Origin of the sequence: Streptomyces sp. CB00455 (assembly GCF_001905445.1) — a bacterium.
Classification (GTDB): Bacteria; Actinomycetota; Actinomycetes; order Streptomycetales; family Streptomycetaceae; genus Streptomyces.
This window is the reverse complement of record NZ_LIVQ01000003.1, coordinates 511,565-559,352: the sequence shown is the minus strand read 5'-3', so window position 1 is coordinate 559,352 and position 47,788 is coordinate 511,565. Positions and strand designations below refer to the sequence as shown.

42 protein-coding genes (1 of these 42 only partly in view) are annotated in these 47,788 nt (G+C 72.6%); 18 read left to right on the top strand and 24 right to left on the bottom strand.

Going from position 1 to position 47,788, the window contains the following annotated elements; all coding sequences use genetic code 11:
- Positions 1-1,182: 1,182 nt before the first annotated feature.
- Both AMK16_RS15055 and AMK16_RS15050 read right to left on the bottom strand, forming a co-directional pair.
- Positions 1,183-1,866, bottom strand: coding sequence for an HAD-IA family hydrolase (locus AMK16_RS15055; RefSeq protein ID WP_073914792.1), 684 nt, complete (start codon positions 1,864-1,866; stop codon positions 1,183-1,185).
- 133 nt (positions 1,867-1,999) lie between these two features.
- Positions 2,000-2,884, bottom strand: coding sequence for a peptidoglycan-binding domain-containing protein (locus tag AMK16_RS15050; protein WP_143196818.1), 885 nt, complete (start codon positions 2,882-2,884; stop codon positions 2,000-2,002).
- 127 nt (positions 2,885-3,011) lie between these two features.
- On the opposite strand from AMK16_RS15050, the gene AMK16_RS15045 reads away from it, so the two are divergent.
- Complete coding sequence (locus AMK16_RS15045) at positions 3,012-5,084, top strand: MDR family MFS transporter (protein WP_073914788.1); 2,073 nt, start codon at positions 3,012-3,014, stop codon at positions 5,082-5,084.
- Between the two features lie 112 nt (positions 5,085-5,196).
- On the opposite strand, the gene AMK16_RS15040 is transcribed toward AMK16_RS15045, so the two are convergent.
- Entirely contained in the window at positions 5,197-5,727 is a 531-nt protein-coding gene (locus tag AMK16_RS15040; protein ID WP_073914785.1) for a GNAT family N-acetyltransferase, read from the bottom strand.
- Between the two features lie 107 nt (positions 5,728-5,834).
- On the opposite strand from AMK16_RS15040, the gene AMK16_RS15035 reads away from it, so the two are divergent.
- On the top strand, positions 5,835-6,230 hold the full coding sequence (locus AMK16_RS15035) for a nuclear transport factor 2 family protein (RefSeq protein ID WP_073916048.1): 396 nt from the start codon (positions 5,835-5,837) through the stop codon (positions 6,228-6,230).
- 131 nt (positions 6,231-6,361) lie between these two features.
- On the opposite strand, the gene AMK16_RS15030 is transcribed toward AMK16_RS15035, so the two are convergent.
- Positions 6,362-6,706 (bottom strand): antibiotic biosynthesis monooxygenase family protein, encoded by a 345-nt coding sequence (locus AMK16_RS15030; protein ID WP_073916043.1) that lies wholly within the window; start codon positions 6,704-6,706, stop codon positions 6,362-6,364.
- A gap of 119 nt (positions 6,707-6,825) precedes the next feature.
- Between AMK16_RS15030 and AMK16_RS15025 the strand changes: the two genes are divergently transcribed.
- Complete coding sequence (locus AMK16_RS15025) at positions 6,826-8,850, top strand: bifunctional glycosyltransferase 87/phosphatase PAP2 family protein (RefSeq protein WP_073914783.1); 2,025 nt, start codon at positions 6,826-6,828, stop codon at positions 8,848-8,850.
- Between the two features lie 108 nt (positions 8,851-8,958).
- Here AMK16_RS15025 and AMK16_RS15020 read toward each other — a convergent pair whose 3' ends face one another.
- Positions 8,959-10,203 carry a cytochrome P450 gene (locus tag AMK16_RS15020; RefSeq protein WP_073914781.1) on the bottom strand — a complete coding sequence of 415 codons (1,245 nt, stop codon included), beginning with the start codon at positions 10,201-10,203 and terminating at the stop codon, positions 8,959-8,961.
- A 241-nt stretch (positions 10,204-10,444) separates the two neighbouring features.
- On the opposite strand from AMK16_RS15020, the gene AMK16_RS15015 reads away from it, so the two are divergent.
- Positions 10,445-11,614, top strand: coding sequence for a steroid 3-ketoacyl-CoA thiolase (locus AMK16_RS15015; RefSeq protein ID WP_073914780.1), 1,170 nt, complete (start codon positions 10,445-10,447; stop codon positions 11,612-11,614).
- 158 nt (positions 11,615-11,772) lie between these two features.
- Here AMK16_RS15015 and AMK16_RS15010 read toward each other — a convergent pair whose 3' ends face one another.
- The 7 genes from AMK16_RS15010 to AMK16_RS14980 all read right to left on the bottom strand — a co-directional run bounded on the left by AMK16_RS15010 (position 11,773) and on the right by AMK16_RS14980 (position 20,349).
- Positions 11,773-12,228: a transglycosylase SLT domain-containing protein gene (locus AMK16_RS15010; protein ID WP_073914777.1), complete on the bottom strand. Its 456-nt coding sequence runs from the start codon at positions 12,226-12,228 to the stop codon at positions 11,773-11,775.
- Positions 12,229-12,511: 283 nt separating this feature from the next.
- Positions 12,512-13,438 carry an ECF transporter S component gene (locus tag AMK16_RS15005; protein WP_443333566.1) on the bottom strand — a complete coding sequence of 309 codons (927 nt, stop codon included), beginning with the start codon at positions 13,436-13,438 and terminating at the stop codon, positions 12,512-12,514.
- Between the two features lie 95 nt (positions 13,439-13,533).
- Complete coding sequence (locus AMK16_RS15000; protein WP_073914774.1) at positions 13,534-15,537, bottom strand: ABC transporter ATP-binding protein; 2,004 nt, start codon at positions 15,535-15,537, stop codon at positions 13,534-13,536.
- Complete coding sequence (locus AMK16_RS14995; RefSeq protein WP_073916038.1) at positions 15,534-16,757, bottom strand: energy-coupling factor transporter transmembrane component T; 1,224 nt, start codon at positions 16,755-16,757, stop codon at positions 15,534-15,536. Before AMK16_RS14995 ends, AMK16_RS15000 begins: the two co-directional genes overlap by 4 nt.
- 260 nt (positions 16,758-17,017) lie before the next feature.
- Entirely contained in the window at positions 17,018-17,689 is a 672-nt protein-coding gene (locus AMK16_RS14990; protein WP_073914772.1) for an SCO2322 family protein, read from the bottom strand.
- Complete coding sequence (locus AMK16_RS14985; RefSeq protein ID WP_073914770.1) at positions 17,689-18,948, bottom strand: prenyltransferase/squalene oxidase repeat-containing protein; 1,260 nt, start codon at positions 18,946-18,948, stop codon at positions 17,689-17,691. The genes AMK16_RS14990 and AMK16_RS14985 overlap by 1 nt, the downstream gene beginning before the upstream one ends.
- Before the next feature lie 330 nt (positions 18,949-19,278).
- Positions 19,279-20,349 carry an MBL fold metallo-hydrolase gene (locus tag AMK16_RS14980; RefSeq protein ID WP_073914768.1) on the bottom strand — a complete coding sequence of 357 codons (1,071 nt, stop codon included), beginning with the start codon at positions 20,347-20,349 and terminating at the stop codon, positions 19,279-19,281.
- A gap of 171 nt (positions 20,350-20,520) precedes the next feature.
- Between AMK16_RS14980 and AMK16_RS14975 the strand changes: the two genes are divergently transcribed.
- Positions 20,521-21,999 (top strand): aldehyde dehydrogenase, encoded by a 1,479-nt coding sequence (locus AMK16_RS14975; RefSeq protein ID WP_073914766.1) that lies wholly within the window; start codon positions 20,521-20,523, stop codon positions 21,997-21,999.
- Positions 21,999-22,232 carry a ferredoxin gene (locus AMK16_RS14970; protein WP_030722939.1) on the top strand — a complete coding sequence of 78 codons (234 nt, stop codon included), beginning with the start codon at positions 21,999-22,001 and terminating at the stop codon, positions 22,230-22,232. Before AMK16_RS14975 ends, AMK16_RS14970 begins: the two co-directional genes overlap by 1 nt.
- A 387-nt stretch (positions 22,233-22,619) precedes the next feature.
- Here AMK16_RS14970 and AMK16_RS14965 read toward each other — a convergent pair whose 3' ends face one another.
- Positions 22,620-22,994 carry a VOC family protein gene (locus AMK16_RS14965; RefSeq protein WP_030722936.1) on the bottom strand — a complete coding sequence of 125 codons (375 nt, stop codon included), beginning with the start codon at positions 22,992-22,994 and terminating at the stop codon, positions 22,620-22,622.
- Between the two features lie 453 nt (positions 22,995-23,447).
- Here AMK16_RS14965 and AMK16_RS35040 point away from each other — a divergent pair, with 453 nt between their 5' ends.
- Positions 23,448-23,609 (top strand): hypothetical protein, encoded by a 162-nt coding sequence (locus AMK16_RS35040; RefSeq protein WP_242438732.1) that lies wholly within the window; start codon positions 23,448-23,450, stop codon positions 23,607-23,609.
- A 127-nt stretch (positions 23,610-23,736) separates the two neighbouring features.
- Here the strand turns inward: AMK16_RS35040 and AMK16_RS14955 are convergent, their stop codons facing one another.
- The 5 genes from AMK16_RS14955 to AMK16_RS14925 form a co-directional block, all read right to left on the bottom strand.
- A complete protein-coding gene (locus AMK16_RS14955) occupies positions 23,737-24,429 on the bottom strand; it encodes a hypothetical protein (RefSeq protein ID WP_143196817.1) in 693 nt (230 codons plus the stop codon).
- 367 nt (positions 24,430-24,796) lie between these two features.
- Entirely contained in the window at positions 24,797-25,351 is a 555-nt protein-coding gene (locus AMK16_RS14950) for a DUF3995 domain-containing protein (protein WP_158071218.1), read from the bottom strand.
- Positions 25,348-25,884: a hypothetical protein gene (locus AMK16_RS36220; protein WP_051838188.1), complete on the bottom strand. Its 537-nt coding sequence runs from the start codon at positions 25,882-25,884 to the stop codon at positions 25,348-25,350. The genes AMK16_RS14950 and AMK16_RS36220 overlap by 4 nt, the downstream gene beginning before the upstream one ends.
- Before the next feature lie 977 nt (positions 25,885-26,861).
- Complete coding sequence (locus tag AMK16_RS14935; protein WP_073914760.1) at positions 26,862-27,371, bottom strand: hypothetical protein; 510 nt, start codon at positions 27,369-27,371, stop codon at positions 26,862-26,864.
- 609 nt (positions 27,372-27,980) lie between these two features.
- Complete coding sequence (locus AMK16_RS14925; protein WP_073914758.1) at positions 27,981-28,604, bottom strand: TetR family transcriptional regulator; 624 nt, start codon at positions 28,602-28,604, stop codon at positions 27,981-27,983.
- 206 nt (positions 28,605-28,810) lie between these two features.
- Here AMK16_RS14925 and AMK16_RS14920 point away from each other — a divergent pair, with 206 nt between their 5' ends.
- From AMK16_RS14920 to AMK16_RS14910, 3 genes are all read left to right on the top strand, one after another.
- Positions 28,811-30,124 carry a glycosyltransferase family 4 protein gene (locus AMK16_RS14920; protein WP_073914756.1) on the top strand — a complete coding sequence of 438 codons (1,314 nt, stop codon included), beginning with the start codon at positions 28,811-28,813 and terminating at the stop codon, positions 30,122-30,124.
- A 70-nt stretch (positions 30,125-30,194) separates the two neighbouring features.
- Positions 30,195-30,929, top strand: coding sequence for a class I SAM-dependent methyltransferase (locus AMK16_RS14915; RefSeq protein WP_073914754.1), 735 nt, complete (start codon positions 30,195-30,197; stop codon positions 30,927-30,929).
- Positions 30,926-32,014 (top strand): prenyltransferase, encoded by a 1,089-nt coding sequence (locus tag AMK16_RS14910; protein ID WP_073914751.1) that lies wholly within the window; start codon positions 30,926-30,928, stop codon positions 32,012-32,014. Before AMK16_RS14915 ends, AMK16_RS14910 begins: the two co-directional genes overlap by 4 nt.
- A 40-nt stretch (positions 32,015-32,054) precedes the next feature.
- Here AMK16_RS14910 and AMK16_RS14905 read toward each other — a convergent pair whose 3' ends face one another.
- Entirely contained in the window at positions 32,055-32,357 is a 303-nt protein-coding gene (locus AMK16_RS14905) for a hypothetical protein (RefSeq protein ID WP_073914750.1), read from the bottom strand.
- Positions 32,358-32,469: 112 nt separating this feature from the next.
- Between AMK16_RS14905 and AMK16_RS14900 the strand changes: the two genes are divergently transcribed.
- On the top strand, positions 32,470-33,114 hold the full coding sequence (locus tag AMK16_RS14900; RefSeq protein ID WP_242438731.1) for a hypothetical protein: 645 nt from the start codon (positions 32,470-32,472) through the stop codon (positions 33,112-33,114).
- A 184-nt stretch (positions 33,115-33,298) separates the two neighbouring features.
- Here the strand turns inward: AMK16_RS14900 and AMK16_RS14895 are convergent, their stop codons facing one another.
- From AMK16_RS14895 to AMK16_RS14880, 4 genes are all read right to left on the bottom strand, one after another.
- On the bottom strand, positions 33,299-34,309 hold the full coding sequence (locus tag AMK16_RS14895) for an LLM class F420-dependent oxidoreductase (RefSeq protein ID WP_073914747.1): 1,011 nt from the start codon (positions 34,307-34,309) through the stop codon (positions 33,299-33,301).
- Positions 34,310-34,520: 211 nt separating this feature from the next.
- On the bottom strand, positions 34,521-35,339 hold the full coding sequence (locus AMK16_RS14890; protein WP_073914745.1) for a hypothetical protein: 819 nt from the start codon (positions 35,337-35,339) through the stop codon (positions 34,521-34,523).
- Positions 35,340-35,489: 150 nt separating this feature from the next.
- A complete protein-coding gene (locus AMK16_RS14885) occupies positions 35,490-36,437 on the bottom strand; it encodes an N-acetylmuramoyl-L-alanine amidase (RefSeq protein ID WP_073914743.1) in 948 nt (315 codons plus the stop codon).
- Between the two features lie 93 nt (positions 36,438-36,530).
- Positions 36,531-37,160 carry a class I SAM-dependent methyltransferase gene (locus AMK16_RS14880; RefSeq protein ID WP_073914741.1) on the bottom strand — a complete coding sequence of 210 codons (630 nt, stop codon included), beginning with the start codon at positions 37,158-37,160 and terminating at the stop codon, positions 36,531-36,533.
- 363 nt (positions 37,161-37,523) lie between these two features.
- Here AMK16_RS14880 and AMK16_RS14875 point away from each other — a divergent pair, with 363 nt between their 5' ends.
- From AMK16_RS14875 to AMK16_RS14855, 5 genes are all read left to right on the top strand, one after another.
- Complete coding sequence (locus AMK16_RS14875) at positions 37,524-38,369, top strand: helix-turn-helix domain-containing protein (protein WP_073914739.1); 846 nt, start codon at positions 37,524-37,526, stop codon at positions 38,367-38,369.
- Entirely contained in the window at positions 38,332-38,592 is a 261-nt protein-coding gene (locus AMK16_RS14870) for a DUF397 domain-containing protein (protein WP_073914737.1), read from the top strand. The genes AMK16_RS14875 and AMK16_RS14870 overlap by 38 nt, the downstream gene beginning before the upstream one ends.
- Before the next feature lie 30 nt (positions 38,593-38,622).
- Positions 38,623-40,863, top strand: a complete 2,241-nt coding sequence (locus AMK16_RS37205; RefSeq protein WP_073914734.1) for a serine/threonine-protein kinase — start codon at positions 38,623-38,625, stop codon at positions 40,861-40,863.
- 985 nt (positions 40,864-41,848) lie between these two features.
- Positions 41,849-43,981: an acyl-CoA dehydrogenase gene (locus AMK16_RS14860; protein WP_073914733.1), complete on the top strand. Its 2,133-nt coding sequence runs from the start codon at positions 41,849-41,851 to the stop codon at positions 43,979-43,981.
- A 65-nt stretch (positions 43,982-44,046) separates the two neighbouring features.
- Positions 44,047-45,240 carry a lipid-transfer protein gene (locus AMK16_RS14855; protein ID WP_073914730.1) on the top strand — a complete coding sequence of 398 codons (1,194 nt, stop codon included), beginning with the start codon at positions 44,047-44,049 and terminating at the stop codon, positions 45,238-45,240.
- A 388-nt stretch (positions 45,241-45,628) separates the two neighbouring features.
- Here the strand turns inward: AMK16_RS14855 and AMK16_RS14850 are convergent, their stop codons facing one another.
- A complete protein-coding gene (locus AMK16_RS14850) occupies positions 45,629-45,988 on the bottom strand; it encodes a DNA-binding response regulator (RefSeq protein WP_242438766.1) in 360 nt (119 codons plus the stop codon).
- Between the two features lie 245 nt (positions 45,989-46,233).
- Between AMK16_RS14850 and AMK16_RS14845 the strand changes: the two genes are divergently transcribed.
- A complete protein-coding gene (locus tag AMK16_RS14845) occupies positions 46,234-47,088 on the top strand; it encodes a MaoC/PaaZ C-terminal domain-containing protein (protein WP_073914729.1) in 855 nt (284 codons plus the stop codon).
- Positions 47,089-47,247: 159 nt separating this feature from the next.
- Positions 47,248-47,788, top strand: the 5' portion of a protein-coding gene (locus AMK16_RS14840) for a Zn-dependent alcohol dehydrogenase (RefSeq protein WP_073914726.1). It continues 536 nt past the right edge of the window; only the first 541 of its 1,077 coding nucleotides appear in the window; the start codon lies at positions 47,248-47,250; the stop codon falls past the right edge of the window.

The window sequence follows — 47,788 nt, the reverse complement described above, 5'->3', positions numbered from 1 at the left end:
CCGCGCTGGTCGGTATCGGGGGTGGGTTGGGGGGTTCCCGTCAGTCTCATCGTCTCTCCGTGTCGGGCCGGGCCCTCAAGGGCGCTCCCTGCGGTCGCGTCGCTTCGCGATGGCCTTCGGCCACCCTTGACCGCCCGTCCCGCCCCGGACATACGAAGACTGCCGGGAACCCCCAAAGGAACGGGCCGGGGGACAGAGACAGGCGCGGGGCATCAGGGAGCGGACTGTCCGCTTCGGCGGCCATGTTCCGGCCCGGGCCCGTAGGCAGGCATGCTCCGGGTTGGGGGGCGCATCAGATCGCTACACAGTTCTCCTGCATGGCGGCTGCCAGTTGTTTGTGGCCGGGCATAAGCTGCCACAGATCGCTACACACGTCTCTCGTTTGGCGGCTGCCACCTGCTTGTGGCTTGGCATAAGCCGCCTCGGATCGCTACACGCGTCTCCGGGACGGCGACTGCGGGCAGTTTGTCCATGTTTGGCGCCCAGGTGAGAGTGGGAAAGGCGCCTGACGGAGTGTGGCGTTGGAAAGTTCGGCGTCAGGCTCCGGCAGGGCTCGCTGGGCCGTCCGAAGGGTGCTCAAGCGCTCCCTCTCGCCCCTTACCCCACTCCACCCCGGCCCTTTCTTCTGTTTTTTCTGCTCCCAACTGCCCGCTGTCGCGGGCAAAGAGGGACAGGTGACGGCCGTGGGCGGCTTGTGACGCTTACGCCCGGCCACGAGCAAGTGGCAGCCGCTGAGCTGAGAGCAAGTGTGTAGCGATCTGATGCGCCCCCCGACCCGGACGTGCCTGCCTACGGGCCCGGGCCGGGACGTGCCCGCCGAAGCGGGCAGTCGCCTCCCTGATCTCCCCGAATGTCTCTCTGTCCCCCGGCCCGTTCCTTTGGGGGGTTCCCGGCAGTCTTCGTATGTCCGGGGCGGGACGGGCGGTCAAGGGTGGAGCGCAGCGACATCGCGAAGCGACGCGACCGCAGGGAGCGCCCTTGAGGGGTCGGCCCGACACGGAGAGACGATGAGACTGACGGGAAACCCCCAACCCTTCCCTGACGCCGACCAGCGCGGACCCCGACTCCCAAAGCCCCCGCCCCAACCACCCCACCCCGACCCAGCACAGCCCCCGCCCTCCGAAGCCCCCGCCGCCCCCGCCCGGCCCTCCGTGACGCCGACCGGCGCAGGCCCCGGCCCCCTCAGCCCCCGGGCGTCAGCGTTATGCGCAGCGAGCCGTCCGGGGTGGTGGTCACGTGGACGGGGGTCAGGTCGGGGACGTGGGCCGTGGGGGTGTGGGTCGCCGCGCGGGGGCCCACGCCGATCACGCGCATGCCCGCCGCGCGGCCTGCGGCTATGCCCGCTTCGGAGTCCTCGAACACGATGCAGTCCGCCGGGGCCACGCCCAGCGCGGCCGCGCCCTTGAGGAAGCCCTCCGGGTCCGGCTTGCTGGCCCCGACGGACTCGGCCGTGATCCGGACCTGCGGCATCGGGAGTGCGGCGGCCGTCATGCGGGCCGTGGCCAGGGCGGCGTCCGCGGAGGTAACCAAGGCGTGGGGGAGGCCGCTCAGGGCCGCCATGAACTCCCGTGCGCCCGCGACCGGCACCACACCGTCGGTGTCGGCCGTCTCGCGGGCCAGCATCACGGCGTTCTCCGCGTGGTTGACCTCCATCGGGCGGTCCGGCAGCAGGACGGCCATGGTGGCGTAGCCCTGGCGGCCGTGGACCACCTTGAGGGCCTCCTGCGGGTCCAGTCCGTGGGAGACCGCCCAGTCGCGCCAGCAGCGCTCGACCACCGCATCGGAGTTGACGATGGTGCCGTCCATGTCCAGGAGCAGGGCCCTGGCGGTCAGGACGACGGGCGCGGTGGTGGTGCTGGCCGGCATCGGCGGGGCTCCAGACGGGCGGGAAAAGAGAACAAGTGGTTCCGCCCACCGGTCAGGGAGTGAAGGCGGAACCACTTTGTTCCTCCACGATACAAAAGAGGACCGGCTCGCGCCACCGCGCTGGGTGTGAGCCTCATCCCTCCAGCGCCCGACGGGTCACAGGGCCGTAGACGCCCCACTCGTCGTCGATGTTGTTGTTGTACTGGAAGGTCGAGACCGCGTTCTCGACCTTCCAGTCGTACTTCCCGTCGACGCGGCCCCGGTACAGGCCCCGCCCTGCGAGCAGGCGCTGGAGCTTCTCCACCTCGGCCCCCGAATCGCCGTAGCGCAGCGTCGGCCCCTGCGCCGCCGGCGGGGAGCCGGTGGTGCGGCTCGCGGTGGGCGAGGGGCTGGGGGAGGGCGGCGCCGACGTGCGGGACGCGCTCGGGGAAGGGGTCGGCGACGCCGACTTGGAGGCGCTCGGCGACGGGGAGCGCGAGGCGGAGGCCGAGCGTGAGGCCGACGGGGACGACAGGGACGGCGTCCGGGACGGCTCGGCCGGGGCCACCTTCAGCACGGGCGCCGAAGCCTTGGCGTCCAGCACGGCGGCGTCGCCCCCGTCCGAACCCGGCATCACCCATACCGCCACGGCCGTACCACCGAGCGCCACCGCCGCCGCGGCGCCGATCAGCAGCGGCAGCAGCCGCCGGCCCGCGGGACGGCCCTGTTGCCTCGGGCCGGTGCCGCCCGCCTGCGGGACGGCCCGGAGCCGAGTCGTCTCGTCCGGGCGCGGCACGGCGGCCGGGCCTTCGGGCCACGGATGGTGCGCGGACGGTACGGGTATCCCGTACGCCGGCGTGTCGTCCTGCGGCGCAGGGGACACCGCGCCGGTTATCGGCGGCGGGGCCGTACCCTCCGGTTCGCCGGGGTCGGGCAACGTCACGTACGGGCGCACACGCATCGGGTCGAAACGCGCACCCGGCGCACACGCGCAGTCCGCGCCGACGGCGTCGCAATCCGGACAGTGCTCAGCGCTCATTGGAATCCCTCCCTGGCCATTGCCAGCGATTATGCAGACCCGCGGGGCCGGTCCCCACCCATTCGAGAGGCCATAACCGGACACACCGCGCAGGATGGAAATGTTGATCCGGCCCGAGGAGGCATCGATGGCTCAGGATGTGACCGCGGACGCCGTAGAGCCCGGCCCCGGCCCGAAGGGTCCGGGACCCGGCGCCGAACGCACCTCGCGCGAGGTGCTGGTCTCCATCGGCGCGCTGCTCCTGGGCCTGCTGATCGCCGCTCTCGACCAGACCATCGTCTCCACCGCCCTGCCGACCATCGTCAGCGACCTCGGCGGGATGGCCCACCTGTCCTGGGTGGTCACCGCCTACATGCTGGCCTCGACCGCGGCCACCCCGCTGTGGGGCAAGCTCGGCGACCAGTACGGACGCAAGAAGCTCTACCAGTACGCCATCGTCCTCTTCCTCATCGGCTCCGCCCTCTGCGGCCTCGCCCAGAACATGCCCCAGCTCATCGGCTTCCGCGCGCTGCAGGGCCTCGGCGGCGGCGGGCTGATCGTGCTGTCCATGGCGATCGTGGGCGACATCGTCCCGCCGCGGGAACGGGGCAAGTACCAGGGCCTCTTCGGCGGGGTCTTCGGCGCGACCAGCGTGCTCGGCCCGCTGCTGGGCGGCCTGTTCGTCGACCACCTGTCCTGGCGGTGGGTCTTCTACATCAACATCCCCATCGGTCTGGTCGCCCTCGCCGTCATCGCCGCCGCGCTGCACATCCCCGTGCGTTCCTCGAAACACACCATCGACTACCTCGGCACCCTGCTCATCGCCTCGGTGGCCACCTGCCTCGTCCTGGTCGCCTCCCTCGGCGGCACCACCTGGCCCTGGGGCTCGGCGCAGATCATCGGCCTGGCCGTCCTCGGGGCGGCACTGCTGGTCGCCTTCATCCACGTGGAGCGCCGGGCGGTCGAACCCGTGCTGCCGCTGAAGCTGTTCCGCATCCGCACCTTCACCCTCTGCTCGGTGATCAGTTTCGTGGTCGGCTTCGCGATGTTCGGCGCGATGGTCTACCTGCCGACCTTCCTCCAGGTCGTCCAGGGCGTATCGCCGACGATGTCGGGCGTCCACATGCTGCCCATGGTGCTCGGCATGCTGATCTCCTCCACCGCCTCCGGCCAGATCGTCAGCCGGACCGGCCGGTGGAAGGTCTTCCCCATCGCCGGGACCGGCGTCACCGCCATCGGCCTGCTCCTCCTCCACCAGCTGCACCGCACCAGCTCCACCTGGGAGATGAGTGCCTACTTCTTCGTCTTCGGTGTGGGCCTCGGCCTCGTCATGCAGGTACTCGTCCTGGTCGTGCAGAACGCCGTCAGCTACGCCGACCTGGGCGTCGCGACCTCCGGCGCCACCTTCTTCCGCTCCATCGGCGCCTCCTTCGGCGTCGCGATCTTCGGCACGATCTTCACCAACCAGCTCCAGGGCAGCCTGGCCTCCGCCCTCGAGGGCGCCCGGCTGCCGCCCGGTGTGGGCGCCGCGCAGCTGGAGGCCGACCCGCGGGCCGTCGGCGCGCTCCCGGCCGATGTGCGTCCCCGGGTCCTCGACGCCTACGCGACCTCCATCACCGACGTCTTCCTCTACGCCGTCCCCATCGTCCTCATCGCCTTCGTCGTCGCCTGGTTCCTGAAGGAGGACAAGCTCCGCGTCTCCGTCACCGCACCCGACGTCACCGAGACCCTGGCCTCCAACCCCGTCGAGCGTTCCTCCCACGACGAGGTGGCCCGGGCGCTGTCGCTGCTCGGTACGAGGGAGGGCCGCCGGCACGTCTACGAGAAGATCACCGAGAAGGCGGGCTACGACCTGCTGCCCGCAACGAGCTGGCTGCTGATGCGGATCAACAAGTACGGGTCCGCCGAGCCCTCCAGGCTCGCCGAGCGCACCATCGTGCCCCTGAGGGCCGTCACGGACGCCGCCCGCCAGGTCGAGGAGCGCGGGCTCGCCGTCCGCGACGGGCTGGCGCTCGTCCTGACCGGCAAGGGGCGGGAGGCCGCGATCAGGCTCGCCTACGCGCGCGAGGAGTCGCTCGCCGAGCTGCTCGGGGACTGGTGGGGCCCGGACCGGCCGACCGACCTCGTCCAGCTGGTGCGCGAGATCAACGCGGAGCTCTGCGGATCCGACGCCGAGGAGCCCTACGAGGCCTCGGCGCGGCGGGACCACGCCGCGCCCTAGTCGCCGCGCCCCGGACCGGACCGGACGGATCCCGGCACGGCGGATCGGCCAGGCGATCAGCCAGGCGGATCGCTCAGGCGGATCAGACCAGGCCCCTCTCGAAGGACGTAAATCAGACCAGGCGCTTCTCGAAGAAGTGCTCCGCATACGGGTCGGTCTTGTACGCGGGTATCTCCGCGTAGCCGTGTCGCGCATACAGCGCCCGGGCCTCCACGAGATCGGACCGGGTGTCCAGCCGGAGCCGCTCGGCGCCCATCGCGCGGGCCTGCGCCTCCAGGACGCCGAGCAGTGCCGCCCCGCCACCGGTACCGCGGGCGCGCCGGTCGACGTACACCCGTGTGAGCTCGGCGGTGACCGGGTCGAGCAGCCGTATCCCGCCGCAGGCCAGCGGCTCGCCGTCCCACCGGCCGACCACGAACTGGCCCGTCGGTGGAGCGAGCCCGTCGGCCGGGAAGTCCAGGAGCCCTTCATCGATCTCGGCCTCGGTGACGGGCCGTTTCCAGTACCGGCCGGCGACCTCGGCGTAATAGGCACGGAGCAGGGCCGTGGCATCCGGCGTGGTGAACGGCTCGGTCGTCACGTGCCACTCGCCGGGGCGGGCGGGCTTCGTGCTGCCGGGCTTGCTGTGCGCGGGTGTCGTCATGACGTCATTGTGGAGTTCGCGGCGGATCAGCCGCGTGGAATATCCACAGAGCCGGGCCGATGATAGGGAAAAGGGATAAACCATACGCGTGGAGGGTGGGAACCGTCATGTCGGAGCATCCCGACTGTGCCCTGGTCCGCCGCGGCTACGAGGCCTTCGCCAAAGGCGACATGGAGACGCTGGGCAGGCTGATGACGGCCGACGTCATCCACCACGTGCCCGGCAGCGGCCCGATGTCCGGGCACCACAAGGGGCGGGAAGCCGTCCTCGACCTCTACCGGCGCCTCGGAGAGGAGACCGGCGGCACCTTCCAGGTCCGCCCCGAAGCGGTCCTCGCCGACGGCCGCGGCCACGTGATGAGCTTCCACACGGCCCGCGGGGACCGCGGCGACCGCGGCATCGAGATCCGCGCGGGCCTCTTCTTCACCATCATCGGCGACAAGATCACCGACATCGACGAGTGCACCGAGGACATCGAGGAGAGCGACGCCTTCTGGGGCTGAACCGGCCACCGGCAGGCTGCTGACCTGCCCGCTGATCTGCCGCTGACCTGCCGCCGACCTGCCGCCGACCCCCGTACCCGGCCCCGGGAAGCGCCCTCCCGCGTATCGGGAGGGCGAGCTGCCGGGCGGGGTCACGCCTGCTTCGGCGCCGCCTGCTGCACGACCTCGAACGACCACACCGACGAGCCGGACGCCGCGGGCTTCGGCCGCCCGCCGCCCTCGCCACCCGCCCCACCTGCGCCGCCGCCCTGGTGGGCGGCCTTCATCGGCCCCTCCATCCACGCCTGGAAGTCCTCCTCGGAACGCCAGCGCGTGTACACGAGGTACTGGTCGGTGCCCTCGACGGGACGCAGCAGCTCGAACCACTCGAACCCGTCCGAGTTCTCCACGGCGCCCGCACGGGAGGCGAAGCGCTGCTCCAGCACTTCCCGCTGCTCGGCGGGGACGGTCAGCGCGTTGATCTTCACGATGCTCATGCGGGCCATCCTAGGTATCCCGCGCGGGATATCGTCGTCCAGGTAATGGCACGGGGCAGGAAACGCGGCAGCCAGGCGAAGTCAGGGTTGCGGTCAACAGGGCGGGAGGCCTGCGAGGCGTGGCTAACGCGGCAGAACACAGCGGTGCGAACGGACATGCCGGAGTCATAGGCGGTAGCGGCAGACTCGGGGCGGCGCGCCTGCTCCTGTGGGCGCTGGCAGGCGCCCTGGCCGTCAGACAGGCCGCCGCCGTGCTGCGGGTCCCACCGGGCGAATGGCTGAGCGGCTTCCACCTTCCCGGCGGCCTGCCCGGCTCGCTCTACGACGCCGGCCAGTTCACCGGCAGCCCGTTCGCCGGGCTGGTCCTCAGGCCGTTCCTCGGCCTGGCCGCGCCGTCGCTGGAGGTCGCCTGGACCTGCGTGACGCTGCTGTTCGTCGCCGCCATCGGGCTCGTCGCCGCACGCGGCCTCCCCGACCCCGTCCCGCGCCGCACCGCCCTGCTGGCCGCGCCCGTGCTGACCGCGCTGATGATGGTCTCGCTGCCCGTCCGCGAGGCGGCCTCACCCGGCCAGACGGCGGTCCTTCCCGTGCTGCTGGTGCTGCTGGCCGTCTTCCGCGTGCCCGGCGAGCGCCCGGCCGGATTCCTCGTCGGTCTCGCCGCCGCGCTCCAGCCCGCGCTGCTGCTCTTCGCACCGCTGCTGTGGCTGACCGGCCGCCGCCCCGCCGCGCGGACCGCCGCCGTGACCTTCGCCGGCGCCACCGCCCTGTCCTGGGCGGCGCTGCCCCGCGACTCCTGGACGTACTGGATCCAGCACCTGGCCGGCACCGGCCTCGGCGGGGCCCCGGACAGCCTCGCCAACCAGTCCGTGCACGGCGCGCTCCTGCGCCTCGGCCTGTCCGGACCGGCCGAGATGCTTCTCTACGCCGCCCTCGCGGCCGGCATCGGCTGGATCGGCCTGCGCCGCGCGGTCCGCTACGCGCGCGACGGGCAGCTGCTGCTCGCCGTCGCCATCACCGGCTGCGTGGCCGTTGCCGTGTCCCCGGCCGGCTGGCGCCACCAGCTGCTGTGGGTACTGCTCGCCGTCGCGGGAAAGGTGGGCAGCCGGGCCGCCGACCGTCCCGTGTGGCCGGTGGCCGTGGTCCTCGCCATGACACTGCCGAGCGACGTGCTGCTGCCCAACCTGGCCGCGCTGGCTCCCGTACGGGACAACGTGCTGCTCCTGGCAGCGCTGGCGGCGGCCTGCGCGGTGCCGTTCCTGCCGCGCTCCTCGCCGTACTGGCGCGAGCCCGTCCCGACGGCCTACGGGCGGCCCGTGGCGGCCCGCTGGTCGCGGGTGCCGCTGATGCCGTTCTGGCGGCGCGTGCTGTCCCGGCCGAACCTGCTGCTGGAGCTGCTGCTGATACGGGTCGGGTACTCGCTCTACTCGCACATCCGGGCCGCTGCGCCCACCAGCCGGTCGCTGGCCGAGGGCAACGGCGCGCAGATCCACGGGATCGAGCGGGCGCTGGGCATCGACATCGAGCACGCGGTGAACCACGCCGTGGCGAAGACGCCCTGGCTGGAGGCGTTCTTCAACTTCTACTACACCTCCTTCCACTTCGTGGTGCCGCTGACGATCCTGGCGGTGCTGTACTGGCGCCGGCCGGGGGACTACCGCTGGGCGCGGGCCTCCCTGGGGCTGGCGACCGTGCTGGCTCTCGTCGGTTTCTGGCTCTACCCGCTGGCGCCGCCGCGGCTGATGCCCGCACTCGGCTTCATCGACACCGTGCACGGACCGCAGGACCTGGCCAATCCGTCCTACGGGGCGATGACCGCGATCTCCAACCAGTACGCGGCGATGCCGTCGCTGCACTTCGGCTGGTCGCTGTGGTGCGGGATCGTGATCGTGGTGCTGGCGCCGAAGGGCTGGCAGAAGGTGCTGGGGGTGCTGCACCCGCTGATCACGGTGTGCGCGATCGTGGCGACGGCCAATCACTGGGTGCTGGACGCGGTGGGCGGGGCGGCGGTGGTGTCCGCGGGCTTCGGGCTGGTGTACGTGCTGTCCGGGCCGCGGGGGTCTTCTGCGGGGGTGGGGGCGCAGGTGCGCTTGCCGCGGCCGCGGGTGGAGGAGCCGGCCGTGTCCGCCGCCCGGGGGACCGGCTGACGGTTCGCTGCGGGCTGGGCGTCGGGTCACCACCCGCGGCGCCGTTGCGGGGGCGCTGCCCCCGAGCCCCCGCACCTCGAACGCCGGCGGGGCTGAATGGGCCGCGGGTCAGGCGCGGGTGACCCGGAGCTCCTTGATGCCGTTGAGCCAGGCCGCGCGCAGCCGGCGCGGGCCTCCGTCCGCCAGGTGCAGGTCGGGCAGGGCGTCGGCCAGCGCGTTGAAGATCAGGTCGATCTCCATGATGGCCAGGGACTTGCCGAGGCAGAAGTGCGGACCGCCGCCGCCGAAGCCCAGGTGGGGGTTGGGGTCGCGGGTGATGTCGAAGGCGTCCGGGTCCTCGAAGACCTCCGGGTCGTGGTTGGCGGAGGAGTAGAACAGCCCGACCCGCTCGCCCGCCTTGATCTTCCGGCCACCCAGCTCGGTGTCCTGGGTGGCGGTGCGCTGGAAGGACACCACGGGGGTGGCCCAGCGCACGATCTCCTCCGCCGCCGTCGAGGGGCGCGTCCGCTTGTACAGCTCCCACTGCTCGGGGTGGGTGAGGAAGGCGTGCATGCCGTGGCTGATGGCGTTGCGCGTGGTCTCGTTGCCCGCGACCGCCAGCAGCAGGACGAAGAAGCCGAACTCGTCGGAGCCGAGGTTGCCCTGGCCCTCGGCCGCCACCAGCTGCGTGACGATGTCCTTGGCCGGACACTTCTTGCGCTCGGCGGAGAGGTTCATCGCGTAGCCGATGAGTTCCATCGCCGCTTCCGCCCCGACCTCCTCGGTGATCGCGTACTCCGGGTCGTCGTAGGCGATCATCTTGTTGGACCAGTCGAAGATCGTGGCGCGGTCCCTCTGGGGTACGCCGATCAGCTCCGCGATGGCCTGGAGCGGGAGTTCGCAGGCGACCTGCGTGACGAAGTCGAAGCTGCCGTCCGCCGAGGCGTCCGCGGCCTCCTCGACGATCCGGCGGGCCCGGTCGCGCAGGGCCCGTTCCAGTCCGCGGATCGCCCGCGGGGTGAAGCCGCGCTGCACGATCTGGCGTACGCGGGTGTGCTCCGGCGGATCCATGTTCAGCATGATCAGACGCTGGGCATCTATCTGTTCACGCTGGATGTGTTCGTTGAAACGGATGATCGCGGTGTTGGTGGTGGAGGAGAAGAGTTCCGGGTGCGTGGAGACGTACTTGACGTCCGCGTGCCGGGTCACGACCCAGTAGCCCTCGTCGTCGAAGCCGGTGATGCCCCGTCGCTGCGGACACCACCACACGGGGGCGGTCTGCCGCAGCTGCGCGAACTCGGGCAGCGGGACGCGGCTTTGGAGCAGGTCGGGGTCGGTGGCGTCGAAGCCTTCGGGCAGCGCGGGGCATGACATCGGGCAACTCCAAGGTCTGACGGCCCATCAGAATTTGGCTCGAAGGTAGTAACGAGTTCTAGAAGTGACAAGGGTCGGCGCGCCAACTGTTGCGTGTGGAATCCGTGCAAGCCCCGTGCAAGACCCTTGCGTGGCGGGGCCCCAGGTCATAAGACTGCGGGGAGAACTAGAACGCGTACTAGTTCGGGCGGGGCGCCGGGACGGCCCGCCGCGCCGGCGCAGTGCAGGAGAGGACGAGCTCATGGCCGCGGAACCCGTCATCGTCGAAGCCGTACGCACCCCCATCGGAAAGCGCGGAGGCGCGCTCGCCAACCTTCATCCCGCCTACCTGCTCGGTGAGACCTACCGCGAACTGCTGGCCCGGACGGCGATCCAGCCCGACTGCGTCGAGCAGATCGTCGGCGGCACCGTCACCCACGCCGGCGAGCAGTCGATGAACCCCGCCCGCAACGCATGGCTCGCCATGGGCCTGCCGTACGAGACCGCCGCGACCACGGTGGACTGTCAGTGCGGCAGCTCCCAGCAGGCCAACCACATGGTCGCGAACATGATCTCGGGCGGGGTCATGGACATCGGCATCGCCTGCGGCGTCGAGGCCATGAGCCGGGTGCCGCTGGGCTCCGGCTCCAAGCACGGCCCGGGCAAGCCCTTCCCGGACGAGTGGAACGTCGACCTCCCCAACCAGTTCGAGGCCGCCGAGCGGATCGCCCGCCGCCGGGGCCTGACCCGCGAGGACGTCGACCGGCTGGGGGTGCTCTCCCAGGAGCGGGCCGCCGCCGCATGGGCCGAGGAGCGGTTCAAGCGCGAGACCTTCGCCGTGCAGGTGCCGACGACGGAGGAGGAGCAGGCCGCCGGGCAGGGCATGTGGCGTCTGGTCGACCGCGACGAGGGGCTGCGCGACACCTCCATGGAGGCGCTGGCCCGGCTCAAGCCGGTCATGCCGACCGCCGTGCACACCGCGGGCAACTCCTCGCAGATCTCCGACGGGGCCGCCGCCGTGATGTGGGCCTCGCGCAAGATGGCCCGCGCCCTCAAGCTCAGGCCGCGCGCCCGGATCGTCGCCCAGGCGCTCGTCGGCTCCGATCCGCATTACCACCTGGACGGCCCGGTCGACGCGACGCGGGCCGTGCTGGGCAAAGCCGGCATGTCCCTCAAGGACATCGACCTGGTCGAGATCAACGAGGCTTTCGCCTCCGTCGTCCTCAGCTGGGCCCAGGTTTTCGAACAGGACCTGGAGAAGGTCAATGTCAACGGCGGCGGCATCGCCCTCGGCCACCCCGTCGGCGCCACCGGCGCCCGGCTGATCACCACGGCGCTGTATGAGCTGGAGCGCCGGGACAGGGAATTCGCGCTGATCACCATGTGCGCGGGCGGAGCGCTGGCGACCGGCACGATCATCCAGCGCCTGTAGCGGGGCGGCGTGCGGGCGGGCGCCCGCCACAAGACCCATTGGGATGGGAAGCAGAAGACCCCGGTGGCCGGACCTGGGGAGGTCGGCCGCCGGGGTCTTCGCATGCGCGGGGCGCTCTCGCGCCTGCCGCTCGATCAGCGGGGTGTGCTGCCACCGGCTTAGTACCAGTGGTTGGCCTGCCAGAAGTTCCAGGCGCCGACGGGGCTGCCGTAGCGGTCGTTCATGTAGTCCAGGCCCCACTTGATCTGGGTGGCCGGGTTCGTCTTCCAGTCGGAGCCGGCCGAGGACATCTTGGAGGCCGGCAGGGCCTGGACCAGGCCGTACGCGCCGGAAGAGGAGTTCGTGGCGGTGTAGTCCCAGCCACTCTCGTGCGACACGATCTTGTTGAACGCGGCGAACTGGGCCGGGTCCTTGATCATCTGCTGGGCGATCGCCTTGGCGTTCTGCGGGGCGGCCTGCGCGGGGACCGCGGCAAGCATGGAGCCGGCGACGCCCACAGCGAGAACGGAACCCATGAGGGTCTTCTTGGAAGCGGCGATGCGGCGGATGACGGCGTTGGACACGGATTTCCTTCCACAGGGAACAGGGGGCGGTCGCAGACATGCCTCAGGCATGCGTGAGCCACTCACGCGGGGGAGAGGGGTTCGTCGGCGGCGGGTGGTTCACCCGTGCCGCCTTGCGACTCATCCAGTTCTACAGACGCCCGGACCCCCTGGCAACGACCCCTCTTACTAGTGGTCCTCGCAGGAGGGGCAAAGCGGCCTCCGGTGCGGGAAGGGGTGTTCGTGCAGGTGGGAGCCGAGACGCTGGGGTGATATGTCCCAATTTGTGGCTACGAATCCGGTTCGTATGTGACGCAGGTCCTGTGGGGCGGGTCACCGGTGAGGGCCCCGGATGTCACGCTTCGCGGTCGTTCGTACCCCTCACACGGGAAGGTGCGGCGTCGTTTTCGGTCTCCGGATCGAAGGAGACGGGCGCGTCGAAGGCGGCTTTGCGAGTCGCCCGCCGTAGTGCCCTGAGCAGCGTCGGCCCGATCGTGAGGGTCAAGGCGACGGTCAGCACGGCCCGGCCCAGGTCCCAGCCCACCGAGGTGGCCAGGCAGTACGCCGCGAACCGCGCGAGATTCGCCCCCAGCGGCTCGCCCGGGTGGAAGGAGACGCCCTGACCCATCCCCTGCAGGAGCACCCAGCCCTGGAGGTTCATGACGGTGCCGTACGCGAACGAGCCCGCGAAGCCGTAGGCCGCCAGCATCAGCAGCTCCGCCCGGCCGCGGAGCCGGTGCGGGCCGGGCAGCAGCCCGGCGCCCAGCGAGAACCAGCCCATCGCGAGCATCTGGAACGGCATCCACGGCCCGACCCCACCCGTCAGCAGCGCGGAGGCGAACATCGTCACCGAGCCCAGGACGAAGCCGAAGCCGGGGCCGAGGACGCGGCCGCTGAGCACCATGAGGAAGAACATGGGCTCCAGGCCGGCCGTCCCCGCGCCCAGCGGTCTGAGCGCCGCGCCGACCGCGGCGAGCACGCCCAGCATCGCGACCGCCTTGGCGTCCATGCCCTGGTCGGCGATCGTCGCGACGACGACGCCGACGAGGAGGGGGAGGAGCGCGGCGAAGAGCCAGGGGGCGTCCTGGGAGTGGGCGAGGCCCGACTGCCGGTCGGCGAGGAGCGGCCAGCCGAAGGCCGCGACGCCGATGAGGGTGACGAGGACCAGGGCGGCGGCGGCGCGGGGGCCGATCCGGACGGGGCGGGTGGCTGGGCGCGGTGCCGTCACGGGGTTGCCGGGGTCCCTGGGGCTTACCGGGGACCCGGTGGCCGGGGGGTTCATCGGGCTGGGTTGGGGCGATGGGGTTGACGGGGCCGATGGGCTGGGTGAGCTGGGTGTGCTCGGTGGGCTTGTTGGGCTCGACGGGCTCATGGAGGTCACGGGGTACCTGCCAGGGATTCGGCGACCTGGCTCACCGTGAGCCAGTGGCCCGGAGCCAGGACCTTCGCCACTTGGGGCGCGAAGGCGGGAGAGGACACGACGACCTCGGCGGTCGGGCCGTCCGCGACGACCTCGCCGCCGGCCAGGATCACCACCCGGTGCGCCAGCTCGGCGGCCAGCTCCACGTCGTGGGTGGCCAGGACGATGGCGTGCCCATCGGCGGCGAGGGCCCGCAGGATCTCGATCAGACGGGCCTTGGCGGCGTAGTCCAGGCCGCGGGTGGGCTCGTCGAGGAGCAGCAGGGCGGGCCGGCCGGTGAGGACCAGCGCCAGGGCCAGGGCCAGGCGCTGCCCCTCGGACAGGTCCCGGGGGTGGGTGTCGTCGGACACGTCCGGGAGCAGCGCGCAGACCAGTGCGCGGCAGGTGCCGGGGGGCGCGGCGGCGTCGGAGTCGGCGGCGGCGCATTCGGCGGCCACGGTGTCGGCGTAGAGGAGGTCGCGGGGTTCCTGCGGGACGAGGCCGACGCGGCGGACCATCTCGGGCGGCGGGGTCCGGTGCGGGGACCGGCCGCCGACGGTCACCTGGCCGGTGGTGGGCGCGAGGGTGCCGGTGAGGGCGGCGAGGAGGGTGGACTTGCCGGCGCCGTTGCGGCCCATCAGGGCGATGGTTTCGCCCGGGGCGACCGCGAGGGTGATGTCGTGCAGGGCCTGGGTGCGGGCGCGGCGGATCCCGAGGGCGTGGGTTTCGGCGACGGGGGTCGGGGCGGGGCCGCCGGCGGGTGCGGTGCGGGGGTCCGGGGCGGGGGGCCGTGTGGGGGTGGGCCGGCTGCGGCGGATCAGGCGTGTGAGCAGGCGGGGGCGGGGGCCGCCGCCAGGGGCTCCGCCCCCGGACCCCCGCGCCTCAAACGCCGGCGGGGCTGGAATGGTGGCTCCGCCCCCGGGTCCCGGCGCCTCGATCGCCGGCGGGGTTGGAGTGGTGGCTTCGCCCCTGGGCCCCCGCGCCTCAAACGCCGGCGGGGCTGGAGTGGTGGCTCCGCCCCCGGGTCTCGGCGCCTCATGCCTCGGCGGGGCTGGAGTGGTGGCTCCGCCCCCGGGCCCCGGTGCCTCATGCCTCGGCGGGGCTGGAGTGGTGGCTCCGCCCCTAGGCACCGGCGCCTCATGCGTTGGCGGGGCTGGAGTGGGGGGTGTGGTGAGGCGGGTGTGGAGGGGGGTGGCTTGGCGGCGGGCGTCGCGGACCGAGAGGGGGAGGGGGGACCAGCCCGCGAGGCGGCCCAGGGCGACCACCGGCGGGTGGACCGGGGAGACGGCCATCATCTCGGCCGGGGTACCGAGGAGGGGAGCCGCGCCCGGCGCGGGCAGCAGCAGCACCTGGTCCGCGTACTGCACCACGCGCTCCAGCCGGTGCTCCGCCATCAGGACCGTGGTGCCGAGGTCGTGCACCAGGCGCTGGAGCACCGCCAGCACCTCCTCGGCCGCCGCCGGGTCCAGCGCGGACGTCGGCTCGTCCAGCACCAGCACCTTCGGGTGCGGCGTCAGCACCGAGCCGATCGCGACCCGCTGCTGCTGGCCGCCGGACAGCGTCGCGATCGGCCGGTCGCGCAACTCGTTCAGGCCGAGCAGGTCCAGGGTCTCCTCCACCCGGCGGCGCATCACCGCGGGCGCGAGCCCCAGCGACTCCATGCCGTACGCCAGCTCGTCCTCGACCACGTCCGTCACGAAGTGGGCCCGTGGATCCTGCCCGACCGTGCCCACCACGTCCGCGAGCTCCCGCGGCCGGTGGGTCCGGGTGTCACGGCCCGCGACCGTCACCCGCCCGCGCAGGGTGCCGCCCGTGAAGTGCGGGACCAGGCCGGAGACGGCGCCGAGCAGCGTGGACTTGCCGACCCCCGACGGGCCGACCAGTAGCGTCAGCTCGCCTTCCGGAACGACCAGGTCGACGTCCTGCAGGGAGGGCCGGGCCGCGCCCTCGTAAGTGACCGAGACCTCTTCGAAACGGATCACGGGGACGCCTCCTCGGGCGGTACGGGTGCCACGAAGGCAGGGAGCAGGCCGATCAGGATCGCGGCCGCCGGCCAGAGCGGGAGCCCGGGAGCGACCAGCGGCACCACGCCGGGTTGCAGGCCCCCGGGGTCGAGCGTGCTCGCCCGGACGAGGAGCGCGGCGACGGCCGCGCCCGAACCGGCGACCAGCCAGGCCCGGCATCCCCACCGGTCGGGCCGGTAGCGGGTCCGCACGGACCGGCGTCCGCCGAGCCGCAGGCCCGCGAGGGCCAGGACCAGGCCGATGCCGAGCAGGGGCAGCCCGTACGCGGCACCCTGCGCCGCGAGCAGCCCGTACGTGCCGGCGCACATGCCGAGCAGGCCGCCGAGGGTCAGGGCGTTGGTGGTGTGCCGGACGGCCGGCGGGACCTGCGCGGTGCGGCCGTACCCGCGCGCGTCCATGGAGGCGGCCGTGGCGACGGAGCGTTCGAGGGCGCCCTCCAGGACCGGGAGGCCGATCTGGAGGACGGCCCGGACACCGCCGGTGGGGCGCCCGCGCAGGCGGCGGGCGGTGCGCAGGCGGACGACGTCGGCGACCATGTTCGGCGCGAAGGTCATGGCGACGACGACGGCGACCCCGGCCTCGTAGAGCGCGGCGGGTAGGGACTTCAGCAGCCGGGCGGGGTTCGCGAGGGCGTTCGCGGCGCCCACGCAGACCAGGAGGGCGGCCAGCTTCGCGCCGTCGTAGAAGGCGAAGACCAGCTGTTCGGCGGTGACCCTGCCGCCGAGGCGGATGCCCTGGGCCCAGGCGGGGAGCGGGACCTCGGGGAGGGTGAAGAGGAGGTGCGAGCCCGGGATGGGGGAGCCGAGCAGCATGGAGAAGAGGAGGCGCAGGCCGATGACGAAGAGTCCGAGCTTGAGGAAGGCCCCGTAGGAACGGGCCCAGGGGGCGCTGGTGCGACGGGCGGCCACGACGTAGCCGGCCACGCCGGTGATCAGGCCGAGGAGGAGGGGGTTGGTGGTGCGGGAGGCGGCGGTGGCGAGCCCGAGGGCCCAGAGCCACCACGCTCCCGCGTGCAGCGCGTTCCCGCGCGCCGCCTTGGGCGCCTGCCACCACCGCGCACGGGCGTACGGCGCATCCCGCGCGGGAGACCGGTCGGCCGTGGCGCGGGACGGGGACGCGGCCGGCCGCCCTGCCCCCCGACGCGGCGGCTGACCTGCACTGACACGGAACGGGGGCAGCGCGGCACCCCGCGCCGGGGTCGCCGTGGCCGGTTCCGGGGGCGTCGGGGTGGCCGGGCGGGGGGTCGCCGTGGCGGGTTCCGGGGTCGTGGGGTGGGGTGGGCGCGGGGCCGGCCCGGTGGGTTCCGGGGGCGTCCGGGTGGCCGGGCCGGGGGCGGTCCCCCTCGCTTCCGCCGTGGTCGGGTCGGCCGGGAGGGGAGTCGCCCCCCTCCGCTCTGCGGCCGGCGGGTGCGGCGGGTCGGGGATGTGGGGGGAGGGCGTCATCGGGTGCGGCGGCGGGACTGCCAGACGGCGGCCGCGGCCAGGGCCAGGACCGCAGCGGCGCCCGCCAGGAGACCGGCCGAAGGGGCGCCGGAGCCGCCGGTGGCCGCGTGGGACGCGGCCGGGCCGGCCGTCGCCGTCGGGGACCCGGGGCCGGTCTCGGCCATGGATTCGCCGCAGCCCTGCTCCGGATAGCCGGAGACCGCGCACAGCAGGGCGGCGCCGTTGTAGCGCAGCGGCTTCGCGACGGCCGCCAGCGCCTCGGCGGCCGTGCCCTGCGGGGCCAGCTGCGCGCAGCCCGTGCGCGGTTCCCCCTGCGGCGGGGCTTCGCCGGCGGGGGCGTCCGCGGGGACGCCGAAGTCGATGACGACGGCGACCCGCTTGCGGCCCTGCGCCGGGGCGGTGGCCCCGCAGACGGCTTCGAAGTCGGCGGCGGCCCGGGGCTGCGACGCCTGGTCCGCGGCGTCCTTGCTGACCGCGAAGCGGAAGCCCTGCACGGTGCCGTCCGCCGGCCGGGCCATCGAAGGGCCCACGGCGGCGTACGCCCACCGGCCGCCGGCGCCGTCCCAGAAGGACCAGTAGCGGTAGCCCGCCGCCGGCGCCGGGGCGGCGGCCAGCACGGTCAGGACGAGGCCGCAGACCACGGCGAGTACGGGCAGACGGCAGCGCATCAGAGCTGGTTCTTCTTCCGGCGGCCGCTCAGCAGGATGCCGATGCCCACGCCGGCGGCGGCGCCCGCGCCGATGATCCACCAGATGCTCTGGCCGCCCGAAGGCTCGTCCTCCTCGCCGTCCACCGCGGTCGCGGCGGTGTCCGCGCCCTGCGGGGCGGGGCCGGTCGCGTTCAGCGCCGCGACGAGGTCCGTGCCGCCGAAGGACTTCGGGTCGTTGCCCGTCGCCTGCGCGGCCAGGACCAGCGTGCCCAGACCTGCCGGGTTGTCCTGCGCCCACTGCGCGGAGTTGGCCTTCAGCCACTCCACCGCGCCCGCCGCCGACTGCTTGTGGCCCGCGGCGGCCAGGGCGATCACGGCGTCGGCGGTGTTGCCGGTGTCAGCGGTCGGCTGGTCGGCGCCCGGGGTCAGGGCCGTGAGGTGGCCGTCCTTCTTCAGGGCCTCGGCCAGGTAGCCGGCCGCGCCCTGCGCCGCGGCCGCCGGGTCGGCTGCGCCCGCCGGGCAGGCCAGCGCCGTCGCGGGGGTGTCCGTGGCGGACGGCACGACGGCAGCGCCCTTGCCGAGGCCGGCCAGGGCCGCGGCGGCGGTGGCGTCGGCGTTGGCGAGCAGCTTGCCGTCGAGCGGCTGGAACGCGAAGGCGCCCCGGTCGGCGGCCGGCTCGGCGGTGCAGCCCAGCTGGAAGGGGAGCAGGCCCTCGTACGCGGACTTGCCGGCCTTCGAGGTGACCTCGGCCGGCTTCTCCCCGGCCGAGACCAGGGCGCTGATCACGATGGCGGTCGAGTTGGCGTCGGTGCCCGTGTCCATGGGGCCGCCGGGGTTCGAGCTCCAGCCGCCGTCCTCGTTCTGGACGGACTTCAGCCAGCCGACGGCCTTCTTCACCGTCTCCTCGTGACCGCCGAGCGCCGCCAGCGCCTGCACGGCCGCCGCCGAGGCGTTGGAGTCGATGTAGGACGTCGCGTCGCACGCCTTGGCGGCGTCCGCGCGGAACGCGGCGAAGGAGCCGTTCGCGCACTGCTGGCCGATGAGCCAGTCGACGGCCTGCGGGGCGGGCTTGACTCCGACGGTGTGCTGGGCGAGTAGCGCGAAGGACTGGCGCCACACGCCGTCGAACGAGGGGTCCTTCTTGCCGTAGAGGCCCGAGGGGATGACCGGGGGCGCGGAGGGCGAGGGCGGCGCGGTGTCGGCGAGGGCTGCGGGAGCGGCGCCCGCGCAGAGCACGGCGGAGGCGGCGAGCGCGGCGGCGCTGCGGCGGACGTTCATGGGGCGGGTGCCTCTCGTGCGGGGGAGCAGGAGGCAGGCACGCGCAGGCACCGGGCTCCGGCTCCGTTTACCTCGACGGTGCCGGCCGCCGGGGGCCCCGACGGCACGAGCCGCGCACCTCCGCCACGGGGCAATCCGGCTTCGCGCACGGCGGTGCCGGGCGGGTCACGGTTGCGGGTCAGCGCCGGAATCGCACCGGCTTCCCCCCGTACGGAAGTGTGGACGACTGCTTCACTCTACCGGCCCGTAGCTCACGGGTCCGGTGGCGCCGGCCCCCAGCGCCCCTTACCGGCCCGGGGCGGCGCGGGCCGGTGAGGAGCCGCCGTCGGGCTACCGGGGGTGCTGCACCGCCCGGTATGCGACCGGGTCGGTCCCCGGGACCGCCTCCGCCCGCCCCTGCTTCACCAGTCGCCGAAGGTGGGCTTCCGCTTCGGAGACGGCGATGTTGCGGGAGCCGTACGGGATCTGCTCCCAGGGCCGGTTCCACTCCATCCGCTCGGCCAGTCCCCACGGTGTCAGCGGCTCGGCCAGCAGCCCCCACAGGCCGGCGAGCCGCTCCTCGTGGTGCTCCAGCAGTTCCCGCACGCGGGCGGGGGCGTCGGTGAAGGCGTGCTGGTGGGCCGGGAGCACCTCGGCGGGCTCCAGGCGGCCGATGCGTTCGAGGGAGTCGAGGTAGTCGCCGAGCGGGTCGGTGACCCGGGTGACGCCGTTCTCGTCCGGGGCTTCGTACAAGCCGATGTGCGGGGAGATCCCGGGCAACAGGTGGTCCCCGGAGAAGAGGCGGCCGTGGCCGGGGAGCTGCGCGGGGTGCTCCTCCTCCAGGTGCAGGCAGACGTGGCCGGGGGTGTGGCCCGGGGTCCAGATCGCGCGCAGCCGGCGTCCGGCGAGGGGGAGCAGCTCGGCGGGGACGATCTCCCGGTCGGGGACGGCGGCGCGCAGACCGGGCAGGGTGCGCAGGCGGCCGCTCGCGCGGGCGGCGCGCAGGGGGGCGATGTGCTCCTCGGGGGCGCCGGCGGCCGCGAGCTTCTCGCTCATGTAGTCGAACCAGACTCCCGGTTCGGCGGAGCGGGTCCGTACGACGACCTCGGTGTCGGCGGCGTGCATGGCGATCCAGGCGCCGGACGCCCCGCGGACCCGGCCGGACAGGCCGTGGTGGTCGGGGTGGTGGTGGGTGATGACCACGCCGTGGACGTCGGCGACGGAGGTGCCGAGGGTGGCGAGCCCGGAGACGAGGGCGTCCCAGGAGGCGGGGTCGTCCCAGCCGGTGTCGACCAGGACCGGGCCGCGGTCGGTGTCGAGGACGTGGACGAGGGTGTGCCCGAGGGGGTTGTCGGGGATGGGGACCTTGACGGCCCACACCCCGCCGCCGTGGTCGGTCACCTGTGACGTGTCCTGTGACATGAGCCCCCCTGTCCGCTGACAAGAACCTGTTCCACCGGGTGCCCAAGTCGACCACTGTAGGGGTTTCCTGACCAGTCGTCGGCTGTCACCGGCTGTTCCGTCCTGGCCGTGGACTCCTCCAACTAGAACTGGTATCAGTTCTGGGACGCCAAGCCGCAGGAGGCATCTGCCATGACCGAGCTCGTGGAACACGGACAGCTGTTCATCGGCGGGGAATGGGCGGATCCGGTGGGCAACGACACGATCCGGGTCGTCTCCCCCCACACCGAGCAGGTCATCGGCTCCGTCCCGCACGCCTGCGAAGCCGACGTCGACCGGGCGGTGGAGGCCGCCCGGAAGGCCTTCGACGAGGGCCCGTGGCCCCGGATGCCGCTCGACGAGCGCATCGCCGTCGTGACGCGCATCAAGGACGCCATCGCCGTCCGGCACGAGGAGATCGCCCGCTCCATCAGCTCCCAGAACGGCTCGCCGTACTCCTGGAGCGTCCTCGCCCAGGCCCTCGGCCCGGTGATGGTCTACGACGCCGCGATCACCGTCGCCCGCGCCTACCCCTACGAGGAGCACCGCCAGGGAGCGCTCGGCCCCATCCTGGTGCGCCGCGAGCCCGTCGGGGTCGTCGCCGCGGTCATCCCGTGGAACGTCCCGCAGTTCGTGGCCGCGGCCAAGCTGGCGCCGGCGCTGCTCAGCGGCTGCACCGTCATCCTGAAGCCCTCCCCGGAATCCCCCCTCGACTCCTACATCCTGGCCGACATCGCACGCGAGGCCGGCGTCCCGGAGGGCGTGCTGTCGATCCTGCCCGCCGACCGCGAGGTCAGCGAGTACCTGGTGGGACACCCCGGCATCGACAAGGTCGCCTTCACCGGCTCGGTCGCCGCCGGCCGGCGCGTGATGGAGGTCGCCGCGCGCAACCTCACCCGCGTCACCCTGGAACTCGGAGGCAAGTCCGCCGCCGTGATCCTCCCGGACGCCGACCTGGACACCGCCGTCGCCGGGATCGTCCCGGCCGCCTGGATGAACAACGGCCAGGCGTGCGTGGCCCAGACACGCGTCCTCGCGCCGCGCAGCCGGTACGGGGAAGTGGCCGAGGCCCTCGCGGCCGCGGCGGGCGCCCTGGTGGTCGGCGACCCCCTCGACCCGGCGACCCAGCTCGGACCGCTGGTGGCGCGGCGGCAGCAGCAGCGATCCCTCGATTACATCCGGATCGGCCAGGAGGACGGCGCCAAGGTCCTGGCGGGCGGCGGCCGACCGGCGGGCCTGGAACGGGGCTGGTACGTGGAGCCCACCCTCTTCGGCGACGTGGACAACTCCATGCGGATCGCCCGTGAGGAGATCTTCGGCCCGGTCGTCTGCCTGATCCCCTACGGGGACGAGGCCGAGGCGGTACGGGTGGCCAACGACTCGGAGTTCGGCCTGAGCGGCAGCGTCTGGACGGCAGACGCCGGGCACGGCATCGACTTCGCCCGGCGGGTGCGCACCGGCACCTTCAACGTGAACACCTTCAGCCTGGACATGCTGGGCCCCTTCGGCGGCTACAAGAACAGCGGCCTGGGACGGGAGTTCGGCCCGGAGGGGCTGAGCGAGTACCTGGAGCACAAGATGATCCACCTTCCGGCGACGTATGCGCCGGGTGCGGGCGAGGCGGGTGCCTGATGGGTGACCGCTGGCAGGTCGAGGTGGACCGGGGGGTCTGCATCGGCTCGGGCATGTGCGTGAACCACGCCCCGGACGGCTTCGTCCTGGACTCGGCGCGCCAGTCCCACCCCCGCACCCCGCAGTCGGACGCGAACGAACCGATCCTCACGGCGGCCGAAGGCTGCCCGGTGGAGGCCATCCTGATCACGCTGGCCGCCACGGGCGAACCGGTCTTCCCGCCGGAGGAATAGCGACGGGGCGGCTCGCTGCGCGGGCCGCTCGGGCCGGTTGGCTGCGCCGCTCGGGCCGGTTGGCTGCGCCGCTCGGGCCGGTTGGCTGCGCCGCGCTGCGGGGTCGGCGGGGGCGGGTTGCGGCGGGGGCGGGCGCGCGCCGGGGCGTCTCCTCGGGCGCCGAACGTTTCCAGGGGTCGGAAAGCGCAGGCACCTTGCGTTCGGCACCCTGCGGGGATCACCCCGACACACACCCACCCCCGCCCCAACCGGCCGGGCGGGATCCCGGCGTTCCGGCCGGGCCGGTCATCGGGGCTCCGGCACACACCTGGCGGCGGCTGGCCGGCGGCCATCGTGCCGACCGGCGTCAGCCCGGGCCGTCCCGTCGCAGCGGGGGTCCGCCGGGGCTCACTTCGCCCTTTCGGCGGCGCTCCGCTCGACGCAGAACTCGTTGCCCTCGGGGTCGGCGAGCGTCACCCACCCGGTCCCGTCCGGCCTCCGGTGGTCGCCGACGACGGTGGCGCCCAGGGCGACGATGCGCTCCACCTCCTCGTCGCGCGTGCGGTCCTGTGGCTGTAGGTCCACGTGCACACGGTTCTTGACGCTCTTGGCATCGGGAACCGTCACGAAGAGCAGCGTCGAGCCGGGCGCCGTGACCAGCGCCTCGGGGTCCCCGGGGAAGTCGTCGTCGGCGAGAGAGCCGTCCAGGACGGCGGCCCAGAACTGCCCGAGGCCGTAGGCGTCGGAGCAGTCGACTGTGATGTGTCGTACGAGAGAAGCCATGGGCGGGACTATCGAACAGCCCGCCGACCCTGTCCACCGAGATTGCGGGGCGGCACCCCGGATCACGGGCCTTCCCCGCTGGGTCAAAGGCGCCTTGCAGGCGCGGCCGCTTCCCTCGACCCGGCGGCTCGGCTACGCCGGGCGCGCCAGCTCCACACGGTGTGCCCGATGAGAGCGACGGCGGCGACGCATGCCGCAACGCGCGTTACGTTCCAGGTCAGAGCGAAAACCGCCCCCTCCGAGTCCGCCTCCACGCTCAATCGCTGAGTCGCCTCGAAGAAGGCGGTGAGAGGAACAACCAGACGGAACAGAAGGCCACCCACTCCGGGCGTTCGGGCTACGTTCCCCATGAGTCCCACGGGTGCGCCGAACACGAATGCCGCTGTTCCCCACAGAAGAATCTGGCCTGGCCGGAGGTGTTACCCGCACGCCTTCACCTTCGTCGACGGCCCCGTGCGCGGCTATGTGGCGGGGCAGAGCCCTTCCGTCGCGAGCGTCTACCGGGCCCTCGCCGAACACCACAAGGCCCAGGCGTACCCCGAGGCCGTCGAAGCGGCCCAAGCCGACTTCGCAGCCCTGCGCCAGCGCTCAGTGACCGCACCCACCAGCCCATAGAGTTCGGTCGCAGTCGACTCACCACAAATGGGCGGAGTCACCGCACCGGAAACCGAGAGCGGCCGTCTTCGTTCTGGCCGTTCGGAGCCTCCACAGAGGCCGCAGTCGCGCCCGTGAGTGGCGTCGGCTAAATCCGTTCAGGCTCGCAGGTCGCTTGCTGGGAGGCGTCGTAGGTGCCATAGCACAGAGCGACGACTCCTGAGATATCCATGATCTCCCACTCGAGCTTGTGCCTGACCTGTCCGTGAAATTCCTCGGGCACCTGCACCGTCAGCATGAGCCGGCCCTCTTCCTTCTCGGTGAAGGACACGTTCGTCGCCCCGAACTCCTTGAGCCGCTCCTTGCGCTTATTGAAGAGGGGGTCGTGAAGCCGGCTGACGGAGTCGAGGTTCGCGTAGAAGGCGTACTTGAATGTCTGCTCGTTCCCGGAGTGCGACGGCACGGCAAAAGCCAATGCCAGGGCGAGCGCGGCTGCGATCGGGGAAGCCGCGACCCACCATCCTCCCGGACGGTTATCGGCGTCAGCGAGGGCTGCGAACAGGAGCAGTACGGCTGCAGGTAGGAACAGAAACATACCGACGAGCAGGCCGAACACCCCCCAGACCAGCAGCCCGGAGCTCAGGAAGATGCACGTGCGAGCAAAGGCCTTGGGATGTTTGCGCAGTTGGAGCGGGATCGTCACCGCCAACGCGGTGAACACGAAGAGCTCGGCGACCGCGAAGAACATGATCAATCCGCCCACGGTCACGGCCGCGGCGACCACCACAGCCGCCACGGCCCACCCCGTCTGCCGGGCCGACACCTTCTGCACTTCGGACACGCTTCCCCCTTTGAACGCGTTCAACTGAACATGTTCAAGATAGTGCATGGGCGTGGCGCGCTCAAGCGATCAACCCGCCAGAGGCACCTACGCCGAGTGAGCAGCCCCGGCAGGCCTGGTCGAACAGGCCGGGTAGCGGGACCGATGTCCAGGAAGGCGCGGCTCGTGTACCCGCCCAGGCAGGCGTCAGAGATGACCTGGCCGCAAGGGGATAGACAGCAGCCGACGGCCGAGGCCGGCTTCCTCCTGTTCCAGCCGGACAGCCCGTCCAGGGGCAGGAACTGGAACGCCCGGCCGGGGGCTTACGACCCGGGGCAATCGTCCGGTCCCTGCCGGCTTTGCGGTCGGTCTGCCTGACGCCCCGGGCTTACGGACGGCTGCGAGCTGGGCGCATGGGGGTGGCCCATGCGGTTGCACCCCACAGCAGGCCCCAGACCAGGAAGTAGGGTGACCAGAGCAGCAGGTCCACACGGGACAGATGGCGCGCGATCTCCACGTCGGACGGAGCCACGTGAACGCTGCCCGTCAACACCATGACGTCACCGATGAATCCAAAACCCAGCGCGCCACACGCCCGCAACACCATGAGACATCCGATGACCCACATCGGTACGGTCAAAAGCCGGCGGGGCAGCGTACGTCCCCAGGGCCGCAGGGTAACGAGCACCGCCAATACACCCAAGACGACGAGGCCCACCGATATCCAGTGACCGGCGATGGTGCCGGGAGTTTGCGCGACGAGCTCCTCACGGGCCGAACGCGGCAAGGGGGCAGTGGAGGTGAGCGCCGTACCGCCCAACGCCCAATAGAGTTTCAGAGTTCCATAGCCAGCGAGGCTCCATGCACAGGTCGCGTAAGCGGCCCATCGCCGTACTGACAAAGCGCGGTCCATCGCAGTCCGCGTCTCCACCGCCTCCTTCACCCCGGATCCCGCCCCGTGTTCGCCACGGCTGTGGTGTCGCATCCCAGACGGAGAGTGAAGATCCAGGCCGTGGCCAGCCAGAGGCAGAGGCCGGCGCCTCCCTGAACAGCAGCCCACACCGACCATCCCCCCGGACCGGTGGGAAAGAGGACGTCCCGTACCACGTGGATTTGGCTGACCGCCGCCAGAGCACCCGTTGCCCACAGCCCAAGGAGCAGCAGCGGGCGCGGTGCCAGACCGCCCCACGGCCGTACGGCGGCGAGCGCGATTGCGGCAGACAACAGACCAAGTAGGGCCAGCGTCCACTGGGTGAGCGCGACATCAGAAGTCTCGGCATATTGCGAGGCGCTCACCAACGGCCCACCGGGAATGCCCAGGCGACCCTGCGCCGCATAGGAGCCCTTCTCCCCCGCATAGACCAGTTGGGCGAGTACGGACATGTAGGCGGGCCAGGCCCATGTGCGGGTCACCGCGGTCGGGTGGCGCGCCGGCCGCCACCGCCGAGCGGCGGCTTCTATCGCCTTCGCGTTCATGCGCCCGGCACCTGGCTCAGGTCAGAGAAGCTCGTCATGCGTTCACCATCACGCCGGCACCCGCGCCCGGTCTTCATACCCGAGAATGAGCCATCTCCCCCGCGCGAGGGAGACAGAGAGAGAAACCCTGACAGGGATCACGATTTACGGCCTCATCCTGCAGCCCGGGGAGACCAGCGGCCCAGGTCAGAGCGTGGGGACTCTGATCGCCTCCGAAGCCGCTACCAGCTTTCACATGGCGGCTTCGCCGCGCGTTCCCTCCCCACGGCCACTCCCGGGCGCCCCTCCATGCCCAGCGTCCTGTGCCCGTTTCCTGTCCTTCGCAGGCAGCCGCCCCCTTGACCGTTGACGCGGGCGTTCAGCGGCCATCGTAGGTGCGGGCGCGGGGCGTCGCCCCGAACGAGCGGTCAGGCAGGAGTAGAACTCGCCCTCAAAGCTGGACAGTTCCGCCAACGCCTCTCGCAGGGCACCACGATGCAGCAGACTCAACCTGTTGCGAAAGTGCGGGTCGTACCGGTTGCCAAGGTCCAGGCATGACGCGCCCTATAGCTCACGATGTAGGCCTGCTGGATCGGCATGATCCCTCGATTCGTGTCGGTATGCGATTGCCTTCCGAACAACGATCGTAGCCACGCCTGGGCACGTCGGGGGCCTGGCGGCGGAGCGCGCCGCGAAGGAAGCAGCCGCGGACTGCACGGGCCCGACGAGGGGTCAACCCAACATGCGTCGAACCGACCAACGGGGAGGGTGGCCGGAAGGACACGGCCGGCCCCCTCCGGACCATCCGAGGTCATGATCGCAGCGCCAACCACGGTTCCGTCGACCCCGAGGCCGGACCCGGTCACTCCGACGCCAGCCGGACCGTGATCAATCTCAACGGCACTTTCTGTACCGCAACTACTCACACCCGGAGAGCCCCGTGGGTTCAGGGAAACTGAAGCCTGTTCAGCGGGAACCCGCGGGTCGGTCCGTGTGCATCAGCTGGGGGTCTCCGTGGGTTCTGCGGGAACGTGGGGGTCGCCTGCGAGGCGGCGGGCTTCGGCCCTGAACTCGGCATCGACCTGGTCCACTGTTCTGTCGCCGTATTCGAGGACGTCGTACTCGTCGTCGAGTTCGGCGAGGCGCTCAGTCAGGGGCAGCCCATGTCCGTAGCGCCGGTGAATCCGGAAAGTGAACTCCCCAGGTGTCAGCTCGCCAGCGAGCATGCGGCGTGCGAGGGCGCGGGCGGCGGCTTCTTGACCGGCATCGCTTGCCAGCGAATAGAAGGTGAGGCCGAGTTCGTCGAGTGCTGCGGGAAGCAGATCGTGGACGTCGTAGTCCGCCTCGGCACGTGTGCAGGCGGCAAGGATACGAAGGCCGGGGGTGTCGAGTCCGGCGACGAGCGCATCACAGGCCGCATCGACCACGTGGCTCGCACGGGCTTCTCCCACGCTCCAGAGAGTGGCGTGGTCCTGTAGGGCGCTTGCTGCTGCTTCGGTCGACGTCACCGGCCCGATTATTCCCTTCAGGGTGCGTCCCGGTCGAGCAGATTTCATAGAAGCTGCTGTTCAGCGGCCTGTTCCAGTAGTGCTCGTGCGGAGTCCGCGTAACGCATCGCGGTCTTCTCGTCGAGCCCGAACACCTCGGCGAGGTGGAGCGGGTCCGGCCCGTGGGTGAGGGCAAGAATCCCGAAGTTGCGTCACCGGACCACAGAGCACTCGAAGGAGGAGGAACACCCTGGCCACAAGGGAAAGGACTCAGCAAAGCTCAGGACAACTCACGGAATGTCGCACAACGGGCGGCGGACGCGTGATCGAGGAGCGCGTAGCGATGCGGGTGCGTTCCTGGCTCTGTCGGGGCATGCCACCACCCCGTCTCTTGCTCGAACTCCCGGCCCATTCCTTTGGGGTTTCCCGGCTGTCCTCGGTCTTTCCGGGCCGGCCCGACACGGAGAGACGATGGGGCCGGCGGGAAACCCCCAGAGCGTCACTGATCCCATTTCCGACGCGGACACCGACCCCCACAAGCGCCGCCACGCCTTCCCCTCCGGCCCCCGGCCCCCCGTCCCGCCGGAGCCCCGTCCGCCCGCCGCCCGCGCCCCGCCTTCAGCGGTCGGTTCAGGCCTTTTCCGGGGCCGTCAGGTCGATCAGACGGCACACCGTCTCGATGTCGATCTTGACCTGGGCGATCGACGCACGGCCGGAAAGCCACGTGATCAGCGCCGAGTGCCAGGTGTGCTCGATGACCCGGACCGCCGAGAGCTGTTCCGCGGTCGGCGGGCCCTCCAGGCCCATCGCGTCCAGGATGATCGCCGTGGTCAGCCGGGACACCGTGTCCACCTCGGGGCTCACGCTGCGGTCCGCGAACGTCAGTGCCCGCACCATCGCGTCCGCGAGGTGCGGTTCCCGCTGGAGGGCCCGGAAGGCCCGCATCAGGGTCTCCGCGACCCGCGCCGCCGGTTCGTCCCCGGCCGGGGGGCGCTTGCGCAGCGTGGTGTGCATGTGCTGGAGCTGGTCCTGCATGGTGGCGACCAGCAGGTGCACCTTGGACGGGAAGTAGCGGTAGAGGGTGCCCAGCGCCACGCTGGAGGACTCCGCGACCTCGCGCATCTGGACGGCGTCGAAACCGCCCCGGCTCGCCAGTTGGGCGCTGGCGTGCAGGATCCGGCGTCGGCGGGCTTCCTGGCGCTCCGTCAGGGGAGGCGACGCCGGTGTGGTGACGGCCTTCACTTCCGCTGTCATGTGTCCCGTTCCGTGTCGTTGCGGGGGCTGATCCGGAGCCAGCATGGCAGGCGCCTCACCCGTGGCGCGAATCACCTGCTCCGCCTCTTACGGTGGGGTTTCCGGCCGGTAGATTCAATGGTCTTCGACGGATCAAGTCTGAAACTTGTTCTACATTATCCGAGCGGTTACGCTCCGGCGAAAGTGCAGGGAGAAGGGGGCCGAGAGTGACCGCTGAGGCCATGATGACGAGCCCTTTCGCGGGTTCCGTGACCGACGGTGACCGCCCGTTGCGCATCGCGCTCCTCACCTACAAGGGGAACCCGTTCTGCGGCGGCCAGGGCGTCTACGTCCGCCACCTCTCGCGCGAGCTCGTGCGCCTGGGACACTCCGTCGAGGTCATCGGCGCGCAGCCCTACCCGGTGCTCGACACCGGCGCCACGCTCACCGAACTCCCGAGCCTCGACCTCTACCGGCAGCCCGACCCCTTCCGCACCCCGCGGCGCGGCGAGTACCGGGACTGGATCGACGCCGTCGAGGTCGCCACGATGTGGACCGGCGGCTTCCCCGAGCCGCTGACCTTCTCGCTGCGGGCCCGGCGCCACCTCGCCGCCCGCGCCGGTGAGTTCGACGTCGTCCACGACAACCAGACCCTCGGCTACGGGCTGCTGGCCGATCTCGGCGCCCCGCTCGTCACCACCATCCATCACCCCATCACCGTCGACCGGAAGCTGGACCTCGCCGCCGCGAAGGACCGCAAGAGGCGGGCCTCCGTGCGCCGCTGGTACGCCTTCACCCGCATGCAGGCCCGCGTGGCCCGCCGGCTGCCGTCCGTGCTCACCGTCTCCGGCTCCTCCAAGGCGGAGATCGCCGAGCACCTGGGCGTCCGGGACGAGCGCATCCACGTCGTGCACATCGGCGCCGACACCGACCTGTGGTCGCCGGACGCCTCCGTCGCCGAGGTGCCGGGCCGCATCGTGACCACCTCCAGCGCCGACGTCCCGCTCAAGGGGCTCGTCCACCTCGTCGAGGCGCTCGCCAAGCTGCGGACCGAGCGGCCCGACGCCCACCTCGTCGTCGTCGGCAAGCGCGCCGAGCGGGGGCCGGTCGCCCGCGCCATCGAGGCATACGGGCTGCAGGACGCCGTCCGCTTCGTCAAGGGCATCACCGACGCCGAGCTCGTCGACCTCGTCCGCAGCGCCCAGGTCGCCTGCGTCCCCTCCCTCTACGAAGGTTTCTCGCTCCCGGCCGCCGAGGCCATGGCCACCGGCACCCCGCTCGTCGCCACCACCGGCGGCGCGATCCCCGAGGTCTCCGGCCCCGACGGTGAGAGCTGTCTCGCGGTGCCGCCCGGCGACGCGGGCGCCCTGGCCGGCGCGCTGGGCCGGATGCTGGGTGACCCGCAGCTGCGGGCCCGCCTGGGCGCCGCCGGGCGCGAGCGGGTCCTCGCCCGCTTCACCTGGGCCAAGGCCGCCGAGGGGACCGTCGCGCACTACCGCGCCGCGATCGAGCAGGCGGCCCGCAGCCGCCGCGCGCGGTGACCCTCCGCCTCTCCCACGCCGTCCCCGTCCCCTCCCCGTACACCCCCGCGACACGCGAAGGCAGGACCCCGTGCTGACCGTCGATTTCTCCCGGTTCCCGCTCGCCGCCGGCGACCGAGTGCTCGATCTGGGCTGCGGCGCAGGCCGGCACGCCTTCGAGTGCTACCGGAGAGGCGCCCAGGTGGTCGCCGTCGACCGCAACGGCGAGGAGATCCGCGAGGTCGCCAAGTGGTTCGCCGCCATGAAGGAGGCCGGTGAGGCGCCGGCCGGCGCCACCGCCACCGCGATGGAGGGCGACGCGCTCGCGCTGCCCTTCCCCGACGAGTCCTTCGACGTCGTCATCATCTCCGAGGTGATGGAGCACATCCCCGACGACAAGGGCGTGCTCGCCGAGATGGTCCGCGTGCTCAAGCCCGGCGGACGCATCGCGATCACCGTGCCGCGCTATGGCCCGGAGAAGATCTGCTGGGCGCTGTCCGACGCCTACCACGAGGTCGAGGGCGGTCACATCCGCATATACAAGGCGGACGAGCTCCTCGGCAAGATGGAGGCCGCCGGCCTGAGGCCCTACGGCACGCACCACGCGCACGGTCTGCACTCCCCGTACTGGTGGCTCAAGTGCGCCTTCGGCGTCGACAACGACAAGGCGCTGCCCGTCAAGGCCTACCACAAGCTCCTGGTCTGGGACATCATGAAGAAGCCGCTGGCCACGCGTCTGGCGGAGCAGGCCCTGAACCCGGTCATCGGCAAGAGTTTCGTGGCGTACGCGACCAAGCCCCATCTCCCCGTCGGCGCGGCCCAGTGACCTCCCCCGGGCGCACCGAGCCGGAACACCTGGTCTTGGACGGGGTCCTGACCGCCGAGCAGGCCGCCGAGACGGTCGCCGGCATCCTCGCGGCGCAGCGGACGGACGGGGCCATACCGTGGTTCCGCGGGCACCACCTGGATCCGTGGGACCACACCGAGGCCGCGATGGCCCTGGACGCGGCCGGCGAGCACGAGGCCGCCGAGCGGGCCTACCTGTGGCTGGCCCGGCACCAGAACCAGGACGGCTCCTGGTACGCGGCCTACGCCGACCGGCCGGAGGGCGTGGACACCGCCGAGCCGCAGGACGCGAGCCGGGAGAGCAACTTCACGGCGTACGTGGCCGTCGGCGTCTGGCACCACTACCTGGCCACCGGCGACGACGCCTTCCTCGACCGGATGTGGCCGGTCGTCTACGCGGCGGTGGAGTGCGTACTGACGCTCCAGCAGCCGGGCGGCGAGATCGGCTGGAAGCGGGAGACCGACGGCACGCCCGTCACGGACGCCCTGCTGACCGGCTCCTCCTCCATCCACCAGGCGCTGCGCTGCGCGCTGGCCATCGCCGAGCACCGCGAGGAGCCGCAGCCCGACTGGGAGCTCGCGGCGGGCGCGCTGCGCCACGCCATCCGCCGCCACCCGGAGCGGTTCCTCGACAAGAACCGCTACTCGATGGACTGGTACTACCCGGTCCTCGGCGGCGCCCTGACCGGCGCGGAGGCCGTGGCGCGCATAAACGAGCGGTGGGACGAGTTCGTCGTGCCGGGGCTGGGCGTGCGCTGCGTCCTGCCCAACCCGTGGGTCACGGGCGGTGAGTCCTGCGAGCTGGCGCTCGCGTTGTGGGCGACGGGGGAGTCGGACCGGGCGCTGGAGATCCTGCGCTCGATCACGCACCTGCGCGCCGACAACGGCATGTACTGGACGGGTTACGTCTTCCGGGACGAGGCCGTGTGGCCGGTGGAGCAGACCACGTGGACGGCGGGCTCGCTGCTGCTCGCCGTCGCGGCGCTCGGCGGGGACGAGGCCACCACCGAGGTGTTCGGCGGGGCGTCGCTCCCCTGCGGGCTGGAGCCCGACTGCTGCGGCTGAGTCCGGTGCCGGGAGGGGCACCGGACGGGCCGGAGTGCGGTCAGCGCCGGTAGAGCCAGCCGGCGACGGCGTGGCCGATGAAGAGGTAGGCCACGGCGGCGATGCCGTAGCCGACGACGACCTGGACCCATTCGCGGCCGAAGGTGAACAGGTCGTAGGACCAGCCGGCCAGCCAGCTGGCGGCGTCGTGGATGAAGTCGACGAGACCGTTGCCCTGGTTGGCGTCCAGCAGGTAGAGCAGGATCCAGAGGCCGATCACGAAGGCGAGCACGTCCGCCACCACTGCGACGGCCCGCCCTGCCTTGCTGCTTCCTCGCGTGCGTACTCGTGTGTGAGTGCTCATGACAAACGTGTTGCCGCCCGGGCGTGTCGTAAACCCGAACGGGTCGCCCAGGTGGTGAAGCGCGGTGGCCGGGGCGAGGCTGCGGGGGACACCTCAGTCCCCGGAGGCAATCGTGTCCCTACCCACATCCGTACGCATCCGCCGCGCCCTGACCGCGGTGGTCCTGTCCACCGCCCTACTGGCCGGCGCCACCGCCTGCGGCACCGGCGGCGGTGGTGACGGGGGCCGGCGAGAAGAGGTCACCGCCGGCTCCGTCGCGGAACTGGCCGCGCTGGCCGCCGCGGAGCCGGCGGCCGCCGAAGCCGATGAGATCGCCGCGGCGACGCCCTCGCCCAGCACCTCGGCGGAGAAACAGAAGTTCGCCAAGACGCGCTTCGTCGCCAATGCGGGCCTCGCGGCCGGCGCGACGTACCAGTGGATCATCAAGCCGTTCCGCGCGGGCAAGTTCAAGAAGGGCGCGAAGGGCCGTACGTTCGCGCTGATCAAGGCCGGCCTGGCCGGCGCCTTCGCGTACAACCGGCTGAAGGCGGCCGGCCAGAACGCCAAGGGCGACCCCCTGCTGTCGAAGGCGATGGTTCCGCTGACGGCGGGCATCGACTCGCTGAAGGGCCTGGCCACCAAGCTGCGCAAGGGCCAGGCGGGTGACGCGGACATCGACTCCTTCAGCGGCGTCATCAACGGCGTGAAGGAGGCGGGCAAGAGCGCCGGAGCCACGGTAACCGACAAGGTGCCGAGCGCCTCCCAGCTGAGCGGATAGTCCGCGCGCCCTGCTCGGTGCGCCCGCGACACCGGGTGGCCCGTGAACGACCGGCCCGTGAACGACCGGCCCGTGAACGACCAGCCCGTGAACGACCGGGAGCCCCGGCCGCCGCGATGTGCGGCGGCCGGGGCTCCCGTGCGTGCCGGGCGCCGCGACCCGGTGAACCTTTCCGGTCCCGGCGCTAGGTGTTCAGTTCGGCGAGGACGCGCAGGGTGTGCCGGTCCGGGGCCGTGAGGAGCAGGTCGGTGACCGGGCCCTTGCGCCACAGCTCCAGGCGTTCGGCGATCCGCTCCCGGGGGCCGATGAGCGAGATCTCGTCGGCGAAGGCGTCCGGGACCGCCCTGACCGCTTCCTCCTTGCGCCCGGCGAGGAACAGCTCCTGTATGCGGCGGGCCTCATCCTCGTACCCCATGCGGGCCATCAGGTCGGCGTGGAAGTTGCGTGCCGCGTGGCCCATGCCGCCGATGTAGAAGCCGAGCATCGCCTTGACGGGGAGCAGCCCCTCGGCGACGTCGTCGCAGACCTCGGCCCGGGCCATCGGCGCGATCATGAACCCGTCGGGGAGGTCCGTGAGGGAGGCCCGGTACACGTCCGTGCGGGTCGGCGACCAGTACAGGGGGAGCCAGCCGTCCGCGATGCGTGTCGTCTGGGCGATGTTCCCGGGCCCCTCGGCGCCCAGCAGGAGGGGCAGGTCCGCGCGGAGCGGGTGGGTGATGGGCTTGAGCGGCTTGCCGGTGCCGGTGCCGTCGTCACCGCGGTACGGGTGCTGGTGGAAGCGGCCGTCGAGGGCGACCGGGCCCTCGCGGCGCAGCACCTGGCGGATGACGTCGACGTACTCGCGGGTCGCGGTGAGCGGGCTCGCGGGGAAGGGGCGCCCGTACCAGCCCTCGACCACCTGTGGACCGGACAGGCCGAGGCCCAGCATCATCCGGCCGCCGGAGAGGTGGTCCAGGGTGAGGGCGTGCATGGCGGTGGCGGTGGGGGTGCGCGCCGCCATCTGCGCGATGGCCGTGCCCAGGCGGATGCGGGAGGTGTGCGCGGCGATCCAGGTGAGCGGGGTGAAGGCGTCCGAGCCCCAGGCCTCGGCGGTCCAGACCGAGTCGTAGCCGAGGGTCTCGGCCTCGGTGGCGAGGCCGAGGTGGTCCGGGTGGGGGCCGCGGCCCCAGTAGCCGAGTGCGAGTCCCAGGCGCATGTACGGTCCCCTCCGCTGTGCCGTGACTGACGGTGCGTCAGGGGACTGTAGGGCACCGGCCGTACGCCCGGAAGGGTGAGGGGCGCCGCCGCGGGGGGAGGTGGCGGACGCACAGCACTGCGCCCCACCGGCGGGACCGGTGGGGCGCAGGGGGCTGTGCCGGGCGCACGGGAAGTGCGGGGAGCACGGGGTACGAGCGGCAGGGCGCGGGTCAGCCGCGCTGGATGCCCGAGGTGTCGTTCAGGACGCCGCGGCGGCCGTCCTGGGTCTGGGCGACCAGGGTGGACGGACCGCGCTGCTCGACGGCCAGGTACCAGGTGCCCGGGGCGAGTTCGGCGATCGGAGCGGGAGAGCCGTCCTCACCGAAGAGGGGACGGGCGACCGGCACGGCGAACCAGAACGGCGTGAAGTCGGCCGCCGGGGCGGGCGTCGGGGCCGGCGTGTGGCCGGAGTCCTGCGCACCCGGGGCGGGGGTCGAGGTGCCGCCGTACGGCGGGACCGGCTGCGGGGTGGAGCCGTAGGGCTGCTGCTGCGCGCCCGGGTAGCCGTACCCGGCGCCCGGCTGGGGCTGGCCCCCGTACGGCGGGACGGCGGCGGGCTTCGGGTCCGGCACCAGCTGCCCGGCGAGCGCCGGGATCTTCGCGCCGGCCACGGCCACGCCGGCCAGGGCCAGGGTGGCGAGGAAGGCGAGGATGGCACCCGCGCCCAGGTCGAGCTGGCTCGGGCAGGTGATCAGCGCCCACAGCGCGGACCAGACGGCCGAGACGGCGAGCACGGTGCCCCACGCCGTCAGCGGCAGGCCCAGCACCTTGCGGGCCTCCGGCTGGAACCGGCCGGCGATCAGCAGACCGGCGGCGATGAATCCGAGCAGGAAGACGCTGGGGAGCACGAGGCGGTAGGCGTCCGTGTCCCAGGCGCTCGGGAGGTTGCCGCCGGTTGCGGAGTAGAAATCGAGGAACGAGGCGATGAACAGCAGCACCGCTGCTCCGATCACCACGCCGTCGCCTCGAGTGAGGGAGCGGATGTTCACGTCTCAGGTGTCCTTCTCGGTCTCGGTCGTCTCGTGGTGCCGCGGTCGCAGAGCGTGCCTGGAGCGGGCGGGCGGCACCATGGTACGGAGGTCTCGCGCGGCCGAGAGGATCGGGGCGGCGAGCAGTCCCGGCGGGACCGCTGGTGGGGCCTACCCGCCGAGGAACCCTACGATGCCGTCCGCGATGCCCTGAGCCGCCTTCTGCCGCCACTCCGGACTCGTCAGCTGCGCCGCGTCCTTGGCGTCACGCATGTTGCCGCATTCGATGAACACCTTGGGGCGGGTTGACAGGTTCAGTCCGCCGAGGTCGTCACGGACGACCAAACCGGTTCCGCTGCCGAGGTAGTTCGCCGGGGCCGACCCGGTGGTGCGGGCGAAGTTGCCGGCGATCCGCTCACCGAGCCGGCGGGAGGGTTCCACGATGGCCGCGGTGTCCGCGGCGCCTTGCTTGACCTTGGCCGGGAGGATGATGTGGAAGCCGCGACTGCCGGCGGAGACGCCGTCGGCGTGGACGGAGACGACGGCGTCGGCCCCGGCCGCGTTGCCGATGCGGGCGCGTTCGTCGATGCACGGGCCCCAGGGACGGTCGGCTTCGTGGGTGAGGACGACCTTCGCGCCCTGGGCCTCCAGGACGGTCCGCAGGCGCTGGGAGACGTCGAGGGTGAACTCGGCTTCCATGTAGCCGGAGTTGGTGGTGGTGCCGGTGGTGTCGCACTCCTTGTCGGCCGTGCCGATGTCCACCTGCTTGTCGATCTCGGACGTGTGCTTGAAGTTGCCGGTGTTGTGGCCGGGGTCGATGACGACGGTCCGACCGGTGAGCTTCGCCGGGGCGCCGGGCTTGGCGGGCGTGGAAGGGGATCCGGAGGGGGACGCGGACGCGGCGGCGCGGGGGCCGGTGGCCGCGGCCGTGCCCGGCTTGGCGTCCTGGCCGTGGTGGCCGGACCCGGCCACCACCTGGGTCAGCACCCAGCCGGCCAGGCAGGCCGGGGCGAGCGCCGCGGCCGTGACGATGAGGGTGGAGCGACGCGCGAACCACGGCCGGTCCGGACTGACCGGAGCGTCGGATTCGGGGGGCGGGGAGCTGTCGTCGTAGCGCACGTCGGCGATGCTAGACCGCGACCTTGCGGCGGAGCCGGACCCTCGGCCATCCGGGGGCGCGGTGCGCTTATCGGAAAATGTCCACGCCGCAGGCTATCGGCGGCGCAGGACCCGCAGGGAGTCCGTCACCGAGACCTCCTCGAACTCGCCCGAGTCCAAGGCGCGCAGGTAGATCCGGTACGGGGCCTGGCCTCCATCGGCCGGGTCCGGGAACACGTCGTGGATCACGAGCGTCCCGCCAGGCGCCAGGTGCGGGGTCCAGCCCTCGTAGTCGCCGGTGGCGTGCTCGTCGGTGTGGCCGCCGTCGATGAAGACGAGGCCCAGCCGGCCGCCCCAGGCGGCGGCGACCTGCGGGGAGCGCCCCACGATCGCGATCACGTGGTCCTCCAGCCCGGCCCGGTGCAGGGTGCGGCGGAAGGTCGGCAGGGTGTCCATCAGGCCGATCTCCGGATCCACGACCGTCGGGTCGTGGTACTCCCAGCCCGGCTGCTGCTCCTCGCTGCCCCGGTGGTGGTCCACGGTGATCGCGCTGACCCCCGCCTCCCGGGCGGCGTCGGCGAGCAGGAGGGTGGAGCGCCCGCAGTACGTCCCGACCTCCAACAGCGGCAGACCCAGCGCGGCGGCCGCGACAGCCGCCTCGTACAGGGCGAGCCCCTCCCGTACGGGCATGAACCCCTTGGCGGCCTCGAAGGCGGCGAGGGTCTCCGGCTTGGGGGTGGCCATGTGTTCCTCCTGAGCTGCGACTGGGCGGCCCATGGTGCCCTACCGCCGGGTAGCGGACCAGGCCGGGTCCCCGGCGGCGGCCGCGGGCCGGGCGCGCAGCCACCGTCGGGGCTCAGGCCGGGCCGCGACGGGGCCGGAGATGCGGCCGTCCGTGGCCCCAGCTCGTCAGGAACATCCGCAACACGCGTCGCATGTGTCGCACCGAGTGCTCACCGACGGTGAAGTCCATCCGGTAGCTGTCGCCCATACCCGCCGGTGAGAGTTCAGTTGCATGATTCATCTCACCGGGATGGAGTCGGATGGTTACGCTCGGCTACGGGGTGAACGAATGCCGCACCGCGCGAACTTGGGGGTGACCGCCTCATGGTCAACATCCGCGACCTCGATCCCGGCGCCTCGCCGCTGGACTACTACGGCTCCGAACTGCGCCGCCTGAGGGAGGAGGCGGGACTGAGCCAGGGCGCGCTCGGAGCCATCGTCTTCTGCACGGGTTCGCTGATCGGCCAGATCGAGACGGCCAGGAGGGTACCCACGCGCGACTTCTCCGAGCGGGTGGACGCGGCACTGGGCACGGGCGGGGTCTTCTCCCGGCTGGCCGGACTGGTGCTGAGGAGCCAGCTGCCGACCTGGTTCCAGGCGTACGCGGAGATGGAGGCGAAGGCGGCGTACATCTCGTCGTACCAGGCTCAGTTGGTGGATGGCTTGTTGCAGACGGAGGAATACGCGCGGGCCGTGCTGAGCGTGAGGAACGAGGAGAACCTCGACGCGAAGGTGGCTGCCCGGATGGAGCGACAGCGCATCCTCGACCGCGAGCAGCCGCCGCCGAGTTGGGTGGTGCTGAGCGAGGCCGCTATTCGCCAGGAAATCGGAGGCCGGGAGGTCATGCGGGACCAGCTTGCCCACCTGCTGGCAATGCGGGGGAGGGAGTGGGTGCAGGTGCAGATCCTCCCCTTCGGGGCCGGGGCACATGCGGGGCTCATGGGCTCGTTCAACCTTCTGCGATTCGAGGGCAACCCCGACGTGGTCTACACCGAGGACTTCATCCAGGGCCATATGACGGCCAATCCGCAAGCAGTCAGGGAGGGTTCGCTCCGATACGATCACTTGCAGGCTGCCGCGCTCTCGGTGGAGGACTCCGCGGCACTGATCGCCCGCGTAGTGGAGGAGCGTTATGGACATCCAGAACCTGACGGGCGCACGCTGGCGTAAGTCCTCGTACAGCGGCGACACCGGCGGCCAGTGCGTCGAGTGCGCCCCCCTCGGCGCAGCCTGGCGCAAGTCCTCGTACAGCGGCGACACGGGCGGCGACTGCGTCGAGGTCGCCGTGTTGGCGGCCCGGGTCGCCGTGCGGGATTCCAAGGACCCCGACGGTCCCGTCTTCGTCGTCGGTTCGGCCGCATTCGCCAAGTTCGTCGGGGCCGTCTCTGTATGATCCGCCCCTACTCGGGGGAAGGGCGGGGGCATGGAGCACGTAGGGCCGGCCGGGCCGACGCACGTGGGGCCGTTCAAGGTGGTCGGCGTGCTCGGGCAGGGTGGGATGGGACGGGTGCTGCTGGGCGCCGGGCCGGACGGACGGCTCGTCGCCGTCAAGCAGGTGCTCGCGCACTACGCCGACGACGAGGGCTTCCGGGCCCGTTTCCGCCGCGAGGTGGCCGCCTCGCGCAAGGTGTCCGGTGCCTATACGGCGGCGGTGATGGATGCCGATGCGGATGCCCCTACGCCCTGGCTGGCCTCGGTGTTCGTGGCCGGGCCCTCGCTCGGCGCCGTCGTGGAGGCGGCCGGGGTGCTGCCGGAGGACGTCGTACGCCGGGTCGCGGCCGGGCTGGCCTCCGCCTTGGCCGAGATCCACCGGGCCGGGTTGGTCCACCGCGACCTGAAGCCCGACAACGTACTGCTCGCCGAGGACGGCGTACGGGTCATCGACCTCGGCATCGCGCGGGCGGCGGGGCCGGGGGCCGAGGGGGACACCGGGCTGACGCGCACCGGCTGGGTCGTCGGCTCGCCGGCGTACATGTCGCCCGAGCAGGCCGAGGGGAAGCCGCTCACCCCGGCCAGTGACGTCTTCTCGCTCGGCTCCGTGCTGGTCATGGCCGTGACCGGCCGCAGTCCGTTCGCGGGATCCTCGACCCTCCAGACGCTGTACGACGTGGTGCACGCCGAACCGGATCTCGCCGGGCTGCCGGCGGGGCTGCGCGGCCTGGTCGAGCGCTGCCTGGCCAAGGACCCGGCGGCCCGGCCCTCCCCGGGGCACCTGCGTGAGCTGATCGGTCCGGTCGCCCCGGCCGGGCGGCAGTGGCCGGCTGCCGTCTACGGGATGCTCGCCGAGCAGCGGGCGGACATCGACCGGCTGCTCGGCGAAGGCCCGGTCGACCTGGCGGTGCGGGCGGGCGAGGAGCCGCCCCCGGCGACCGGTGATCCCGCCCCGAGGTCGGAGTACGGCTTGGCGGCCGAGCGTGGCCTGGCGGCGGAGACCGGTCCGGTGGCCGAGCGTGTCCTTGGGGCCGAGTCCGGCTTGGTGGCCGAGCGTGTCCTTGCGGCCGAGTCCGGTTTGGTGGCCCAGTCCGGCCTTGCGGCGGAGACCGGTCCGGTGGCCGAGTCTGGCCTTGCGGCCGGGTCCGGTTTGGTGGCCCAGTCCGGCCCTGTAGCCGAGTCCGCCCCGGCGGCTGGGAGTTGCGACCCTGCGCCAGGGACGCTTGACCCGGCCCGGGGGTCGGGGCCCAGGGCGGGAGTCTTTGGTTCGGTCCCGGATCCGGGACGGGTGGCCTCAGCCCTTGCGCCCGGGCAGGGGGCTGGAGCTCCTCACCTGGCCCCCGAGCCCGGGCAGGTGGCCGTTTCCTCCGAGCCGGTCCCCGCGGCCGCCCCGGTGCCCGGCGGCCCCGGCCAGGCGCCCACGCCTCGTCCGGCTCCCGAGCCGGCGCCGGCGCCGGCGGATCCGGCCTCGCGGTCCGGATTCCCCGGGCCGTCCGCCGAGCGGGAGACCAGGGACGCGACCCCGGGCCCTGCCCCGGAGGCGCAGGCGCAGGGGCAGGGGCAGGGGCAGAGGAAGGACCGGGCCGACATCGGTGACGCCGCCTCCGACGCGGGCGGTGGGCGGGGGCTCGGGGCGGGGGGCCCGGCGGTTCCGCCCGTCCCCGGGCAGGCGCCCCGCGGCGCCGTGTGGCACGTTCCGCGCAGGGTCGCGGCCCTGGCTGCCGCCGGTGTGCTGCTGGTGGCCGCCGCCGGGACGGTGGCGTACGTACGGCACCGGATGAACACCCCCATCGCCTATACGGCCGTCCCGACCTGCCAGGAGGCGGGCCGCACCATGCCGTTGGACCTCCGCTCGCCGACGCGCGACACCGTCGCCGAGGACAGCCGGGGCATCCGGACGGGCTGCAACTGGGACGGCCTTGGCCTGCCCACCGCGCCGGCCGCGCTCGTGCGGTGGGACCTGGCCCTCGGCGGGGACGCGGCGCGCAACGCGGCCGCGCAGCGCGAACGTTTCCGCGTGAACGCGGCTGAGGGAAGGAAGACGAGCGGGCTCGGCCTCGGCACCGAGGCGTACTGGGGGCCGCTCGGGCTCGACTGGAGCTGCGTCCTCGCCGTCCGCGAGGGCAACCTCTCCGTCTGGGTGGGCCTCCAGGCGTCCTCGTACTCCTCCGCGGCCTGCGAGACGAAGGCGAAGGAGGTCGCCCGGGCCGCGTTCAAGGCCGCGACCCGCTGACTGCGGGGAGCCGGCCGAACAGGGCGCCAGGGCGCCCTGCCAGTGAGCGGGCAGGGGCCAGTCGCCGCGCCGCCAAAGTGCCGAACGCGAGGGCGCCATGCAACTGGGCGGCGCGGCCTGCGGCGCGGCCCGGCGCGGCCTGCGGCTCCGTGCTCAGGGTTCCGTACCCGGCTCCGCCACGCGGTGCGTGCTGCTCGCACCGCAGGTCTGGCAGACCATCCACTCGCGCAGCCCGCCGTCAGCCGCCCTCCGGCCCGCTCGCGACGGCGGAGTCCTCCTCACCGCGAGAAGAGGCAGCGGGCGTCGTCGCCTCCAGGCGCCGCATCGGCCGCAGCGGCGTACCGTCCTCCCGGCGGTGGCCCCAGCCAGTCGCAGCCGGGGCACTGCCACCACAGCTTCGGTCCCGGTGCCGGGCCGTACCCGCCCCACCGGTCGCGGCGGTGCGCACCGTCAGGGCAGGCAGCGCGCACCCGTCCTACCGGTTGCGGCGGTGCATACCGTCAGGGCGGGCAGCGCGCACCCGTCCTACCGGTTGCGGCGGTGCATACCGTCAGGGCGGGCAGCGCGCACCCGTCCTACCGGTTGCGGCGGTGCGCACCGTCAGGGCGGGCAGCGCGCACCCGTCCTACCGGTTGCGGCGGTGCGCACCGTCAGGGCGGGCAGCGCGCACCCGTCCTACCGGTTGCGGCGGTGCGCACCGTCAGGGCGGCAGCGCGCACCCGCCCCGCCGGTCGCGGCGGTGCGCACCGTCAGAGCGGACCGCGCGCACCCGCACCCCGGGCACGCGGGAACGTTCGTGACCGGAGCACCCCTTCCTCGCCCGTGCCCGGCGCGGCCGGCCGGCAGCTCACCACGAACCAGGCAAGGCTGGGCGCTGCGGCAAGACCCCCCTGAGGCAAGACCCGGCCGCGGCCCCGAGCCGCAGCGCGAGGAACACCCGCACCTGACCTTCCGTCAGATTGGAACGTGTTCTAGTCTGCCGCGCATGGGCATCGGAATCACGCAAGAACAGCGGGAGTTGGCCGAGGCCGTGCGCGGCTGGGTGGCGCGGGCCGTGCCGCCCGCAGAGGTGCGCAAGCTGCTCGACACCCCGCCGCGGACCGGGGCCCGGCCCGCCTACTGGGACGCCATGGCCACCCAGGGGCTGCTGGAGCCGCACCTGGAGGGCGGGACCCTGCTCGATCTCGCCGTCGTCGTCGAGGAGGCCGCGCGGGCGGCGCTGCCCGGCGCGTACCTGCCGAGCGCGCTCGCCTCGGTCCTGCTGGACCGGGCCGGGGCGCAGCCCCTGGGCGGCCGGGTCGGTGCGGTCGCCCTCGGCGCCGGCAGTCTCACGGCCGTCGCCGTGGAGGGCGGCCGGTACCTGCTGGACGGCCTCGCGCCCCCGGTGCTCGGCGCCGGCGAGGCCGATCTGGTCCTGCTGGCCGCCGAGGCCGCGCACGGCACCCGCTGGTTCGCCGTCGACGCCGACGCGCTGGACATCCGTACGCACGAGAGCGCCGATCCGACCCGCCCCACCGCCGAAGTGCGGGCGCGCGGGGTCACCACCGCCCCCGACCGGCTGCTGGAGCTGGACGCGGCGCTGGTCCGGGACCTGGCCTGCACGCTGTTCGCCGCCGACGCCTGCGGCACCGCCGCCTGGGCGCTGCACACCGCGGCCGAATACGCCAAGGTCCGCGAGCAGTTCGGGCGGCCCATCGGGCGGTTCCAGGGCGTCAAGCACCTGTGCGCCGACATGCTGGTCCGGCTCGAACAGGCCCGGGCCCTGGCCTGGGACGCCGCCCGGGCGATGGAGGAGCCCGCCGAGGTGCGCTCGCTGGTCGCCGCCCTCGCGGCCGGAACCGCGCTCGACGCCGCCGCCTCCTGCGCCAAGGACTGCATCCAGATCCTCGGCGGCATCGGCTTCACCTGGGAGCACGACGCCCACGTCTACCTGCGCCGGGCCCTGGTCGCCCGCCAGCTGCTGGGCCCCGGGGACGGCCACCGCGTACGGGCCGTGCGCCTCGCGGCCGCGGGCGCCCGCCGCGAACTGCGCCTGGACCTGCCCGCCGGGGCCGAGACGTACCGGGCGAAGGCCCGCGCCGTCATCGCGGACGCACACGGGCTCGACCCGGCGGCCGCCCGGCGGATCCTGGCCCCGACCGGCTACGCGGCCCCCCACCTGCCGTCGCCCTATGGCCTGGGAGCCGGGCCCGTCGAGCAGCTCGTCGTCCAGCAGGAACTGCGGGCGGCCGGGGTCAAGGTCGCCGACCTGGGCATCGCCACCTGGGTGGTGCCCTCACTGCTCGCGTACGGGACGCCCTCGCAGCGCGAGACCTACCTCCTGCCCACGCTGCGCGGGGAGCTGTCCTGGTGCCAGCTCTTCTCGGAGCCGGACGCGGGTTCGGACCTGGCCTCGCTGCGGACGAGGGCCGAACGGACCGCGGACGGTACCTGGAGGGTCAACGGGCAGAAGGTGTGGACGAGTTCCGCCCACACGGCGGATTTCGGGATCCTGCTCGCCCGCACCGACCCGGCCGCCCCCAAGCACAAGGGGCTCGGCTACTTCATCGTCGACATGAAGAACACCCCCGGGATAGACATCCGCCCCCTCAGGGAGATCACCGGGGAGGCCCTCTTCAACGAGGTGTACTTCGACGACGCGGAGCTCCCGGCGGACGCGCTCGTCGGCGCGGCGGACGACGGCTGGAGGGTCGCCCGCCACACCCTCGGCAACGAGCGGGTCCACATGGCCGACCAGATGACCTTCGACACCGGCCTGGAGGCGCTGATCGCCCGCTCCGCCGGCCTCGACGGCGCTCACCGGTCCCGGATCGGCGCGCTGGCCGCCGAGGCGCATGCCCTGGCCTGCATCGGCCTGCGCACCACGCTCCGGCAGGTGTCGGGGCTGGAGCCGGGTGCGGGCGCCTCCGTACGCAAACTCCTGCAGACCCCGCACCAGCAGCGGACCGCCGAGCTCGCCCTCGAACTGCTCGGCCCGGCCGGTGCGGTGTGCGAGGGGGCGGGGGAGCGGGCGGTGCACGGGATGCTCATGTCCCGCTGCCTGACCATCGCCGGGGGCACCACGCAGGTCCAGCTCAACGTCGTCGCCGAGCGGATCCTCGGCCTTCCCAGAGACTGACGGAAGCGACGGAAGTGACGCAAGTGACGGAAGTGATGGAACTGACGGATGGGGAGTTGTCGGGCATGAAGTCACGCAAGTCGTACATCGTGGGCGTCGGCATGACGAAGTTCGAGAAGCCGGAGTCGAGGGACTGGCAGTACTGGGACATGGCGAAGGAGGCCGGTTCCGCGGCGCTGGCGGACGCGGGCGTGGACTACGGGCTGGTCGAGCAGGTTCCGGTGGGCTACTGCTTCCAGGCCTCCACGGCCGGCCAGCGGGCCGTGTACGAGCTGGGGCTGAGCGGGGTCCCGGTCTACAACGTCAACAACAACTGCGCGACGGGCTCCACGGCGCTGATGATGGCGCGGCAGTTCGTGGAGGGCGGCATCAACGACTGCGTGCTCGCCCTGGGCTTCGAGAAGATGAAGAGGGGCGCGCTGGGCGGCGGGGCCGGGGGCGGCGACTTCACGACCTCGCCCGTGGCCCGGCACTACGGGATCATGGCGGCCGGGCACGGCTTCGAGATGTCCCCGCCGACCGCGCAGATCTTCGGGAACGCGGCGCGCGAACACATGGAGCGGTACGGGACCACGGTCGCGCAGCTGGCGGCGGTGGCCGCGAAGAACCACCGGCACTCGGCGGACAATCCGAACGCGCAGTTCCAGGACGTGTACTCGGTGGAGGAGATCCTCGCGGCGAAGCCGATCCACGAGCCGCTCACCAAACTCCAGTGCTCGCCGACCTCGGACGGGGCGGCCGCCGCGCTGGTGGTCTCGGAGCGGTTCCTCGTCCGGCACGGGCTGCACGACAAGGCGGTCGAGATCCTCGCGCAGTCGATGACGACGGACACCGCGGCGAGTTTCGGCGGTTCGTGCATCGACGTGGTCGGCAAGCCGATGACGGCGGCCGCGGCGCGCGCGGTGTACGAGGCGTCCGGGCTCGGCATCGAGGACGTCGACGTGATCGAACTGCACGACTGCTTCTCCGTGAACGAGCTGCTGACCTACGAGGCGCTGGGCATGTGCGCGGACGGGGCCTCCGGGAAGCTGGTGGAGAGCGGCGCGACGACCTACGGCGGGCGGTGGGTGGTCAACCCGTCGGGCGGGCTGATCTCGAAGGGCCATCCGCTGGGAGCGACGGGGCTGGCGCAGGCGGCGGAACTGGTGTGGCAGCTGCGGGGTGAGGCGGGGCCGCGGCAGGTCCCCGGGGCGGGGGTGGGCCTCGCGCACAACATCGGGCTGGGCGGGGCGGCGGTGGTGACCCTCCTGCGTCGCTAGCCTCCCGGCGGGGTGGCGGGGGTCCCGTGGCTCCGCCCCGGCGGCACGGCCCCTGCCCCCTGGGCTCTCGGGGCCGCGCCACCACTGCCGGGCTGCGCCCGGACCCCCTACGGCGCTCCGCGCCCGCGCCTCAATCGCCGGCGGGGCTGGTTTTGGTTTGGGCTGGCGTGTTGTCGCTGTGGGGGTTGTGTTCCGGGTCCCTGCACGGCGCTTCGCGCCCGCGCCTCAATCGCCGGCGGGGCTGGTTTTTGGTTCGGGCTGGCGTGTTGTCGCTGCGGGGGTTGCGCCCCGGGTCCCTGCACGGCGCTTCGCGCCCGCGCCTCAATCGCCGGCGGGGCTGGACCTGGCCCGGGCTTGCGTGTCCCCCGCCGTGGAGCCGGAGGCCCGGTCACGGGGGCGACAGGGACGGGTCGATCACCGTTTCGCCGCGGGAGGCTCGGCGGACGGCCTCGGCCAGGTCCTCGATCGGGCCGTCCCGCAGGACCAGCCCCACCGCCCCCGCCGCGAGCACCGCCGCCCGCAGGCCCGGGTGCGCCGAGCCCGTCATGACCAGCACCCGGCACTCCGGATCGTCCGCCAGCAGCGCCGGCACCGCCCCGGCATCCTCGACCAGCGCCACCGCCGGGCGCAGCAGCGCCGAGGATACGACCTCGATGTCCGGCTGCAGGCCGAGCCGGAACGCCAGGGCCGGATCGGGCGGCTCCAGCAGCACCCGAAGGGACCTGGCCGGGCGGTGATCCACGGGCATTTCGTCCACCCGCCCAGCGTAGGCGCCCGGGCCGCGCGCGGCGCGCCGGACGCCGCGCCGGAAACGGATCTGACGTGAGGTCAGCAGTCTTCCCAACTGGTGGGGCGTGCGTTATACATTCCTTCACCGGCCCTAGAACGCGTTCTAGAACGGACCCTGGGTGCCGGTCCGCATACGACCTCGGTGCGGCCGACGGTGCGGACGGCCGCACCGAGGTCTTCCACAGGACAAGGAGCAGCATCCTCATGCCGATCGATGCCGCCAGGGCCCTCGCCGCCGACCCCCGCCCGGGGGACATCGACTGGGACCACAAGGACATCCAGCTGTACCACCTCGGCCTCGGCGCGGGCCTTCCGGCCACCGACCCCGATGAGCTGCGCTACACCCTGGAGTCCAGGCTGCACGTCCTGCCCAGCTTCGCGACCGTCGCCGGCGCCGGCATGGCCATGCTGGGCGGCCTCTCCGCGCCCGGGATCGACGTCGACCTCGCCGCCGTCCTGCACGGCGGCCACTCCCTCGTGCTGCACCGGCCCATTCCCGTCAAGGGCCACGCCACCTCCAGCTCCAGGGTCGCCGCCGTCTACGACAAGGGCAAGGCGGCCGTGATCGTGCTGCGCTCCGAGGTCGCGGACGCCGACGGGCCGCTGTGGACCAGCGACGCGCAGATCTTCGTACGCGGAGAGGGCGGCTTCGGCGGCGAGCGCGGCCCCTCCGCCCGGGAGGAACTGCCCGGGCGGGCGCCCGACCGCACCGAGGAGCGGCACATCCGCGAGGAGCAGGCGCTCCTCTACCGCCTCTCCGGCGACTGGAACCCCCTGCACGCCGACCCGGAGTTCGCCAAACTCGCCGGATTCGACAGGCCCATCCTGCACGGCCTGTGCTCGTACGGGATGACCCTCAAGGCCGTCGTCGACACGGCCCTCGGCGGGGACGTGTCCCGGGTCCGCGCCTACCGCACGCGCTTCGCCGGGATCGTCTTCCCCGGCGAGACGCTGCGCATCCGGATGTGGCAGGAGACCGGCCGCGTCCTGGTGTCGGTGACCGCCGTCGAACGGGACGACGCACCGGTCCTCGCCGACACCGTCGTCGAACACGTCTGAGACCGGGCCGCCCGCACGGGACCACCGGGACGGCGATTCCACCGGCACGGCCAGACCACCGTGACCGAGAGAGCGCGAGACCGAGAGAGCACGAGACCGAGAGAGCACGAGACCGAGAGAGCGCGAGACCGCGAGACCCAGATCCCAAGGAGCCGCACCGTGCGCGCAGCACTGCAGAGCGAGATCGGCCAGGACAAGCTCGAAGTCGTCGACGACATGGAGGCCGTCGGCCTCGGACCCGACAAGGTGAAGATCCGGATCAAGGCCACCGGCCTGTGCCACTCGGACCTCTCCGCGATGAGCGGCGTGCTGCCCCAGCCCGCCCCCTTCGTCCCCGGCCACGAGGGCTCCGGCGTCATCTCGGACGTCGGCGACGGGGTCACCCACCTCCACCAGGGCGACCGGGTCCTCGTCTGCTGGCTGCCTCCGTGCGGCCGCTGTCCCTCCTGCAGGCGCGGCCAGGGCCACCTGTGTCTGGAGAGCCTGGTCAACGCGGGCACCCCCAACTTCCGGCGCGCGGGCGGCGACATCTTCGGCTTCGCCGCGACCGGCACCTTCGCCGAGGAACTCGTCGTCGACGCCGCGTGCGCGGTGCCGATCCCGGACGACGTGCCCTTCGACATCGCCGCGCTCATCGGGTGCGGCGTGACCACCGGCCTGGGAGCGGCCATCAACACCGCCCAGGTCGCGGCGGGTTCCT

Coding starts and splice junctions, on each gene's coding strand:
- AMK16_RS37205 (WP_073914734.1), top strand. CDS start 38,623: ATGGAGCACGTAGGGCCGGCCGGGCCGACGCACGTGGGGCCGTTCAAG.
- AMK16_RS15030 (WP_073916043.1), bottom strand. CDS start 6,706: ATGAGCATCGTGAAGATCAACGCGCTGACCGTCCCCGCCGAGCAGCGG.
- AMK16_RS14985 (WP_073914770.1), bottom strand. CDS start 18,948: ATGAACGTCCGCCGCAGCGCCGCCGCGCTCGCCGCCTCCGCCGTGCTC.
- AMK16_RS14965 (WP_030722936.1), bottom strand. CDS start 22,994: ATGGCTTCTCTCGTACGACACATCACAGTCGACTGCTCCGACGCCTAC.
- AMK16_RS15005 (WP_443333566.1), bottom strand. CDS start 13,438: ATGAACCCCCCGGCCACCGGGTCCCCGGTAAGCCCCAGGGACCCCGGC.
- AMK16_RS15050 (WP_143196818.1), bottom strand. CDS start 2,884: ATGAGCGCTGAGCACTGTCCGGATTGCGACGCCGTCGGCGCGGACTGC.
- AMK16_RS15020 (WP_073914781.1), bottom strand. CDS start 10,203: ATGTCATGCCCCGCGCTGCCCGAAGGCTTCGACGCCACCGACCCCGAC.
- AMK16_RS14980 (WP_073914768.1), bottom strand. CDS start 20,349: ATGTCACAGGACACGTCACAGGTGACCGACCACGGCGGCGGGGTGTGG.
- AMK16_RS14895 (WP_073914747.1), bottom strand. CDS start 34,309: ATGCGCCTGGGACTCGCACTCGGCTACTGGGGCCGCGGCCCCCACCCG.
- AMK16_RS14870 (WP_073914737.1), top strand. CDS start 38,332: ATGGACATCCAGAACCTGACGGGCGCACGCTGGCGTAAGTCCTCGTAC.
- AMK16_RS14855 (WP_073914730.1), top strand. CDS start 44,047: ATGAAGTCACGCAAGTCGTACATCGTGGGCGTCGGCATGACGAAGTTC.
- AMK16_RS14875 (WP_073914739.1), top strand. CDS start 37,524: ATGGTCAACATCCGCGACCTCGATCCCGGCGCCTCGCCGCTGGACTAC.
- AMK16_RS14970 (WP_030722939.1), top strand. CDS start 21,999: ATGGGTGACCGCTGGCAGGTCGAGGTGGACCGGGGGGTCTGCATCGGC.
- AMK16_RS14860 (WP_073914733.1), top strand. CDS start 41,849: ATGGGCATCGGAATCACGCAAGAACAGCGGGAGTTGGCCGAGGCCGTG.
- AMK16_RS14905 (WP_073914750.1), bottom strand. CDS start 32,357: ATGAGCACTCACACACGAGTACGCACGCGAGGAAGCAGCAAGGCAGGG.
- AMK16_RS15045 (WP_073914788.1), top strand. CDS start 3,012: ATGGCTCAGGATGTGACCGCGGACGCCGTAGAGCCCGGCCCCGGCCCG.
- AMK16_RS15035 (WP_073916048.1), top strand. CDS start 5,835: ATGTCGGAGCATCCCGACTGTGCCCTGGTCCGCCGCGGCTACGAGGCC.
- AMK16_RS36220 (WP_051838188.1), bottom strand. CDS start 25,884: ATGAACGCGAAGGCGATAGAAGCCGCCGCTCGGCGGTGGCGGCCGGCG.
- AMK16_RS14845 (WP_073914729.1), top strand. CDS start 46,234: ATGCCGATCGATGCCGCCAGGGCCCTCGCCGCCGACCCCCGCCCGGGG.
- AMK16_RS15015 (WP_073914780.1), top strand. CDS start 10,445: ATGGCCGCGGAACCCGTCATCGTCGAAGCCGTACGCACCCCCATCGGA.
- AMK16_RS15040 (WP_073914785.1), bottom strand. CDS start 5,727: ATGACGACACCCGCGCACAGCAAGCCCGGCAGCACGAAGCCCGCCCGC.
- AMK16_RS15010 (WP_073914777.1), bottom strand. CDS start 12,228: ATGCCTGAGGCATGTCTGCGACCGCCCCCTGTTCCCTGTGGAAGGAAA.
- AMK16_RS15055 (WP_073914792.1), bottom strand. CDS start 1,866: ATGCCGGCCAGCACCACCACCGCGCCCGTCGTCCTGACCGCCAGGGCC.
- AMK16_RS14990 (WP_073914772.1), bottom strand. CDS start 17,689: ATGCGCTGCCGTCTGCCCGTACTCGCCGTGGTCTGCGGCCTCGTCCTG.
- AMK16_RS14925 (WP_073914758.1), bottom strand. CDS start 28,604: ATGACAGCGGAAGTGAAGGCCGTCACCACACCGGCGTCGCCTCCCCTG.
- AMK16_RS14975 (WP_073914766.1), top strand. CDS start 20,521: ATGACCGAGCTCGTGGAACACGGACAGCTGTTCATCGGCGGGGAATGG.
- AMK16_RS14880 (WP_073914741.1), bottom strand. CDS start 37,160: ATGGCCACCCCCAAGCCGGAGACCCTCGCCGCCTTCGAGGCCGCCAAG.
- AMK16_RS14850 (WP_242438766.1), bottom strand. CDS start 45,988: ATGCCCGTGGATCACCGCCCGGCCAGGTCCCTTCGGGTGCTGCTGGAG.